We start from the raw sequence: 55,474 nt of genomic DNA on the forward strand, positions 1-55,474 counted from the left end.
CTGCGGATCCACGATAACGCGCTGTTCGTTGACGACCGCATAGGCGTAACGCTGATCTTCCGGTACCGGCGTCAGGACGACATCAGTCGGGATGGGCTTGCCGACGGCGACCGGCTGTTCGACAACGACCGACTGAGGGGCTGGCTGCTGCTGCACGTAGGTTACAACGCGCTGCGGCGGCGGGTCGATTGCCGTACCAACGATCGCACCGGCAACGCCACCAACGGCCGCACCAACCGGGCCGCCGACGATCGCGCCGGTGATAGCGCCGCCGGCTGCACCGTTCACGGTACCTTCCTGGGCATAAGCGGTGGCCGAAGCAAGGCCAAGAGTTGCTGCGGCGAGAATGATAATTTTGGTTTTCATGGTTAGCTCCTTTCGATTTTCCATCTAGCCATGGCCCTTTAAATGCCTCTGGCTCATGTTCGTTCCGAAAAAATGTCAGGCCATGCCAGCGGGGTCGCCGATCGGCAGAAGAGCGGGATCGAGCGTCGGGTCATTCGGATTTTTCGAATCGCCCTCGTCGATGATGGGCGGTGTCGCCGGTTTTTCCTGACTGCGATCGGGCACGCCGGGTGTGGTTTGCGGGCCGCGCGGCGTCTCGGCGGAAGGCGTCTGCAGGGGATCACGATTGGGCATGATTGTCTCCTTTCGATTGTCCTCGCGCAGTGATCGCAAGGTCTTGGAAAGGGAACGGCAAGGAGAAGAGATGGTTCCGTCTAGCCGCGATCGGCGACGGCGTTTAATCGTCCGCGCGAGCGTGAGGATGTGCGGGCGGCAAGAAGCGTCGAGGCCAGCTTGCGCTCTTGCGCCGTGAACAGGGATTGGAATTCCGGCCTGAGGATCAAAGCCTCCATGGAAGCGTCCGCCATGCCGTGTTTCTGCAGTCGCTCCAACCCGGTGGTGCCCGGTTGTTCGAGAAGCTTCCGCGCCGCGGCAACGCCGCCTTGCAAAAGCACCAAACGGCGCAGGAGCACGGGTCGGAAGCCGACCGTGGCGCAAAGATCATAGATTGCCAGCATGTGCTGATGAAATTCGGCCTCCAGCGAGCCGGCTATTCGCTTCATTCAACCCTCTTGAAAAAGACAGCCGGCGCGAGGTCACGCCGGCTGGTCTAAACGTTCATTGTATTTGCTGATGTTGCAAGCCCGGCTGATCAGCTCGGTGTCAGGGTGATCGAGGTGCCGGTGGCAGCGACGTTCAGACCCAGCTGACCGGTGACGCTCACTGTCTGCAATTGAATGGACCCGGACGTACCGCCGACCAGGATATTGGTGCCGACGCCCGCGAAAACCGTCGCTTCAGCCGTTGCACCCTGGTAAAGGCCGCTCAAGGAACCACGATGATAGCCGGCTGTCGGAGCAAAGACCGCCCAGGCCAGACGCCCCTGTGTGGTAAAGCCGAGATCGACGCCCATTTTGCGGATCACCCCGGTGTAATGGTCCTGCCTGCCCCTTGTTGAGCTAAAAGTGCAGTCGAGATTTTTAGCCGATCCAAGCACATAACCGACGCCACCGCCGACGTCGCAGGTCAGCATGCCGATTTTCACACCATCGGAATCGTCAGATTCCTGATAGGTCGCAACGGGGTCCGCAGCGTTGGTCGCCGTCACGAATGCCTGCGCGAGAGAGGCGGCGGCAACGATCGTTGCAAGTGTCTTCTTCATTGGGTTCTCCTTAACGGTTAAGCCCTGCCCAGTTGGAATATAGAGCGCGTGCCGTGTTCTACAAAGGGCTGCATAAAGGCAAAATTGCGATGGTTAACGCCCAGACCAGACGCTTGTTTCTCCGGATTAAAGTCTCTTTGTGAATCAAGCTTGGAAACGAACGTCACCGCCTCATCTCGGCGTCAAAGGTTCTGCGAATTGGAAGTGCTTGAGAATCGTACGCTTTTGGGTTGCAAGTTCTTAACCACACCTTAAATCGCCGCAATTAGAGTCCATCCGGTCGATCATCGTGCGGGCCAGAGATGAGGTGCCGCCATCCTGACTTGGAGCAACTCCCCCCGGCATGGCATCAAACGGCAGATCAAGACAGAGAATGGAACCGTCCTTCGGGGAGGAGCGGAACGACGACGTGTTTGATTTCAGCGCCGGCGAACGTGTGTCCGATGGCCGGCAAAAAAAGTCGCCGTCCGTAAAGCCTGCCGGCAAATCATATTCTCCCTCGGAAAGACGTGTCTCCAAGTCAAAAAAGAGCCGCCGCAGCCGTCGCGAACCCGGCTTGGGCATCTTCGGTGCGATCCGGCGCATGATCTACTGGTGCGTCGTTCTCGGCATATGGGGCGCGATCGGCGTTGGTGGTCTCGTTCTGTATTACGGCTCCCGCATGCCCAGTGCCACGAGCTGGTCCGTTCCGGTGCGCCCGCCAAACGTCAAGATCATCGCGAATGACGGCACGGTGCTCGCCAATCGCGGCATGACCGGCGGCGAGGCGCTCTCGCTTGAAGAGATGTCGCCCTATATCCCGCAGGCGGTGGTTGCGATCGAGGACAGGCGATTCTACTCGCATTTCGGCGTCGATCCGCTCGGCCTTGCCCGTGCCATGGTGACCAATCTGACGACGGGCCGCATGGTTCAGGGCGGTTCGACGCTCACCCAGCAGCTTGCAAAAAATATGTTCCTCTCGCCGGAGCGCACGCTGGAGCGCAAGGTGCAGGAAGTGCTGCTCGCCTTCTGGCTGGAGCAGAACTATACCAAGGACCAGATCCTGACGATGTACCTGAACCGGGTGTTCTTCGGTTCGAACGCCTATGGCGTCGAGGCGGCATCGCGCCGCTACTTCAACAAATCCGCCCGTGACGTGAACCTCGGCGAAGCCGCCATGCTGGCCGGCCTTTTGAAGGCGCCATCACGCCTGTCGCCGGCCCGCGATCCGAAGGCTGCGGAAGAGCGCGCCCAGCTTGTACTCGGCGCCATGCGCGAAGAGGGCTATATTTCCGACAGCGAAATCAAGACGGCGATGTCGCAGCCGCCGACCAAGGCCAAAAGCTTCTGGTCCGGCGCGCAGTATTACGCCGCCGACATGGTCATGGACCAACTGCCGGGCATGATCGGCAAGATCGATCAGGACCTGATCGTTGATACGACACTCGATCTCACGCTTGAGAAAAAGGCCGAGGAAACGCTCGCCGCAAGCCTCGATGCCGATGGCGAAAAGCTCAACGTCTCGCAGGCGGCGCTTGTGTCCATCGATGGCACCGGCGCGATCCGCGCGATTGTCGGTGGCCGCGACTATGCGACGAGCCAGTTCGACCGCGCGGTGAAAGCCAAGCGCCAGCCGGGCTCGGCCTTCAAGCCGTTCGTTTATGCCGCCGCCCTGGAAATCGGCCGCACGCCGATGTCGATCCGCAATGACGCGCCGGTGCGCATCGGCAACTGGACGCCCGAAAACTACGATCAGAAATATCGCGGCGAGGTTTCCCTAGCCGAAGCGCTCGCCAACTCGCTGAACACGATCGCCGCCCAGCTGGTGATGGAAGTCGGCCCGCAGAATGTCATCAAGCTGGCTCACCGGCTGGGTATCGAATCGGAGCTGCAGTCCAACGCCTCGATCGCGCTCGGCACCTCGGAAGTCAGCCTGCTTGAGCTGACCTCGGCTTACGCCCCCTTTATGAATGGCGGCTTCAAGGCGACGCCGCACATTATCCGCCGTATCTCGAAGGCGGATGGCACGGTGCTTTATGAAAACACCTATGACAGCCCGCCGCGCGTGCTCGATCCGGAAATCGTTAGCGAAATGAACCAGATGATGCTCGGCGTTATCGATCACGGCACCGGCAAGAACGCCCGGCTGAAAGGCTGGGAAGCGGCCGGCAAGTCCGGCACCACGCAATCGTTCCGCGATGCGCTTTTCGTCGGCTTTACCAATAATCTCACGACCGGCATCTGGTTCGGCAATGACGACGGCAAGTCGATGAAGAAGGTGACGGGCGGCGGCCTGCCGGCCAAGGCCTGGCACGATTTCATGACGGCTGCCCACGAAGGCCTGTCGCCGTCGCCGATCTTCGGCACGACCGGTATCCAGCCGACGTTTGATAGCGATCCGGTATCTCCCGAGAGCATCGAAAACGTCATTTCAGGCGGATCGATCGACGAGTTTCCGCAGGCGCCGGTTTCCGATGGCCAGATGGCCAACGGTCAGGGGCTGCAGCCGCCGGCCGATACCGCCGATTCCGGACTCGTGCCGCCGGCCGATGTCGGCGAAACCACCGGCGCCACCCGACGGACGACCCTGTTCGATATCTTGACCGGCGGCTGAACTTTGTCGCGAAAGGGCTTGGCTATCCCCAGGCGATAACGACATTTTCCGGCTCTGTCGGATGATCGATCCAGACACGAATACGGGTTTTGTCGGATGGTACATGCACAATGGCGAATTGTGGATCGATCGCGTCAAACAAGATGAACTCCAGGTCCGGCGTATTCAAAACGCTGTCGGAGTCCGGCTCCCTCGCCTCCTTGATTTCAGAGTACGGTCCAATCGCCACATGCGTATCCCCATCATTCCAATAGAGTGCTGGGATATTGATGCAGTTGTTCGACGTAAGAACGCCTTTTCGATCCATATGCATCGGAATATCAACATCCCGACGGCCTGCGGCGTAAAAACTTACATATTCCGGAGCTATAGACATCCGCTGTACGGTCATGGCGCTAAAATCTCTTCTTAGATAAAAGTCCGCCGCCTTGCGACTGACCGCATGACCCGCGCTCCTCCGAGTAGGTTTGCTCGAAGAATTGTATCTGTTGGCCTCCGGATTATCCCCAAGCCACAACGACATTTTCGGGCTGTGTCGGGTGATCAATCCAGACTCGAATCCGCGTTTTGATCGTCGGTACTGGAAGGCTGGCAAACCTCGGCTCGTTGGCGTCGAAGAAAACAAGCATCTTGTCCGGCGTGTTCAGAATACCGTCAAAGGTTGGTGGTGTAGGCATGGTTATTTCCGAGGCTTCCCCAACCGTAAAATGGGTATCGCCGTCATTCCAGTAGATGCATGGAATACTAATACAATCCGGCGTGAAAGGAATGATCTTCTCCCGGAAATTGTAAGGAACATCCCGAATATCGCGACTTGCTAGATAAACGCTGTTGTATTCAGGTGCGATACTGAAATGAAGAATTGCCATTCAAAGCTTCCCGCCTCTTACAACGCTGGCTTGCGAATAACACTCATCCCTCAGCACACTGCCTTTACTTACCCCCAGGCGATAATGACGTTTGAGGGTTCGATCGGATGGTCCATCCAGACCCGTATTCGCGTTTTCTTGGATGCCACTTGTGAAACAGCGAATTGAGGGTTGTTCGCGTCAAACAGAATAATCTCATTGTTAGGAGTGTTCAAAATGCTGTCAGAATTCGGTTCCCTTGCCTCTGCAACCTCCGAATATGGTCCGAGTGTCACATGGGTATCCCCGTCACTCCAATAATAGGCTGGAATGTTAACGCAATCGTCAGACACAAAGACTCCCTGCCTGTCCATGTGTACAGGAACAACAACATTCCGGCGACCCGCAACATAAAAGCTGACATATTCTGGGGCTATCGATAAGCGTTGGACGGTCATAGCGTTAAAATCTCCCCTTCGATAAACGTCCGCCCTGCGAATTACTGCACTACCAGCAATGTGGGTAAATTCTTGTTGGTTTGCCAACTGATTTTGGCACCTGATGGTCGCCGATAAAATGGCCGCGAGGTGTCCCCGACGTCTTTGTACCACACCTATGGCATCCGTAGGTACGGCCGATGCGATCGATTTCTGCCTGTTCGGTCCGGGTCAAACGCCTGTTGGTCGGCGGCGCGGCAATCCATTCTTTGGCATATGGTCCGATCCCGGTGCGCGGTAACCTCAACTGGAGTGCGCGAAGCATCGCTTCCTGTGCTATCGACTCATTCGCCCGGATCAGACCCTCTACCGTCTCGTAGGCTTGCGGCGTCGGCCGCCAGTTCGGCTCACGCCTGTGGACGGCCCGCAACGCCTCCTGCATGCGGCCCACGCTCACCGCCAGCCGTGCCTCTTGCGCGGGCGTGACGCTCTGCCATCGTCCAAGGATATGAACCTGCCCTCCGCCGCGCGGTCCGCGGCGGCTGACGAGGATCGGGCGGGTTTCGGAACCGTCTCCGACCCATTGTCCGCCGTCGGGATTGCCGGCCGGCACGCGCGGTTGTTCGGGGCGAAAGCCGGCTTCAAATGAAAGCGTAGCGTCAGGGCGCGTAGCTCAACGGCGAATGCTGCAAACCTGTAGTCCGATTGCAGGACGCCTCCTTCAGTTCGGTCTGTCGAAATCATTGCCGCCGCTACCCGTTTCCGTTTCAGCGGAGCAATCATGCGTGGGCTGCCAGTGGCGGGGATAAACGGGGACGTTCGGAGGTATTCGATTGAAACCGATAAGATGCTGGTTGCGGTATGCGAATTTCCTTCAGCGGCACGCTGATTTCGCACGTTTTGCCGTTTCGAGGTGCCTTGCAGTCCCGAAAACCCCTCCTTATATACGCCCCATCACCGTGGTCATCGATCGCGGCCCACCACAGACCATCCCGTTAGGGGCTGTCCTATGAATGCCTGACCGGGTTCCGACAGTCCGCTGCAAGGAGAGAACGACATGGCTAAAGTAATCGGTATCGACTTGGGAACGACCAACTCCTGCGTCGCCGTCATGGACGGCAAGGACGCGAAGGTCATTGAAAATGCGGAAGGTGCGCGCACGACCCCTTCGATCGTCGCCTTCAACGACGACGGCGAGCGCCTGATCGGCCAGCCGGCCAAGCGCCAGGCTGTTACCAACCCTGAAAACACGCTGTTTGCCGTAAAGCGCCTCATCGGCCGCCGTTACGACGACAAGCTCGTGGAAAAGGACAAGGCCCTCGTTCCCTACAAGATCGTCAGGGGCGACAATGGCGACGCTTGGGTTGAAGCGCATGGCGACAAGTACTCGCCGTCGCAGGTCTCCGCCATGATCCTTCAGAAGATGAAGGAAACCGCCGAATCCTACCTTGGTGAAAAGGTTACCCAGGCCGTCATCACCGTTCCGGCCTACTTCAACGACGCCCAGCGTCAGGCAACCAAGGATGCCGGCCGCATCGCTGGTCTCGAAGTTCTCCGCATCATCAACGAGCCGACGGCTGCAGCCCTTGCCTATGGCCTCGATAAGAAAGACGGCCGCACCATCGCGGTTTACGACTTGGGCGGCGGTACCTTCGATATCTCGGTTCTGGAAATCGGCGACGGCGTCTTCGAAGTGAAGTCGACCAACGGCGACACCTTCCTCGGCGGTGAAGACTTCGACATGCGTCTGGTCGAATACCTCGCAGCCGAATTCAAGAAGGATCAGGGCATCGACCTGAAGAACGACAAGCTTGCCCTGCAGCGCCTCAAGGAAGCTGCTGAAAAGGCCAAGATCGAGCTGTCGTCCTCGCAGCAGACCGAAATCAACCTGCCGTTCATCACGGCTGATGCGTCGGGTCCGAAGCACCTGACCATGAAGCTGTCGCGCGCCAAGTTCGAAAGCCTGGTCGACGACCTGATCCAGCGCACCGTCGCGCCGTGCAAGGCAGCCCTCAAGGATGCCGGTGTCACCGCAGCCGAGATCGACGAAGTCGTTCTGGTCGGCGGCATGAGCCGCATGCCGAAGGTGCAGGAAATCGTCAAGCAGCTGTTCGGCAAAGAGCCGCACAAGGGCGTGAACCCGGATGAAGTCGTCGCTCTCGGCGCCGCCATCCAGGCCGGCGTTCTTCAGGGCGACGTCAAGGACGTCCTGCTCCTCGACGTGACCCCGCTGTCGCTCGGCATCGAAACCCTCGGCGGCGTCTTCACCCGTCTGATCGAGCGTAACACCACGATCCCGACGAAGAAGAGCCAGACCTTCTCGACGGCCGAAGACAACCAGAATGCCGTGACCATCCGCGTTTCGCAGGGCGAGCGCGAAATGGCTGCGGACAACAAGCTGCTCGGCCAGTTCGACCTCGTCGGTATCCCGCCGGCGCCGCGTGGCGTTCCGCAGATCGAAGTTACTTTCGATATCGATGCCAACGGCATCGTGCAGGTTTCTGCCAAGGACAAGGGGACCGGCAAGGAACACCAGATCCGTATCCAGGCTTCTGGTGGTCTCTCCGATGCCGACATCGAAAAGATGGTCAAGGACGCTGAAGCCAATGCCGAAGCCGACAAGGCCCGTCGTGAAGCCGTCGAAGCCAAGAATCAGGCCGAAAGCCTGATCCACTCCTCGGAAAAGTCGCTGAAGGAGTATGGTGACAAGGTTACGGAAGCGGACCGCAATGCGATTTCGGACGCTATAGCCAGCCTGAAGACGGCTGTCGAAGCCTCTGAGCCGGATGCGGAAGACATCAAGGCGAAGACGCAAGTTCTCATGGAAGCTTCCATGAAGCTCGGTCAGGCCATGTATGAAGCACAGCAGACCGAAAGCGCCCACGCGGATGCCGCAGCAGATGCTGCTCGCGACGGCGACAACGTCGTTGATGCCGATTACGAAGAGATCAACGACGACGACAACAAGAAGTCGGCCTGATCTTTCTGAGACACACCAGAAACCTCGGAGCAGCAATTGCTCCGAGGTTTTTTGTTGTCTTCCGTTTAACGCTTACTTGATGGAGCGCTGATAGAGTTCACCGGCCGCGTGGCTGCTGGATGTCGCAAGGCGGAGACTTGTATTTCTTCGTCATGGAGACGTTCCCATGCACTTCCGCATTTTCGAAACCTGGAGACTGATGGCGGCCCTGCTGGTCATGGCCTATCACTTCCTTCGCTTCGGGCCGGGCACGTTGCAGCAATATCAGGCGGGAGAGGTGCTTCATCGGCTGCTGCCGCTGATGGATATGTTCTTCATGATTTCCGGGTTCCTGATCCTTCTGCGCTACGGCGACCTGATCAGCGATTGGAGCAGCTACCGGCAGTTCATCGTCCGGCGGCTGGCGCGGTTTTATCCACTCTATCTCGTGACCTTCCTGTTCTTCGTCGCAGTCGGCGTGTGCCTTCATTTCGGCCTTGTCCAGTCGACCCAGCCGGAGCGTTACGATTATTCGCTGCTCTGGGAAAATCTGTTTCTGGTGCAGGCATGGGGAACAACGGCCAATCTCAGCTTCAACTATGTCGCATGGTCGCTGTCGGCGGAATGGTTCTGCTACCTGCTGCTGCCGGTTTATGTGCTGATCATCCGGCGAGGCGGAGTTGTCGGACTGACCACGCTTGCCGTTCTCAGCATCGCCGCTCTCGAAATTGCCACCACAACCGGGATCATCCCCTTCGAAAGCTGGCTTCAGGCAGATACGTGGGGCGCCTATCGCGCCTTTGCCGACTTTGCTGTTGGGGGTGTGGTGATGATGCTGGCACGCGATAGCCGGTGGAAATTGCGCTCTCATTTTCCGGCCTGGCTCGTCTTCGCGATTTCCATAGTCGGCATGCTGCTTTTCTGGCCGTCCTATGTAACCGTCCTGCTCCTTGGCCTGTCGATGTTCCTGGCGGCTGTCGCGGAACGGAACAATCCGGCCGGCGCACGATGGCTTTCCGTGCTTTCGCCGATTGGCCGCGTCTCCTTCGGAATCTACCTGATCCATCCGGTGATGGAGGCGATCCTGCTTGCCGTGATCTGGCGCCGCTTCATCGAGCCGCTCGATATCGTGAGCTTCTACGTGTTTTGGATCGTGCCGATGGCGGCAACCATTCTGGTCGCGATCGCCTCTGACCGGTACTTCGAAAAGCCCTTCAGCGACTGGTTCAACGGTCTTTTCGGCACGCCGAAGAAGGCCGGCACCGTGCAAGCCCGCAACGCACCCGCCTGAAGCGTCGATTTTGCGGCAAAAAATGAGGTGTCCGCAGGTTTGGCTATGGTATCGCGCGTGAAGGTTTACTAAATCCTGTTCCAAGGAAATCAGGCGATTGCCGGACGGCCGGACTCGCTGCGACTATACAACAGGACAAGCCGCACGAATGAAACGTGATCTCTACGAAACGCTCGGCGTTGCAAAAACGGCGGATGAGAAGGAGCTGAAGAGCGCCTTCCGAAAACTGGCGATGAAATATCATCCGGACAAGAACCCGGGCGATTCAGAAGCCGAAAAGACGTTCAAGGAAATCAATCAGGCCTACGAGACCCTGAAGGATCCTCAAAAACGTGCGGCTTACGATCGCTATGGCCATGCGGCGTTCGAACATGGCGGCATGGGTGGCGGCGGCGCCGGCATGGGGGCTGGCGGCTTCTCCGATATCTTCGAAGACATTTTCGGCGAGATGATGGGTGGGCGCCAGCGCCGCTCCTCCGGTGGTCGCGAGCGAGGAGCCGATCTTCGCTACAACATGGAAATCAGCCTCGAAGAAGCGTTCGCCGGCAAGACTGCACAGATCCGGGTTCCAACCTCCATTACCTGTGACGTTTGCACCGGCACCGGCGCAAAGCCCGGGACCAGTCCCAAGACTTGCGCCACCTGTCAGGGCGCTGGCCGTGTTCGCGCCGCTCAGGGCTTCTTCTCGGTCGAGCGCACCTGCCCGACCTGCCATGGTCGCGGCCAGACGATTACCGATCCCTGCACCAAGTGCCATGGTCAGGGCCGCACGACCGAAGAGCGCTCGCTTTCAGTCAACATTCCCGCCGGGATCGAAGATGGTACCCGTATCCGCCTGTCGGGCGAGGGTGAAGCAGGCTTGCGCGGTGGCCCTGCGGGCGATCTCTACATCTTCCTGTCGGTAAAGCCGCATGACTTCTATCAACGCGACGGGGCAGACCTCTACTGTGCCGTGCCGATTTCCATGACGACGGCCGCCCTTGGCGGAAAGTTCGATGTCGCTACTCTGGATGGCACGAAGTCGCGTGTTTCCGTGCCCGAGGGCACGCAGGCCGGTAAGCAGTTCCGCCTCAAGGGCAAGGGCATGCCGGTGCTGCGATCGACCCAGATCGGCGACCTCTATATTCAGATCCAGATCGAGACGCCGCAGAAGCTCACCAAGCGCCAGCGCGAACTGCTGAAGGAGTTTGAGGAGATTTCTTCGAAGGAAAACAATCCGGAGTCCTCGGGTTTCTTCTCGCGTATGAAGGATTTTTTCGACACGCTCAGTGATTGAGCGAACGTCGTTCTTTATTGATGTGCGTCAAAGGCCGGATCGTTCCCGGCCTTTGTTTTTATTTGCCCTTTACGCAGAGGTATATTGGCCTAGTTCCTTTCTCATCGCATACTGCAACGCAGGGAGGATAAATGGCATACATGCTCTACTACTGGGATGGCATTCCCGGCCGCGGGGAGTTCGTTCGCCTGGCACTCGAATATGCCGAGGCTGAGTATGTCGACGTTGCGCGCGAAAGTGGTGGAACGGAACGCCTGATGGCCATGCTGAAGGGGGAGCACGCCGTCATGGTTCCCTTTGCTCCGCCATTTCTCAAGGATGGAGACGTTCTCGTCTCCCATGTCGCCAATATCCTGTTGTATCTGGGTGACCGTCTGGAACTTGCGCCGGCTGACGATGCCGGCAGGTTTCATGCCAACGGACTGCAACTGACGATCACCGATATCGTGGCCGAAGTTCACGATTGCCATCATCCCATCGGCACGTCGCTGTATTACGAAGAGCAGAAGGATGAAGCGAAACGTCGTTCGGAAAACTTCCTGATTGACCGGCTTCCCAAGTTTCTCGGCTATTTCGAAAAGGTCCTGGCCCATAATGCACAGTCCGGAACCTTCGCCGTCGGTTCTCGCCTGACCTATGTGGACCTCTCCCTTTTCCATCTGGTCGATGGACTTCGATATGCGTTCCCGCAGGCGATGGAAGGTGACCATGCGCGCTATCAGCGCCTCTTGGCCCTGCATGATCACATACGCGAACTGCCAGCGATTGCGTCCTATCTCGCTTCCGAAAGGCGGCTAGACTTCAACCAGTCCGGCATCTTCCGCCACTATCCCGAGCTTGACGCCCTGAACGGTCCGTAGTGGCGGCTTCCCTATTCGAATTCCACGGCCTTGTGCCTTGCCAAGACCCTCAAGGCGGCATAGCTCTGCGGCAGAAGTGCAACCGGACAGAACATGCCGCACAAGGTTTTTCTCACACGCCTGAAGCTCGTCGATTTCCGCAACTATGCGGGTCTTTCGCTCGATCTTGATGAGCGGCATGTGGTGCTGACCGGCGAAAACGGTGCCGGCAAGACCAATCTCATGGAAGCCGTCTCGTTTCTGACCCCCGGTCGGGGTTTGCGTAGGTCTGCTTACGGTGACGTTGCCCGCGTTGGCTCGGACGGCGGATTTTCCGTATTTGCCGCGCTGGAGGGCATGGAAGGCGGCGTCGAACTGGGCACCGGCACGGTGGGCGGCGAGGAGGGCCAGTCGCGCAGGCTCCGGCTCAATGGCACGACGGCAAAAAGCGTTGATGAACTGCTCGATCATCTGCGTGTTCTCTGGTTGACGCCGGCGATGGACGGGCTGTTTAGCGGCGGCTCCGGCGATCGGCGCCGGTTTCTCGATCGCCTCGTTCTGTCGCTTGATCCCGAACATGGCCGCCGCGCCACGGATTTCGAGCGCGCAATGCGCAGCCGCAACAAGCTGCTCTCCGAAACCCGGCCCGATCCCGTCTGGCTGACGGGTCTTGAACGGCAGATGGCCGAGCTCGGTATCTCCATGGCTCATGCCCGCCATGAAATGTTGAGCCTGTTGGCGACATTGGTCGAGAAAAATTGGGAGGGTGGCGTCTTCCCGGCGGCCGATCTGGCGCTTTCCGGTTTCCTCGACGGGGAGTGGCAACGTCCGGCCGTTGATCTCGAGGAAGAGTATCTTGATATGCTGCAAGCTGGCCGCTACCGCGACGCCGCCGTCGGTCGCACGCTGGATGGCCCCCATCGCGTCGATCTTATCATCCGCCACCGGGCCAAGGACATGGAGGCGGCGCGGTGCTCGACAGGCGAGCAGAAGGCGCTTCTCGTCGGTTTGGTGCTCGCCCACGCGCGGCTTGTCTCAAACCTGACCGGACATGCACCGGTGCTGTTGCTGGATGAAATTGCTGCCCATCTCGACGAAGGGCGTCGTGCGGCGCTTTTCGATCTGGTTGATGGTCTCGGCGGGCAGGCCTTTATGACCGGGACGGATCGCTCGATGTTTTCCGCCCTGGGCGATCGCGCCCGCCATCTGACGGTTGCCAATGGCAACGTTTCCGGGTGAAGTCGAATCATGTCATCCGCTTCGCTCACGTCTGAAGAAATTGAACGCTACGCGCGCCATATCGTTTTGCCGGAAATAGGCGGAGCAGGGCAGCAGAAGCTGAAGGCTGCGCGCGTCCTCGTCATCGGCGCAGGCGGGTTGGGCGCCCCGGTGCTGCTTTATCTTGCAGCGGCCGGTGTGGGTACGCTCGGCGTCGTCGACGATGACCATGTGTCACTGTCCAACCTGCAGCGCCAGATCATTCATGGCACGAACGATATCGGGCACCCCAAGGTCGAGAGTGCGCAGGCAGCCATCGCTGAGATCAACCCTCATGTGAGATTTCTCCCCCATGCCGTGCGCCTCGATGCCGGCAACGTGGAGAGCCTTCTTTCGGGCTACGATATCGCGGTCGATGGCTCTGACAGTTTTGAAACCCGCTACCTGGTCGCCGATATGGCCGAGCAGCTGCACGTGACGCTGGTTACCGGTGCAGTTGGACGTTTCGATGGTTCGCTGACCGTCCTTCAGCCTTGGATGACGGGCCAAGATGGCCGCCTCAATCCCCGTTACCGCGATCTTTTTCCTGAGCCGCCGGCAGCTGGCGTTGTTCCATCCTGCGCGGAAGCCGGAATTATTGGCGCTTTGACCGGCGTCGTAGGAACATTGCAGGCTATGGAAGCCATCAAGCTGATCACCGGCGCTGGACAACCGCTCGTTGGCAGATTGCTGCTCTACGACGCCCTTGCCGCTCGATTTGAAACGATCCGCTATCGGCGGAAGGGATAAGCGGCGTGAAAGTTCAGCGTATCGACAGTCGCTTTTCCGATTACGATCAGCTTCTTGCGCTAATTCTTCGCGCCTTTGCCTTCATGGATGGACGCATCGATCCGCCGTCTTCGGCGCATCTTCTGACACCGGCATCCCTGCGTGAAAAAGCAAAGATTGAAATTGCCTATGTCGCCAGCGAGGACGCGATCCTTGTCGGGTGTGTCTTTCTGAACCCGGAACCAGATTGCCTCTATATCGGCAAGCTTGCGGTCGCGCCTGAGGCGCAGGGCCAAGGGATAGGCCGTTGCCTGCTCGACGCGGCCATCCAGACCGCAAAAGAGTTGGGTTTGTCGCAACTGCGGCTTCAGACACGCATCGAACTCTTGGAAAATCATGCTGTCTTTGGTCGCTGGGGGTTTCGCAAGACGGCCGAAATGGCGCATTCAGGCTTTATGCGCAGCACATTCATCGAGATGCGGATGACGCTCTGAAGGCGTGGGTCAAACCCTGTTGGGAAGCACGCGATCCGGCGGCCGATGGCCGTCGAAGAAGGTGCGGATATTGATCACCACCTTCTCGCCCATGTCGATACGGCCTTCCAGCGTTGCCGAACTCATGTGGGGCAGCAGCACGACCCTGCCTTCCGCCGCCAGCTTGAGCAGCTTTGGATTGACGGCCGGCTCGTTTTCGAAGACATCGAGCCCCGCGCCGGCGATCTTGCCCTCCCGCAGTGATTTGATGAGCGCCGTTTCATCGACAATGCTGCCACGGGCGGTGTTGACGAGGTAGCTTGTCGGCTGCATCAGCGCGATCCGTCGCGCGGACAGTAGATGGTACGTGGCCGGCGTAGAGGGGCAGTTGACGGAGACGATATCGACGCGGGCCAGCATCTGGTCGAGACTGTCCCAGTAGGTCGCTTCCAGCCTTTCCTCGGTTTCCTGGCTCACGCGCTTGCGGTTATGATAGTGGATCGAAACCCCGAAAGCTTTGGCGCGGCGGGCAACGGCGGTGCCGATGCGGCCCATGCCGACGATGCCGATGCGCTTTCCCGCAAGCCGGCGGCCCAGCATCCAGGTCGGCGACCAACCGGCCCATTCGCCCTTTTTGTCGGTCAGGACATTGGCACCTTCGATCAGGCGTCGTGGCACGGCGAGGATGAGCGCCATGGTCATGTCGGCCGTGTCTTCCGTCAGGACATTCGGAGTGTTGGTAACCGTAATGCCGCGGCGAGCGGCAGCATCGACATCGATGTTGTCCACCCCGTTGGAGAAGCTTGCGATCAGTTTCAGCTGCGACCCGGCCTGCTCGATCAGTGCCGCGTCGATCCGGTCCGTCACGGTCGGCACCAGCACGTCGGCGCGCTTGACCGCAGCCACCAGCTCCGGCTGGCTGCGCGGCGTGTCGTCGATGTTCAGCTCCGCATCGAACAGCTCGCGCATGCGCGTTTCCACGACATCCGGCAATTTTCGGGTGATGTAGACCCTGGGTTTTTTCTTAGCGGTCATCTGCGCCTGTCTTGAGCTTGTTGACGGGTTCTTAACCAAGATGAGTGATCGTTCTCCCTGCAGTGCATTTTCTACCAGACCCGGTGTGGAAGACAAACGAAACTCTGAATCTTCTCCGGCGAATTGTTTGTGGAAACCCGCCTCGATCTGGTGTCTGCCTGCAAGCCACTGATTTCTTTGTAAAAGCGGATTTCGTCATGCGTAGGGTTCTGTCCAGCTTCGTCGTTGCTGCGGTTGTTGCCGCAGGTGTCGCAGGTGCTGCCATGCCGGCCTTTGCCCAAGCTGCAAAGGGGCCGAGCGGCTTGCCCTTGCCGCGCTTCGTCAGCCTGAAATCCAAGAGCGTCAACCTGCGGGTCGGTCCGAGCACGGATTATGCGATCGCGTGGCGTTATATGCGCTCTGGCGTTCCGGTCGAGATCATCCAGGAATATGACAACTGGCGTCGCGTTCGCGATGCGGACGGCTCGGAAGGCTGGGTTAACCAGGCGCTTCTGTCCGGCGACCGAACGGCCGTGACTGCGCCGTGGATGCGGGGTAAGGGCGAAGACGTTTTCGTCAACATGCGCCGCGAGCCGATGTCCAGCGCAGGGATCGTCGCCCGCCTCCAGCCAGGAGTGGTCGTCCACGTCGGCGAATGCAATGGTGACTGGTGCCATGCGGATGCACAGGGCACGGAAGGCTGGATCGCCCAGAGCGAGATCTGGGGCGCCTATCCTGGCGAGGCGTTCAAGTAAGTTTCAGAGGGCCTACAGCAAGCCGGCGTTCTTCGCGGCAGCTGAAAGCGAAACCATCGGACGGGGCCCGACCTGCTCGATGACGATGCCGGCCGCAAGGCTGCCGAGCCTGCCGCAATCGGCAAGCGATCGGCCAGTGGTATAGCCGAAGAGGAAACCGGCGGCATAAAGATCGCCGGCTCCGGTCGTATCGACGACGCTGTGGATGTGGGTGGCCTCCACCCGAACACGCTCGTCGCCGCGAACGATGATCGAGCCTTCCTCGCTCATCGTCACCGCCGCCAGCTTGCAATCTCGGGCGATGTTGGCAAGAGCGAGCTCGAAATCTTCCGTTTCATAGAGCGCCAGCGCTTCGGCGCGATTGGCAAAGACGATATCGACGGTACCGGAACGCATCAGGTCCAGGAACTCCGCCCGGTAGCGATGAACGCAAAAACTGTCCGAAAGCGTCATCGACACCTCGCGACCGTTTTCGTGGGCAATGCGGGCGCACTCGCGGATCGCATCCTTGGCGCGCGGCGGATCCCAGAGATAGCCTTCGAAATAGGTGACCTTGGCTTCTGCCACGACGTCCGCTTCCACATCTTCAGGGCCAAGCTCGACGCAGGCACCGAGATAGGTGTTCATCGAGCGCTCGCCATCGGGCGTCACGAAGATCATTGAGCGGGCCGTCGGAGGGGTTGATGGCAGCGGTTTGGTCTCGAAATGCACGCCCTGCGCACGGATGTCATGGGTGAAGATTTCGCCCAGCTGGTCGTTGGAAATCTTGCCGAAATAGGCTGCCTTCCCTCCGAGGCTGGCGACGCCCGCTGCCGTATTGCCGGCGCTGCCGCCCGATGCCTCCAAGGCCGGCCCCATCCGCGAATACAGCAGTTCTGCCCGCTCCGCGTCGATCAGGTTCATCGCGCTCTTGATGATGCCGTTGTCTACAAGAAACTCATCCTCGCAACGGGCAATGATATCGACAATGGCATTGCCGACCGTGAGCACGTCGAATTTTGTCATGGGGAACCGCCTGGAAAATATGCTTCAGCCGGTATCCGGTAATAGCGGTTTTCCGGGCTGAGGGAAGCGGAAATGGCAAAATCATGTCAGAGGCAAAGATTTTTCTTGATTTAGGAAATGATCGTTCCCTATATAGGCGCCATGAACACGATCGAGCTAGCTTCAAATCCTCCCAAACGCGGACGTCCGCGCACCTTCGATATGGATGCGGCGCTGGACCGTGCGATCGTTGCGTTCAGCGAGCGCGGCTATCACGGAACCTCCATTGCGGATCTCTCGGATGCGATGGAGTTGACGACCGGCAGTATCTACAAGGCGTTTGGCGACAAGCGCGGCGTCTTGCTGGAGGCGTTTGCCCGCTACAGAAAAGTGCGCCGCGGCCTGCTGGTAACGGCAATCGAGCATATGCAGACAGGGCGGGAAAAAATCCGTGGCGTGCTGGCTTTCTATGCTGAAGCTGCATGCGGTGGTTCCGGTCAGCGTGGCTGCCTTGTGGTCGCGATGGCGACGGAGCTTGCTGCGACTGATGCGCTTGCTGCCCGCGATGTCGATGAGGCGCACGCTTCGAACGAAGGATTTTTGCGCGAGTTGATCCTTCTCGGGCAGCGGGATGGCTCGATCGGTCCGGGCATCGACGCCGCCTCAACAGCCCGCGCCATGCTGTGCCTTCAGCAAGGCATGCGCGTCGTGGGCAAAACCTCCTCCCGCAGCCGGGAAGACATGGGCCGCATCGTCGATGTGGCGATGGGCATGCTCGGCTGATCATCCATACATTTCAAAATGCCAGACTGGAGATTTTCCGTGGCCACCGTTTCTGCCGTCCATTCGCCGACTTCCCCGTCGACATCGCTATCCCCGGCCATGACCTTTCTGCTGGCAGCAGCCTGTGGTCTCATCGCGGCCAATCTCTATTACGCCCAGCCTCTGATCGGCCTCATCAGCGCCTCACTCGGGCTGACACCGTCAGCGGCCGGCCTTATCGTGACGCTCACGCAGGTCGGTTACGGTCTCGGCCTTCTGTTGATCGTGCCGCTCGGCGATCTCTTCGAAAACCGGCGTCTCATTCTGGTTATCACCGGGCTTGGGACGCTTGCCGTGATCGCTGCCGGATTCGCTGAAACACCTCTGCAGTTCCTTGTCGCCGCTCTTTTCATCGGCATCGGCTCGGTCGCGGTGCAGATCATCGTGCCCTTTGCCGCCCATATGGTGGCGGAGGAGCATCGGGGTGCGACAGTCGGCAATGTGATGAGCGGCCTGATGGTCGGCATCATGCTCGCCCGCCCGGCGTCGAGCTTCATTGCCGAGTTCCTGCCATGGCACATGGTGTTCTTCATTTCGGCGGGCGTTCTCGTCATTCTGATGCTGGTTCTGGCCCGCACCTTGCCGGACCAAGTGCCGAAGAGCGGCCTCGGATACGGCGCCTTGCTCGCTTCCATGGGTCGTCTCGTCGTGACAACGCCGATCCTGCGCCGCAGGGCACTCTATCAGGCCTGTCTCTTCGGTGCCTTCAGCCTGTTCTGGACAACCACGCCGTTGCTTCTGTCCGGGCCTGAGTTCGGGCTTTCGCAAGGACAGATCGCGCTCTTTGCGCTCGCCGGTGCGGCTGGCGCGGTCGCGGCTCCGATCGCTGGTCGTCTGGCCGATCGCGGCTGGAGCTATTGGGCGAGCCGGGCGGCCATGTCGTCGGTTGCCGTGGCGTTTCTGATCACGCACATCGCCCCAACGGGATCGGTCCTTGCCCTGGCACTCCTGACCTTCGCCGCCATCCTGCTCGATTTTGGCGTGACCACCAATCTGGTGCTCGGCCAGCGCGCCATCTTCGTGCTGGGGCCGGAATATCGCAGCCGGCTGAATGGCCTCTATATGGCGACATTCTTCGCCGGTGGCGCGTTCGGCTCGGCGATTGGCGGCTACCTCTATGCTGCTGGCGGATGGTGGGCAGCCTCCACTTTCGGCATTGCCCTTCCGTTGGCTGCACTCGCTTATTCGCTGACGGAAGGCCGGACAAAAGACTGATCAGGGCAGCGGCGGATCCATGAACTGCTGCGGCAGTTCCACGAGAGGGGCGGGGATGGCATTGGTCTTCTCCGCCGCCTTGCAGATATCGGCGATCACGCAGCGCAGACATTCCGGCTTGCGGGCCTTGCAGCAGTAGCGCCCGTGCAGGATCAGCCAATGATGGGCGTGGTAGAGGTAGTGATCCGGAATGATCCGCATCAGATTGTCCTCCACCTCATCCGGGGTTTTCCCCGGTGCAAGACAGAGCCGATTGGCGATGCGGAACACATGGGTATCCACCGCCATGGTCGCTTCTCCGAAGGCCATGGACATCACCACATTGGCCGTCTTGCGGCCAACACCGGGTAGCGTCACCAGCTCCTCGCGGGTGCGCGGCACCTCGCCACCGAAATCGGCGATCAGCTTTTCGCTAAGCGCGATGACGTTCTTTGCCTTGTTGCGATAAAGCCCGATGGTCTTGATGTAATCGCGAACCGTTTCCTCACCCAGCGCGACCATCTTTTCCGGTGTATCGGCGGCGGCAAACAGCGCCCGTGTCGCCTTGTTGACGCCGGCATCGGTCGCCTGCGCCGAGAGTGCAACGGCGACGACCAGCGTGAAGGGGTTGACGTGTTCGAGTTCGCCCTTCGGTTCCGGCCGCTGGATCGAAAAACGGCGGAAGATTTCCTCGATCTCGTCACGGCTATAGGCGGTCTTTACCGGCTTTTTGCCGCGACCCGACGTCGCGGTGCGGGATTTTGCGGGCGCAGATGCTGTTTTCGACTTCACGTTTTTCATGCGCCATCTATAGTTGGCAGCCATGAACGATGGCAATGGCGAGATGACGAACCAGGACAAGCCGGTTTTCGAAGCCGAGCTGACACCCTATCGCTCGCTTGGAATGAAGGGTTTCAAGGTCCTCTTCCTGATCGCCGGCCTTATGAGCCTCGTCCATGTTTTCGTGTTCATGCTCATGGGCGCTTGGCCGGTCGTGTTCTTCTTCGGGCTGGACTATGCGCTGCTGCTTGGCGCCTTCTGGTTGAACTATCGTGCTGCACGCGCCCGTGAGGAAGTCTTGGTCTCCCGAACGGATGTCCGCGTGCGCAAATTCACGCCTGCCGGCCAGATGACCGAGCACAATTTCAATCCCTTTTGGGCGCGCTTCAACATTGCGCGCCATTCGGAAATCGGCATCGTCTCGATGAACATCAGCGATCGCCGCCGCGCCACCGATATCGGCATGTTTCTCAATCGCGATGACCGCGAAAGCTTCGCCAAGGCATTTTCCGGCGCTCTCGCTACGGTGAAACGCCGATAGGGCAAGAAACGGGTGGCGACTGGCCGCTCACAGTGATTATCTCCCACACAAGGAGATACGATCATGAACGTCACGACCCAAATCCCGTCGGATATCACCCGCAAGGGCAGCGATTATGAAGTCGTAAGCCGTGTTGTCGAACTGCTGACCGAGAATTATCGCGACCAGCCGTCTCTGGATGTGATCGCCGGGGAATTGGGCGAATCGCCGACACAGTTGCAAAAGACGTTTACCCGTTGGGCTGGCCTGTCGCCCAAGGCTTTCCTGCAGGCCGTTACGCTGGACCATGCCAAGCGCCTGCTCAGGCAAGAAGAGCTGCCGCTGTTGGAAACGAGTTACGAGCTCGGCCTCTCCGGCCCCGGCCGCCTGCACGATCTTTTCGTCACCCATGAAGCCATGTCACCCGGCGAATGGAAGCTGCGTGGCGCGGGTCTGACGATCCGTTATGGTTTCCATCCGTCACCCTTCGGCGTCGCTCTGGTCATGGTCACGGATCGCGGCCTTGCCGGCCTTGCCTTCAACGACCCCGGCCAGGAACGCGAGAGTTTTGAGGATATGGCCGGCCGCTGGCCGAATGCCAATTACGTCGAGGATAGCGCGGCCACGGCCGGCTATGCCGCCCGCATTTTCGAGGCGGATCGCTGGCAGGCTGAAGAGCCGCTGCGCATCGTGCTGATCGGTTCGGATTTCCAGGTCCGCGTCTGGCAGACGCTGTTGAAAATCCCGATGGGTAAGGCCGTCACCTATTCGGACATCGCCTGCGATATCGGCCAGCCGACCGCATCAAGGGCCGTGGGCGCGGCCGTTGGCCGCAACCCGATTTCCTTCGTTGTACCGTGCCATCGGGCGCTCGGAAAAAGCGGTGCGCTGACCGGCTATCATTGGGGCCTGACCCGCAAGCGCGCTATGCTCGGCTGGGAGGCTGGCAAGGTCTGAAAACAAGAAAGGCCGGGGTGCCCCGGCCTTCTCGTAATAAGTCTCAAGTCAGGCTCAATGCGCGCCGGACATATCGCCGAGCACTTCCTTGGAAGCGACGGTCGAGTCCGCATTCAGTTTGTAGACCATGGGAACGCCGGTCGCGAGGTTCAGCGCCAGGATCTGTTCCTTGGTCAGGCGGTCGAGCACCATCACCAGCGAGCGCAGCGAGTTGCCATGAGCGGCGACAAGCACATTCTGGCCGGCGAGAACGCGCGGCAGGATATCGGTGAGGTAATAGGGCCAGACGCGGGCGCCGGTGTCGCGCAGGCTCTCGCCGCCCGGCGGCGGGACGTCGTAGGAGCGACGCCAGATATGCACCTGCTCTTCGCCCCACTTTGCGCGGGCATCGTCCTTGTTGAGGCCGGAGAGATCGCCGTAGTCGCGCTCGTTGAGGGCCTGGTCCTTGATGGTCTCAAGCTCGGTCTGGCCGACGTTTTCAAGAATGAGCTTCAGCGTGTGCTGCGCGCGGGTCAGGACCGAGGTGAAGGCGACGTCGAACTTGATGCCGTACTCGGCAAGCGCCTTGCCGCCGGCATTGGCTTCCTGAACGCCAAGCTCGGTCAGGTCGGGGTCCTTCCAGCCGGTGAACAGGTTTTTCAGGTTCCAGTCGCTCTGGCCGTGACGAACAAGGACAAGGGTTCCGCTCATATGGTGTTTGCTCCTCGAAGAAAGATCAGTTGAGCCCGAGCACGTCGAGCATGGTGTAGAAACCGGGTTTCCTGTCGCGCGCCCAAAGGGCGGCGGTGACGGCGCCACGGGCAAAAATGCCGCGATCGGTCGCACTGTGGGAAAGCGTCACTTGCTCGCCTTCGCCCGCGAGAATGACGGAATGTTCACCAATGACGGAGCCGCCCCGTAGGGTGGCAAAACCGATCGTGCCGGCAACACGCGCGCCGGTATGCCCTTCGCGGACGCGAACCGACTGTTCGGCAAGATCGATGCCGCGGCCGCGGGCCGCCGCTTCGCCGAGCAGAAGTGCGGTACCCGACGGCGCATCGACCTTGTGCTTGTGGTGCATCTCCAAAACTTCGATATCCCAATCGTCAGGACCGAGAGCCTTCGCGGCCTGCTCCGTCAAAACGCCGAGTAGGTTGACGCCGAGGCTCATATTGCCGGATTTGACGATGCGGGCATGGCGGGCGGCGGCGGCAATCTTGGTGTCGTCATCAACCGAGCAGCCGGTGGTGCCGATGACGTGGACAATGCGTGCCTGAGCGGCGAGGCCGGCAAATTCGACTGTCGCCGCGGGCGACGTAAAATCGAGCACGCCTTCCGCCTCGACAAAGGCTTCAAGCGGCTTGTCGGTGATGGTGACGCCGGTGGTGCCAAGGCCTGCAAGCTCTCCGGCGTCGCGGCCGACGAAAGCGGAACCCGAGCGCTCGACGGCGGCAAAGACGGTGACGCCCTTCATCGAATGGATGGTGCGGATCAGCGTCTGTCCCATACGGCCGGCAGCGCCGACCACAACGAGTTTCATATCCGTACCGCTCATGCCTGCGCTCACTTCTGAAGTTCCTGATCTTCCATTGAATCGGCGTCTTCGGACCCGCCCTGCAGATTGTGAAGGCGAGCGTAAAGCCCGTCGCTACGCTGCGCAAGCGCCTCATGGGTGCCCTCTTCCACGACAAGGCCTTCCCGCATCACGATGATCTTGTCGGCATTGACGATGGTCGACAGGCGGTGGGCAATGACGACCACGGTGCGGCCTGCCATGGCATGATCCAGCGCCTTCTGAACGGCGGATTCCGATTCGGTGTCGAGCGCCGATGTCGCTTCGTCAAGCAGCAGGATGGGTGCCTTGCGCACCAGGGCGCGGGCAATCGACAGCCGCTGGCGCTGGCCGCCGGAAAGCGTCACGCCATTTTCACCCACGGGCGTATCGTAGCCCTGCGGTTGAGTGATGATGAAGTCGTGGGCGTAGGCAAGCTTTGCTGCCTCTTCGATTTCCCCATCAGTCGCCTCCGGCCGACCGTAGCGGATGTTGTCGCGGATCGAGCCTTCGAACAGGTAAGGCTGTTGCGAGACATAGGCGAGACCGTTTCGCAGGGATTGTTTGGTCACATGGGCGATATCCTGCCCGTCGATCAGGATTTCACCCGCGCCCGGATCGTAGAACCGGGGGATAAGGCTGATGACCGTGGATTTTCCGGCGCCCGACGGACCGACAAGGGCAGTGGTCTTCCCGCCCTCCGCTATAAAACTCACGCCCTTCAGAATGTCACCGCCGGTGGCGTAGCCGAAATGCACGTTTCGAAATTCAATCTGGGCCTGATCCAGTTTCAGTTCCGTTGCGTCCGGATGATCCCGCTGATGCGGAACTGTGTCGAGAACTTCATAGATCATCCGGGCATTGACGACGGCGCGCTCAAGGTTCACCTGCAAACGGGCGAGGCGCCGCGCCGGATCATAGGCCATGAGCAAGGCGGTGACGAAAGCGAAGAAGGCACCCGGCTGGACGTCGCCGTAAATCGAGCGGAAGGCGGCATAGGCGAGTACGCTCGAGATGGCAAAGCCGGCGAAGCTTTCCGTCATGGGCGCTGTGCGCTCGCTCAGCCGTGCGATCCGGTTGGCGCGGTTTTCCGCGCGATCGATAATCGACTCGACCTTGTCTTTCAGCTGGTCTTCCATCGTGAAAGCCTTGACGATGGTGATGCCTTGGATCGTCTCCTGCATCGCGCCCAGAACGTGGCTGTTTATCTCGATGGATTCCCGCGTCGCCTGACGCAGGCGCTTGGAGACGTAGCGCAGGCCGAGCAGCAGCGGCGGTGCGATGACGAAGACGATCAGCGTCAGCAGCCAGTCCTTGCTGATCATCACACCGATCAGCGCAATGAGGGTCAGAAAGTCTCGCGCTATCGAGGTCACCGTCATGTTCAAAACATCACGGATGCCGGAAACGTTCTGGCTGATCTGTGCGGAGATGCGTGCCGAGCGGGTGTCGCTGAAAAAGCCGACGCTGAGCGCCATCAGGTGGCTGTAGAGCCGGCGCTGGTAGCTGGCGACAATGTTGTTGCCGATCTTCGATAGCGCAACCGCCTGACCGTAGGTGGCAAAACCTCGCAGCACAAAGGCCGCGAAGATGGAGCCGCAGATGACAAGAACGATATCGGCCCGCTTGTTCGCAAAGGCCTCGTTGACGACGGACTCCATGATCCAGGCGGAAAAGGCGGTGGTCGCCGCGACGACTGCCAGGCAAAAAATCGCGAAAACATAGCCTTTGACATGCGCGCGGCCATTCTCGCGGATGACACGCTTGAGAACACTGGTGATGGTTTCCGCATCGACGTGCTGATGCGCGGTCTTGGCGACTTTCAAAGGCTGTTTTCCCTCGCCTGAAGCAGGGCGCAACCGCAGGGCGGCGCGCGTTTCAAGGGCTCTATAGTCCCTGTGTCACGGTTTGGCGAGTCTTGCGAAGGGCACAGCAGCTCAACTTCTCCAGCGGCGTCCCTCTGTCGCAACACCAAAGCGAGAGGGGGTGCGTGCATAGGCTGCGAGGCCGGACAAAGCTGCCGTCGGATGTGTGACGACGAAGGTTGGGATGGTGCGCAGCAGGGCGGAATGTGGCGCCTTGTCCTCGAAGGCGGCGCGGAACTCAGGCTTCTTCAGCGCGGGCAGGATTTTTTGCGAAATACCGCCGGCCAGGAACACGCCGCCACGCGCCATGAAGATCATCGCCATGTCGCCGGCGACGCGGCCCAGATATGTGGAGAAGAGTGAGACGGTCTCGACAGCAGCGACATCGCCGCCGGAAAGCGCATGGCTGGTGATGCCGGCCGGATCGGTAATATGCGGATCCTTGCCATCGGCCTCGCAGACGGCGCGGTAGATGTTCATGAGACCGCGGCCGCAGAGCAGTTGCTCCCCGGAGACGCGACCTTCGATCGGCTCGAGGAAGGGCCAGATGTGGAAATCGCGTTCGCTGCGCGGGCCGACATCGACATGGCCGCCTTCGCCGGGCACCGGAAACCAGGTGTGGCGGGCATGCAGGAGGCCGGCAACACCAAGCCCGGTGCCGGGGCCGAGTACAGCGCAGGATGCCGACGGCAGGATTTTGCCGGAGCCGACCTTTTCGCGCCCGTCATCGCCGATCGAGGCGACGGCCAGTGCCTGCGCTTCGAAATCGTTGATGATGATCACGTCCTGGAGGTTGAGCGCCGAGATCATGTCCTTCGGCTTGATCACCCAGCCGGCGTTGGTCAGCGGGATTTCGTCTCCGTTGATCGGGCCGGCAATGGCGATGATCGCCGAGCGCGGCTGTACCGATGTCTTGTCGAGAATGCTGGTCTGCAGCGCTTCCTCGATGCTGGCATAATCCCCGGTCGGGATGATCGGAAAGATCTTCGGCTCGGCATAGGCATCCAGCAGCAGTGCGAAGCGCGCATTGGTGCCGCCGATATCGCCGACGAGAATGGGGAAGACGAAGCTCGCGTCGCTATCGTCGAGGTGTGGCAGGTGCGAAGACATGGGTGATCCGTTCCGATGCTGCGATGATGTGCCGGGAAGCATTCTGTATCAGGGTTGGTTGAAGGCGATCAACTGTTCCGCGGTGGCGCGGTTGAGCGCCATGGGAATGTCGTAGACGGTCGCAAGCCGCATCAGCGCCTTGACATCGACATCGTGCGGCATGGCCGTCAGCGGATCGGTAAAGAAAATCAGCATCTCGACCTCGCCGGTGGCGATCATCGCGCCAATCTGCTGGTCGCCGCCAAGCGGGCCGCTCTTTAGACGGGTGATATCGAGGCTGGGACAGGCCTCCTGCACGCGACCACCCGTGGTTCCTGTCGCCACGATCTTCCACTTGGCGAGGATATGTTCGTGAGCCTTGGCGAAGGCGGCGAGATCGGCTTTCTTCTCGTCATGGGCGATCAAGGCCACACATTTTTGCGACGACATGAACGTACTCCTTGTCTCCACATGGGCGGCGCCGTTTTAAATCGATTTGATTTTCCTCTACATGAGGCACGCGCCGTTGGGAAGACGGGCACAGCGAATGGCGAATTAGTTGAGGCGAATAGCGAATAGGGATTGGCGAATGGAATAGGTCCAATCAAACTATTCGCTATTCGCTATTCGCTATTCGCTATTCGCTATTCGCTATTCGCTCAATTCAACGGCCGCGGCGTGGGAATCGGAACCGCCATTTCATTCGCGGCCTGTTCGGCGCTGGCATTGATCACCGCTTCGACGGACGTACTGGCCGGGGCCGCTGCATAGGCGGTGCCGTAGGTTGCAGCCGATTCCGAATTGGCCGGCGCCGCGAGAACGGCTGAACAAGCCTTTGGCAGATCGGACAGCATCGTGAACTTCGGTTTTACCGGCTTGGCGTTCGGATCTTTCTTCGGTGCGGCCCACGGCTCCTTGGTAAACCACCAGGCCAGGGACTTGTCGCAGCCGTCGCCAGCCGTCACCGGCGCCTGCGCCTTGCAGCCCTTTGCTGCCGGTGGGCAGTGCATGCGGATATGGAAATGTTCGTCGTGACCATAGACCGGACGCACCTTGCCGAGCAGCGAGCGGTCGCCGGTCCAGGTGTCGCAAAGCTTCTTCTTGATCGCCGGATTGACGAAGACGCGCTCCACCTGCGGATAACTTGCGGCCTTCATCACGATATTGGCATGGGTCGCCGTCCAGCGCTGGTTGCTGACCGTCAGGAACTTGCTCTTGTCGAGCATGGAGGTAAATGGCATGTCCTCGCGCTGCTGGGCAGTGAGCGGCTGCGCCGGCTTCGGCGTGAACCAGATGTCTGCATCCAGCCCGATCTGGTGGGAGGCGTGGCCGGTCAGCATCGGCCCGCCGCGCGGTTGTGAGATATCGCCGATGAGGATACCCGACCCCCAGCCGAGACCCGCCGCATCTTTCGAAAATTTTTCGAGCAGCTGGATCATCGCCGGGTTACCCCAGCGGCGATTGCGCGACAGCCGCATCGCCTGCCAGGTCGGACCATCCGTGGGGATGGCGACGGCGCCGGCCATGCAGCCCTTGGCGTAGAATCCGATCGGACTCGCCGGCCCCTCGCTTGGCAGCTTCACCTTCCCGAAAATCTGCTTGGCAGGCTCCGCAGCTGTCGCTTCCGTTGCGACCACCCCGATGCCGATCGTCGCGGCGATCAAGGCGTTAAACGTGCGGTGCAACAGGGTGGCGATCTTGGTCATCGGTCGTCCAATATGGATTAGGCAAAAGGGCAGGTCCGGAGGCTGCCAGAGCGCCTTTGTCCGAGCCTTGCGATACACGCGGACGTGAACCAAAAAAAATGCCTGATTTGAGGCAGCGCCTGTCTTTTGTCCTGATTTTGCCTATTCTGTTCACCAAACAGAGAAAAAAAGGGGAAGGCCTATATGCGCCGAATTGGCTCGATCATCGAAAATGCGTTCCGAACCGTGATCAAAGCTGTTGCCGTTGCAGCCTTGGCGGGGCTTGTCGCAAGTCCGGTTCTGGCGCAGGAGCCGGTCTGGCGCGGGGGAACGGCAACGGTTGGCGAGCTGAAGTATCAGGATGGTTTCAAGCGCTTCGACTATGTGAACCCGGATGCCCCGAAAGGCGGCGATCTGAGGCTCACGGCCATGGGCACGTTTGATTCGCTCAACCCGATCCTTGCCAAGGGCGAAGTGGCCGCGGGCGTCGCCGGTCTTGTTTACGAAACGCTGATGAAGCCGTCGCTGGATGAGATCGCCTCGGATTACGGGCTGCTGGCGGAGGCCATCGCCTACCCCGATGATTTTGGCTGGGTGAAATTTCGCCTGCGGCCGGAAGCCAAGTGGGAAGACGGTCAGCCGGTGACTCCGGAAGATGTGGTGTTCTCCTTCGAAAAGGCCAAGGCGCTCGATCCGCAGCGGGAATTTTACTACGCCCACGTCATCAAGGCGGAAAAGACCGGTGATCGTGAGGTCACCTTCAGCTTTGACGAGAAGAACAATCGCGAGCTTCCCAAGATCGTCGGCGAACTGGTGATCGTGCCCAAGCATTGGTGGGAGGGCAAGGACGCCAATGGCAACCAGCGCGACATCTCCAAGACCTCTCTGGAAATCCCGATGGGTTCGGGCGCCTACAAGGTCGCTTCGATGCAGGCGGGATCGACCATTCGTTTCGAGCGCCGCGAGGACTATTGGGGCAAGGATATAAACGTCAATATCGGCGAAGATAACTTCGGCGCCATGATCTACACCTATTACGCCGATCTCGACGTTGCCTTCGAAGCCTTTCGCTCGGGCAATGCGGACTATTGGTGGGAAAATTCGGCCAAGCGTTGGGCGACCTCATACGACTTTCCGGCCGTCAAGGATGGGCGCATCAAGCTGGAAAAGCTTGAGAATGATTATCGCAACCGCGGTGTTCTCGTCGGATTCATCTTCAATATGAAGCGAGAGAAATTTGGGGATGTGCGGGTGCGCAAAGCGCTCAACTATGCCTTCGATTTCGAGGAGCTGAACCGCACGATCTTCTACAACCAGTATTCGCGGATCGACAGTTTCTTTTACGGAACTGAGCTTGCCTCCAAGGGCGTGCCGGAAGGCCGCGAGCTGGAAATCATCAATGAAATGAAAGACCAGCTCCCGCCGGAAGTGATGGAGCCCTATGTCAGCCCGGTCGGGGGCGATCCGAAAAAGGTGCGTGACAATCTCCGCCAGGCCATCGGCCTCTTCAAGGAAGCCGGGTACGAGCTGAAGGGCAACCGTATGGTCAATGCCAAGACCGGCGAGCCCTTTACCTTCGAAATCCTGCTCGATGGCCCGACGATCGAGCGCGTGGCGCTGCCCTTTGCCCAGAGTTTGAAGAAGATCGGTGTCGAGGTCAGCGTGCGCACGGTCGATTCCTCTCAGTTCACCAATCGCTGGCGTTCGCGCGATTTCGATGTCGTCTATCAAGGCTGGGGGCAGTCCCTGAACCCCGGCAACGAACAGGCGGAATACTGGGGCTCAGCGGCTGCCAATCGCGACGGATCGCAGAACTATTCCGGTGTCAGCGATCCCGTTCTCGATACTCTCATCAAGCGTGTTATCTTCGCCAAGGATCGCGATGAACTGATCGCGACGACGAAGGTCCTCGACCGGGTTCTTCTCGCCAAGCATATCGTCGTGCCGAGCTATACGGCTCGCAATTCCCGCATCGCCTACTCTTCCGATCTCGAACATCCGGCCGTTCTCCCGGAATATTCGACCGGTTTCCCGTCTATCTGGTGGCGCAAGAGTGCCGGTTCTCAATGAGGCCTTGCGCTTGCAAGCGCTGTGCACTCCAAATGCGGAAAAGCGAATCACTCGACATCCGGCTTATCTGCCGGCTGTCGGCAAGGAGACGACCGGATTGACCACCACAGGGCGCGCTGCCGCTGACTTCAGATACATCGCTCATCAGGCAACGGGAGCGCTCTGATGGGAGCTTACATCCTGCGCCGCCTGTTGCTGATGATCCCGACGATCGTCGGCATCATGGCCATCTCCTTCGCCGTCGTGCAGTTCGCGCCCGGCGGTCCCGTTGAGCAGGTCATTTCCGATCTCACCGGCCAGAACCAGGGTGGCGACCGGCTTTCCGGCGGTGGCGGTGATCTGGGTGGGCAGTCCTTCAACGACGAATCCGCTGGTAAGTATCGCGGTGCGCAGGGGCTCGATCCCGAGTTCATTGCCAAGCTCGAAAAGCAGTTCGGCTTCGACAAGCCGCCGCTCGAGCGCTTCGGCAAGATGATGTGGGACTACATCCGCTTCGATTTCGGCGAGAGCTTTTTCCGCAATACCTCGGTCATCGACCTCATTCTGGAAAAGATGCCGGTCTCGATTTCGCTCGGGCTCTGGATATTGATCCTGTCCTACGCGATCTCCATCCCGCTCGGCATCAGGAAGGCCATATCCGATGGCTCGCGTTTCGACGTCTGGACCTCCGGCATCATCGTCGTCGGCTATGCGGTGCCAAGCTTCCTGTTCGGTATCCTGCTGATCGTCCTGTTCGCCGGTGGCTCCTTCCTCGACTGGTTTCCGCTGCGCGGCATCGTCTCGGACAATTTCCATCAGCTGCCCTGGTACGAAAAGATTATTGACTATGTCTGGCACATGACGCTGCCCCTGATCACGCTGCTGATCTCCGCCTTTGCGACGACGACGTTGCTCACCAAGAACTCGTTCATCGATGAAATCCGCAAGCAATATGTCACCACCGCCCGCGCCAAGGGGCTGACCGACAGCCAGGTGCTCTATCGCCATGTCTTCCGAAATGCGATGCTGATCATCATCGCCGGCTTTCCCGGCGCCTTCATCTCGGCCTTCTTCACGGGTTCGCTGCTGATCGAATACATCTTCTCGCTCGATGGCCTCGGCCGTCTCGGCTACGACGCCGTGGTCAAGCGCGATTATCCGATCGTTTTCGCGACGCTCTACATCTTCTCGTTGATGGGCCTTATCGTCAGCCTGCTGTCGGACCTGATCTACACCTGGGTCGACCCGCGCATCGATTTCGAGCGGAGGGATGTCTGATGAGCGACGTCGTCTCCCGCGCCACTGTTGCAGAGCCCCGCGCCGGCTGGCTGACGCCGGTCAATCAGCGACGGCTGCAGAATTTCAAGGCCAACAAACGTGGCTACTGGTCGTTCTGGATCTTCATGGTCCTGTTCGTGCTCAGCCTGTTTGCCGAGTTCATCGCCAACGACAAGCCGCTGATCGCATCCTACAAGGGTGAGATCCTGTTCCCGGTGGTCGTCAACTATCCGGAAGAGAAGTTCGGCGGCTTCCTTGCCGAGACGGACTACCGCTCGGATTTTATCCGCGACGAAATCCAGGCCAATGGCTGGATGATCTGGCCGCCGATCCGTTATTCCTACAACACCGCCAACTCCAACATCCCCCATTCGGCCCCGACGGCACCGTTCTGGCTGATGGATGCTGGGGAACGCTGCTCCGGCTATCCGCTGGGCAGTGAGGACCCGGGCTGTACGCTCGGCAATCTCAACTGGCTCGGAACCGACGATCAGGCCCGCGATGTCACAGCCCGCATGATCTATGGCTTCCGTATCTCGGTTCTCTTCGGTTTGGCGCTGACCATCGCTTCCGCCGTCGTCGGCGTCTCCGCGGGTGCGGTCCAAGGCTATTTCGGCGGCTGGACTGACCTGCTGATGCAGCGCTTTATCGAGATCTGGTCGTCGATGCCGGTGCTTTACATCCTGCTGATCATCGCGGCGATCATGCCGCCGGGTTTCTTCGTCCTGCTCGGCATCATGCTGCTCTTCTCCTGGGTCGGCTTCGTCGGCGTGGTGCGTGCCGAGTTCTTGCGCGCACGCAATTTCGAATATGTGCGCGCCGCCCGCGCGCTCGGAGTCGGAAATCTCACGATCATGTGGCGGCACCTCTTGCCGAACGCGATGGTGGCGACGCTCACCTTCCTGCCCTTCATCTTGTCCGGCTCGATCACGACGCTGACCTCGCTCGACTTCCTCGGCTTCGGTATGCCGCCGGGTTCGGCCTCGCTTGGTGAGCTGATCGCACAGGGCAAATCGAATCTGCAGGCGCCATGGCTGGGCCTGACGGCCTTCATCGTCATGTCGGTGATGCTGTCACTGCTGATCTTTGTCGGAGAAGCCGTGCGCGATGCCTTCGATCCAAGGAAAACATTCCAGTGAGCGAACAAGTGACAGAACCCCTGCTTTCCGTTCGCGATCTCTCGGTGGCCTTCCATCAGGGCGGCAACACGTCGCTTGCCGTCGATCGCGTGTCCTTCGACATTCGCCGTGGTGAAGTGGTGGCTCTGGTGGGCGAATCCGGCTCGGGAAAATCGGTCTCGGCCAATTCGATCCTGAAGCTTCTGCCCTATCCGTCCGCCAGCCACCCGAGCGGCGAAATCCTGTTCAACGGCAAGGACCTCCTGAAAGCATCGGATGCGGAACTGCGCCATGTGCGCGGCAACGACATCACCATGATATTCCAGGAGCCGATGACCTCGCTCAATCCGCTGCATTCGATCGAGCGGCAGATCGCCGAAATCCTCGATCTGCATCAGGGTATCACCGGTCCCGCCGCGCGAACCCGCGTGCTGGAGCTTCTGAACCAGGTCGGTATCCGCGAGCCGGAAAAGCGCCTGTCCGCCTATCCGCACGAGCTTTCCGGCGGTCAGCGCCAGCGCGTGATGATCGCCATGGCGCTTGCCAACCGGCCGGAACTGCTGATCGCCGACGAGCCGACCACGGCGCTCGACGTGACTGTGCAGGCGCAGATATTGGCGCTGTTGAAGACGCTCAAGGACGAGCATGGCATGTCCATGCTGTTTATCACCCATGACCTCGGCATCGTCCGCAAGATCGCCGATCGCGTCTGCGTGATGACAAAGGGCAAGATCGTCGAGACCGGTCCGACCGCAGAAATCTTCTCCAATCCGCAGCATGCCTATACCAAGCATCTGCTCGCCGCCGAGCCGAAGGGCAAGCCGCCGACCTCCGATCTGTCGAAACCGGTCGTGATGGAGGCGCAGGACGTCAAAGTCTGGTTCCCGATCAAGGCAGGGTTTCTCCGCCGGGTCGTGGATCATGTGAAGGCTGTGGACGGCATCGATCTTTCGCTGCGCGCCGGCCAGACGCTCGGCGTCGTCGGTGAATCCGGCTCCGGCAAGACGACGCTCGGACTGGCATTGACGCGGATGATCTCATCCAAGGGCCGCATCGCCTTCGTCGGGCAGGATATTGCCGACTACACCTTCAAGGACATGCGGCCACTGCGCAATCGCATGCAGATCGTGTTTCAGGACCCCTTCGGCTCGCTGTCACCGCGCATGGCCGTCTCCGATATCATCGGCGAAGGTCTCAAGGTTCACGAGAGCGCGCTGTCCGACAAGGAACGCGACGCCCGCGTCGCTGCGGCGCTGGAAGAGGTCGGGCTCGATGCCGCAACCCGCTGGCGTTATCCGCATGAGTTCTCCGGCGGCCAGCGGCAGCGCATCGCCATCGCCCGCGCCATGGTGCTCAAGCCCCAGTTCGTCATGCTCGACGAGCCGACGTCCGCGCTCGATATGAGCGTGCAGGCGCAGGTGGTCGATCTGTTGCGCGACCTGCAGACGAAACATGCGCTCGCCTATCTCTTCATCAGCCACGACCTGAAGGTGGTGCGCGCCCTTGCCAATGACATGATCGTCATGCGGCTCGGCAAAGTCGTGGAGCAGGGCCCATCCGAGCAAATCTTCACAGCGCCCAGGGACGACTACACCAAGGCCCTGATGGCTGCCGCCTTCGACATGGAAGCGGTCGCCGTTCCAGCCGTGCGCCAGTAGTTCTTTCACCAGTCATTTTGAGTGCATCATGTCCGACAAAAGCCCCGTCATCGTCGATTTGAAGTTCATTCCGGACGAGGTGGACGCCGCCCTTATCGGCGCCTTTCCCGGTCGTGACATCATCAATCTCGCCAACCCGGCCCATGCCGACCGCGACTTGAGCGGTATCGACTATGCGGTTGTCTGGAACCCAAGTCTCGATCTTTTTTCGCGAGCACCGGATTTAAAGGTTCTGTTTTCCGGTGGTGCAGGCGTGGACCATATTCTCAAACTTCCCGGCCTGCCGGATGTGCCGCTCGTGCGTTTCGTCGATCGCAGCCTGACGACGCGCATGAGTGAGTGGGTGGTGATGCAGTGCCTCCTGCACCTGCGCCAGCACCGCGCCTATGAGGCTCGTGCGAAAAAGCATGTCTGGGAAGACCTGATCCAGCCGGAAGCCGCCGACATCACTGTCGGCGTCATGGGCCTCGGCGTGCTTGGGCAGGATGCGATCCGGAAACTTTCGACGATGGGTTTCAAGACCGTAGGCTGGTCGCGCTCGAAGAAGCACATCGAAGGCACCGAGACCTTCGACGGCGATCAGCTTGATGCCTTCCTTGCCAAAACGGATTTCCTCGTCGGCCTGCTGCCGCTGACGGATGATACACGCGGCATCTTCAACGCCGAACTCTTCTCCAGGCTCAGCCGCAAAGGAGCATTCGGCGCACCCGTTTTCATCAATGGCGGCCGTGGCGGCAGTCAGGTCGAGAGTGATATTGTGGCGGCGCTGGAGAAGGGTGTCCTCCATGCCGCCTCCCTGGATGTGTTCGAAAAGGAACCACTGTCGAAAGACAGCCCGTTCTGGGAGATGGACAATGTTTATGTGACGCCACATGTTGCGGCATCGTCGGACGTCAAGGCGCTGTTTGCCCATGTCCAGCAGCAGATCGATCGCCTTGAGAGCGGTCAGCCCTTGCAGCATCTGGTGGATCGCGAAGCTGGCTACTGATCAGGGTCGGCGATAACCCGTCGGTTGGTCATAAAGCCAGCCGATCCGGTCGATCGCCTCCTCCAGCCCCTCGTGGGAAACATTCATCGTATGACCGTTGGCATGCAGCAGCGTCCTGTCGTCTTCCATGATGGCGACATGGCCCTTCCAGAAGACGAGATCGCCGCGCCGCAGTTCGTCGCGGGCGATTGGAGTACCCAAGCCGCTGGCCTGCATATCCGTATCGCGCGGCGCCTGTCGACCCGTCATGAGCATGGCAAGCTGCACAAGGCCGGAACAATCGATGCCGAAGCCTGAGCGCCCGCCCCACAGATACGGCGTTTCGATAAATCGACCGGCAACGGCCACGTAATCGTCGGCCATAGGTGCATTGACCGAGGCGCAATGGTTGGCGATGACCGCATGACCATCGTCGAGAAGGAAATATCGCGTCCCCCGTGTCTCGCGCTCGTCGACGACGGTGATCCGGCTTCCCATCGAGATCGCCCGCACGGTCGGGAAACGCAGGTCCGGGCCGACATAGATGAAGGTGCGCGGCGCGGTTACGATATGCGTCGGGCTCCTGCGGACGGGTCCGACCGTGTAGTCCGGCACATAACCGACATAGCCGTCGCTGTCGGCCTTCACCCAGGCCCAGCCGGCTGAGGTGTCCAGAACATGGACGATTTCACCGAGCAGCAGTTCCGTGTCCGTGCCGCATTCCAGCTCCGGGCGAGCGCGCAGTTGCACGACCGGCACGCTGACCTCGCAAAGCGTGCCAACCACGTAGTTGTCAGCAGCGACGAGGCCGCGCAGCCGCTCTTCGGCAAGATCGGGGCGATAGGCGTTGAGCCGGCGGTCGGGGAGATCGGACATGGTTTCTCAGATAGACAGTTTGCGGCCCTGATCAATGATGAGGTCGCCGAGTTTTTCAAGATAAAGCGCGCCTTCGAGCGTGCGTTTGATGATGACGTTGCGCCGGTCCTTGTCGTCGCGGCTGCGGGAGACGAGCTGTAGTTCGCCCATCGTATCCAGCGCGCGGGTGATGACCGGTTTGGTAACGCCAAGGGTTTCGGCAAGTCCGCGTACGGTATGGGGCGGGGGCATCAGGTAGATATGCAAAAGAATCGAGATCTGGCGCAGCGTCAGGTCATGCTGGCCCACACGAACCTGTTGAAGGGAAACGTCATGCCAGAGGGTCAGCGCTTGCGAGGCAGAAAGTTCGATCGGCAAGGCGGAATGCTCGCGTGAATTTTCGCCACGATAATCAAGGATCGTTACGGAAGCGTTTCTTTTTGTCAGCGGATTTGTGTAACCGCGCGGGCAATGCGGGCAAGATGCGCCCTGCGCTGTTCATCAGACACGCGGTCCATGTCGTGCAGGGCCAACATGCGGAAATCCAGTTTCTTCGCACAGAAGCTGGCGATGCCTCGTTTGAGCAGCCGGCGAACGGGATCGCCCATGTAAAGCCTGACGACCCACCAGGGAGAGCCCGTTGTGGTGAACGCCCAGAAGAGCCGGATATTCGTGAGCTTCGGAATGATCCGCCCGCCCGCCTTGTCATGATCGAAAGCAATGCCGGGCGCAAAAATACGGTCGAAGAAACCCTTGAGCACCGCAGGAAAATTGAACCACCATTGCTGAAAGACAAGGATCAGGCCTTCCGCCGCCTGCAGACGTGCGACGATGCCGTCAACCGCTGTTGTATCGTAGGGCGTATCGAAATAGCCGCGACGTTCGGTTTCGCTCAGGCGCGGGTCGAAATTTTCGGCATAAAGATCGAACAGATCGACCGTATGGCCGTTGGCTTCGAGCGTTTGCCGCGCCGTGCGCGCCACGCTGGCGGCGAAGCTGTCTTCAAGCGGATGGGCCAGAACCATGAGCAGGTGCATGTGAACTCCGTGATCGGCGCTGCCAAACGTTCAGAACAGGCTGCCCTGCTTCGGCGCGTCGGCCTGCTTTTCGGTGCGCTTCTTTACCGGCTTGGCCGGTGCCGCAGAACCGCTCGTCGTCACCGCAGCGATCCGGTCGTCGCTAAACTCGATCGAGATCGCCTGGCCGGGGCCAAGGGCGCCGGCGGCATGCACCGGCGCGCCCTTGTCGTCGTAGACAATCGCATAACCGCGCTTCAGTACATTTCGATAGGAAAGCGATTGCAGCACACGGTCTTGCGCGACAACCAACCCCTTGAGCCGTCTGACATCGGCGATCACGGCCGTATCAGCGCGCGCGGACAGTCCGTTGATCCGATCCCGAGAGCGGTGCACCTGTCCCAGAATGCGGGCGGGCAGGGCACGTAATGACGCATCGGCGGAAGCGGTTCGGCCCCGCGCACGGTCCATCATGCGCTCCACGATGCGCTCGGCCCGAACCATGCGCTCCGAAAGCCGCTGGCGGCGCTCGGCAAGCCGGCTGGACAGCATATCGGGGCGCAGATGGGCGGAGATGCGCTCGAAGCTGCGGCGCTTGTCGGCGGTGTTCATCTGCAGGCCGCGGCCGAGCCCGGCGGCCGCCTCGTCAAAACGGCGGCGCGGCAGGGCAAGAAGCTGGTCGAGCGACGGCATGGCCCGGCCAAGCGCGCGAAGGGACTGGCGACGATTGTCCATCTGCCGGCTGGCGGCACCCTTCAGGCGGGCACCGAGGCCGGATATCATCGCCTCCAGCTCTGCCTTGACCGGTACGGCCATTTCCGCGGCTCCGGTCGGTGTCGGCGCGCGCTGGTCGGCGGCGTAGTCTATCAGCGTCCAGTCGGTTTCATGGCCGACGGCGGAGATCAGCGGGATCCGCGACGCCGCTGTGGCACGCACCACCGCCTCATCGTTGAAACTCCAGAGGTCTTCGAGACTGCCGCCGCCACGCGCTACGATGATCACGTCAGGAACCGCGATCGGTCCATCCGGCGCAAAAGCATTGAAGCCCTCGATCGCAGCCGCCACCTCATTGCCCGAACCTTCGCCTTGAACCCGAACGGGCCAGACGACCACATGAACGGGAAAACGATCGGAGATACGATGCAGAATATCGCGGATAACGGCGCCGGTCGGCGATGTCACCACGCCGATAACGCGCGGCATGAAAGGCAGAGGGTGTTTTCGCGCAGTCTCGAAAAGGCCTTCTGCCGCCAGCTTGCGCTTGCGCTCTTCCAGCAACGCCATCAGCGCGCCGGCGCCAGCTGGTTCGAGCGTTTCGATGACGATCTGGTATTTTGACGATCCCGGGAAGGTGGTGACCTTGCCGGTCGCGATCACTTCCATTCCCTCTTCCGGCCGGAACTTGAGCCGGCTCATCGTGCCCTTCCAGATCACGGCATCTATGCGCGCCTTGTCGTCCTTCAGCGCGAAATAGGCATGGCCGGAGGAATGAGGCCCGCGATAACCGGAAATCTCGCCGCGCACGCGCACCTGATCGAACGCCTGCTCGACCGTCCGCTTGATCGAGCCGGACAGTTCGGAGACCGAATACTCGGCAAGATTGGAGGGGCTTTGCGATTCGAAGAAGGAGCTCATGGCGTCATTTTGCAGCGTCTGGACGCTTTTTGCCAGCATCCCTGTGTCGCCCTCAACAGGCGTTTCAACATCCCCGTTTTATCCCGCAAGGTTGCGATCGGCGATGATGAGGACAGTTGCACTTGCAGATAAAGGAGCTGCCATGCCTGATCGTTTTTCCGCCAATGCCGCCTCGCTGACTGGCCCGGCGTCCCATGCCTTTCCGATCATCCCGTCCGACACAACGGACCTCCCTGAAGCCGTGCGCGCGCTGTATGTCGGCACAGGCGGTGCCGTCAGCCTGAGAACGGTTTCGGGTTCGGCGGCAACCTTTCTGACAGTCTCCGCAGGCAGCATCCTGCCGGTGCGGGCCGATCGTGTTTTACAGACCGGTACAACGGCAGGGGATATTGTCGGTTTGATATGACTTGGAAAAACAGAGCCGTCGCCGGCGTTGCGCGGCGGCTCTTCACGTTTTGTAATAATTTGAAACAACGATCCCGTTCCCTTCGTTACTGCATATGCAAACGGATTAAGCGAAATTTAGCGAGCCTCATGCAAGGATGAGGATGCAAAGTCGCAAACGGGAGGGTCGGATGATTATCTTGACCGCATTCGCAATCGGACTGCTGGCAACGAGTATGCGCTCGGTCGTCTGCTACATGACTGCCGGCTGCCTGATCCTTGTCGCCTTTACCGCCGCTGCGCTGTTGTCCGCGGGGCCGGTTTCCCTGATCTCTCTGGGACTTGCCATTCTCGGCTATAATGCCGGCATCGCAACTGCTGTTGGCGGCTATCTGGCAGCAGACCGTCTGCGCACTGCCTGAACGGAAAACGCAGCGACCGAGGCCGCTGCGTCCGTGTCTTCAGGCTTCGGCTTTTCTGAACCTCAGATCGCTTCCCAGCCATCCTTGTCGCTTGCGCGATAGATCGCGTCGATGAGCTTCTGGTTCTTGACCGAGCTTTCCAGCGACACGATCTCCTCGTTTTCACCAGCGGCTGCGCGGGCGAAAGCTTCTGCCTGCAGCTTGTACTGGCGGGCATCCTGGAAGCGGAAGTGTTGCGACTGGGAATGGTTCTGGTTCGTCAGCTCGATTTCCTCGGCGCCGTAGCGATCAGCGTTGAAGGGCGACTTCACCTCGATGAAACCCTTGTCGCCATGGAAGACCATGATCTGGCGTGCTGCGAGCTGGGTCGAGATGTAGAAAGCCAGCTCAAAATCACCGAAATCGGCGCGAACGCTTGAGAAGATGTCCGTGCCGAAATCCGGGTCGCGATCGGTGTTCGCCTGCACGCGAACCGGCTCCTTGCCGGTAACAAAGCGGGTGGAGATGGTCGGGTAGACGCCGATATCCGGCAGGCCGCCACCGCCAAGCTCGGGGATGTTGCGCATGTTGGCGGTATCGCGGTTGAAGTAGGTGAAGGCACCCTGCACATAGCGCAGCTTGCCGATTGCCCCTTCATTTAGCAGCGAGCGAACCTTCCGCCACACAGGGCTGTAGGTCACCATGAAGGCTTCCGAGACGATCACCTTGTTGCGGTCGCGGGCTTCGATCAGGGCATCGATCTGCGAGGCATGCAACGAGATCGGCTTTTCGCAGAGCACATGCTTGCCGGCATTGGCTGCCTTGATCGACCACTCAACGTGCTGCGAGGTCGGCAGAGGAATGTAGACGGCATCGATCTTGTCCGAAGCCAGCATGTCCTCATAGCTGCCGAAGGCATGCGGCACGGAAAAGCGGTCGGCCATGGCGCGGGCCTTGGCAAGATCGCGGCTGGCGATCGCCGTCACGACGCAGTTTTCCGCGTCCTGAATAGCGGGCACGACGAGTTCGCGGCCGATCTTGGCGGTGGATAGAATGCCGAAACGCAGCATATGAGGTCCTCCCTGATTGTTGGCGGCACACTATCGATGAGGTACGTGCCTATCAAGCGGTATCGCATTCGAATAATTCGCATCTTCCGGCAAAAAACGGCCTGTACGAACCGGCCCATGCTGTTGCAGTGTTGAGCCTCCGGTCTGACACCTTCCCCTCACATAGGAGCTTATCCCATGGAAAAGCGCAGCCTTGGCCGCACTGGCCTGTCCATCGCCCCGCTGGTTTTCGGCGGCAATGTCTTTGGCTGGACGGCCGATGAAAAGACTTCCTTCGCCCTGCTCGACCGTTTCTTCGATGCCGGCTTCAATGCCATCGACACGGCCGATGTCTATTCCTCCTGGGTGCCGGGCAATCAGGGCGGGGAATCCGAGACGATCATCGGCAAATGGCTGAAGCAATCGGGGCGTTCGCGGGATGCAGCCATCATCATCACCAAGGTCGGGTCCGAGATGGGGCCGGGCAAGAAAGGCCTCAAGGCAGGCTGGATCAAACAGGCGGTGGAAGACAGTTTGATGCGGCTGCAGACCGACTACATCGATCTCTATCTGTCCCACTGGCCGGACCCGGAAACGCCCTACGAGGAAACGCTGGCAGCCTATGATAAGCTTTTGAAGGAGGGCAAGGTTCGCCATATCGGCGCCTCCAATCTCGATGCTGCGCAACTGCGCGAGGCGCTTGATGTCTCGGCGGCCAAGAGCCTGCCGCGCTACGACGTGCTCCAGCCGGAATATAATCTTTACGACCGTTCTTCCTTCGATGGCGCGCTGCGCAATCTCTGCATCGCCGATGAGATCGGCGTCATCACCTATTTCAGCCTCGCCAAAGGGTTTCTCTCGGGCAAATACCGCTCGCACAAGGACCTCGAAGGCTCCGCCCGTGGCGGCGGCATCGGCAAATATCTCGATGGCCGCGGCATGCGTATTCTGGGAGCCTTGGACGAAGTTGCCGGTGAACTTGGCGCAACTCAGGCAGAGGTTGCTCTGGCTTGGGTCATGGCTCGGCGGGGCGTGACGGCACCGATCGCCAGCGCCACCAGCCTGCCGCAAGTGGAAAGCCTGATCAAATCGGCGACAATCACGCTGAGCGACGAGGCCTGCCGCCTGCTCAATGAGGCGAGCGAATGACGCTGGAAATCCGCGATGCCAAGCCGGAGGACGAAGCCGACTGGCGTCGCCTCTGGACCGGCTACAATATCTTCTACAAAGTCATGGTGCCAGATGAGGTGACGGATACCACATGGCGGCGGGTTCTCGACCCGGCATCCGCGTTGTTCATGCGCGCTGCCGTTCTTGACGGGCGCTTGGTCGGTTTCGCAATCTCGGTTCTGCACGAAGCGACCTGGACTATAGGGCCGGCCTGTTATCTGGAAGATCTGTTCGTCGATGATAGCGTGCGCGGCAAGGGTGTCGGTCGGGCCCTGATCGATGATCTCGTCGAGCAGGCAAAGACCAAGGGCTGGTCGAAGCTCTACTGGCACACGGATGAAAACAACATCACCGCGCGCCGTCTCTATGATCAATACGCCAAGGCCGATGGCCATGTCCGCTATCGCATAAGCTTTCCGTGAAAGCCGCGATCTGCACCGCTAGCCGCTTCTGAGGGTCGGAAATCCCTCATAGAACTCCGCGTGGCTGCCCTCGTGGCTGGCCATGCCGCGTTTGGTCAGAACGCCGGCAGGGGCGGCATAACTGCGGATGCGGCGCGCCGGCCGCTCATGCCACTGGATGTTCATCGCCCAGAGTTTTGGGAACACGCAGAGGGAGGCATAGGGCAACTGGTCGTGTATCCACCAGGCCAGCGATTGCCAGCCCTGCAGCCTGTCCCTGTTGTCCCATACCCACGGCACGACGATGCAGGCCGTCGCACCGATGCAACCATCCGCATCGCGCATGTCCCAGATGTGATCGGCAGCGCTTGCCGCATTGGTAGAGCAGTTCAGCTTGTTGCGGTTGCCGAATGCGTTGACGCTGCGCGAGCGATACCCGGAGCGGATATGAAGCCGGCCAAAGGTTCGCTGCAGCGGCTCCAGCAACTCTTCGCAGAGCCGGCTTCCGGCTTCGATGGCAAGCTCCGGGTCATCAGGAATATTGGGTATGCCGTAGAAATCGGCGATCTCGGAATGCAGGAAATCCCGCAGGAAGAAATTTTCCGACAGCCGTGCCCGGCCCATATCCTCCAGCGCCCGCATCGATCCCGGTTTCTTCATCCGCCCCTCCCGTTTCAAGGAAAGGATAGCAGCAGGCAGGTCTGGCGCCACCCGAAACCAGAGGCACGATTTCTCGGGGGAGGAAGCCTGTGATAGAATGCTCACGCAATCCGGTAGCTTTGGCGGAGGACGCAGATGTCGGAAGAGCAGGCCATCAGGACGATCTTGCATCTCTATGTCGACGGCATGGCCTTCGGCAACGAGGCGGCCTTGCGCAAGGCCTTCCATGTCAATGCCCGCATCATCGGCAATTATGAGGGCGCGGTCGAATGGCTGACGCGGGATGAGTTCATCGCCGCCGTGCTCGCCGAACCGCCATCGCCTCCGGGCACGCAGCCGGTCATGGATGTGGAGACGATCGACATTTCCGGCGATGCGGCAAGCGTCAAGGTGACCGACGAATTCGCCGGGATGCGCTTTACCGATTATCTGTCACTTTTGAAGATCGAAAGCCGCTGGATCATCGTCAACAAGCTCTATCACCTGCACGCAGCATAGATAAACGCCGCTGCGCGGTGATTGCCAGCGGCGTTCGTTTTGTCGTTCGGAATTATTCGCCGATCAGAAAGGCAGCTTCATACCGGGCGGGATAGGCAGACCGGCGGTCAGCGCGCGGGTCTTTTCTGCGGCAATGGCTTCCGCCTTGTCCTTGCCATCCTTGTGGGCAGCAACGATCAGGTCTTCGAGAATTTCGACATCGTCTTCCTTGAACAGCGAAGGATCGATCTTGAGACCCTTGAGGTTGCCCTTGCCGTCCATGCGAACGGTGACAAGGCCGCCGCCGGAGGTGCCATCGACTTCGAGAGCGGAGATTTCCTCCTGCATCTTCTCCATCTTGGCCTGCATTTCCTTGACCTTGCCCATCATGCCCATGAGGTCGCGCATCGGTTTTCCTCTTCAAACTGCGGTACTTGTATTTAGTGCTCGATATCGTCGCCGGGAAGGATGTCGCCTTCCTCGGATTCTGCCACGGCCACGACCTGCGGCTCTTCCACTTCAGGGTCCGGCCCCTTGATGCGCACGTCGGCGATCTTGGCGCCCGGGAAACGGGAGAGGATGGCGGCAACGTCAGGGTCCTGGCGCGCGTCGCTCAGGCGCTTTTCCTGCGCCTGCTGCTCGGCTTCCAGAAGCGTCTGCTGCCCGGGCTCGCGGCTGAGGATCACCATCCATCGAATGTCGGTCCATTCCTCCAGCCGCTTTTGCAAATCGGCAACCAGTGTCTTTGGCGCATCGTCGGGAAGGTTGATCTCCAGCCGGCCCGGCTCGAGATTGACGAGGCGCACGAAGCCGCGCACCAGCGTCTTCAGGCGGATGTCTCGGTTCTTGGCGCAGAGCTCGGCGATATCGGCAACGGAATTGACCGGCACTTTCAGCTGAGCTCTGGCGACAGGTGCCTCGGCAGGCTTTTCCTCAATGCGACCGACCGGCTGCGCAGCAGGCGCCTGTGTCGCCGGCACGGCGCGCAGCATTGTTGCGCCATTGCCGGTGGCGCGCTGGGTGGGCGGCGCATCAAAACCACGGGCCTGCGTTGCCGGAGCGGAGCCCTGAGCCGAGGTCGCGCCATTACCGCTGCCATTGACGGACGCCGCGCGCCCTGCATCGCTGCCGGAAAGCTCAAGCAGGCGACGCGCCGCATCTTCCGGGGCCGGCAGATGGGCGGCGTGGGCCAGACGGATCAGCACCATCTCGGCGGCCCCGGCGGGGCGCGATGAGCTTTCCGTCTCCGGAATGCCCTTCAGCAGCATCTGCCAGATGCGCGACAGCGTGGTGACGGCGACGCCGGAGGCGAACTCGGCGCCACGGGTGCGCTCGATCTCGCTCAGCGACTGGTCGTTTGCTGCATCCGGCACATATTTGAGCTTGGTAACGAGGTGGGTGAAATCGGCAAGATCGGTCAGCACGACGGACGGGCTGGCGCCCGCCTCATATTGCCGGCCGAACTCGTCGAGCACCGCCGCGACATCGCCCTTCACGATATGATGGAAAAGATCGACGATGCAGGCGCGATCGGCGAGGCCGAGCATGGATCGCACCGCCTCGACCTCAACACGACCGGCACCATGGGCAATTGCCTGATCGAGCAGTGACAGGCCATCGCGGGCGGAACCTTCGGCGGCGCGGGCAATCATCGCCAGCGCATCCGGCTCGGCATCCACGCCTTCCTTGCCGAGAATGGTGGTGAACAGGCCGACGAGATCCGTGGCGGCGATACGGCGCAGGTCAAAGCGCTGGCAGCGCGACAGCACCGTGATCGGAACCTTGCGGATTTCCGTGGTGGCGAAGATGAACTTCACATGCTCCGGCGGCTCTTCGAGCGTCTTCAACAAGCCGTTGAAGGCCTGCGTCGAAAGCATGTGCACTTCGTCGATGATATAGACCTTGTAGCGCGCCGAAACCGGGCGGTAGCGCACCTGCTCGATGATCTCGCGGATATCGTCGATACCGGTATGGGAGGCGGCGTCCATCTCGATCACGTCGACATGGCGGCCTTCCATGATCGCCTGACAATGTTCGCCGGGAACGCGCAGGTCGATGGTCGGCTTGTCGATCTCGGGCGTCTTGTAGTTCAGGGCGCGTGCAAGGATGCGGGCAGTCGTGGTCTTGCCGACCCCGCGCACGCCTGTCAGCATATAGGCCTGGGCGATGCGGCCGGTCTCGAAGGCGTTGGTGAGCGTCCTCACCATCGGCTCCTGGCCAACCATCAGGTCGGAAAAATCTTTTGGGCGATACTTGCGCGCCAGCACGCGGTAGGCCGCGGGTTTTTCCGGTTGGGAGAGGGAAATGTCTTCGCTCATCGACCTTTATATTTCTCCAATATAGGGCCGCATGGCTCGAGGCCTCTTGGGCCTTTCTTTCGACAGCGCGCCTTCAGGCCCAAAGGGCAAAGGCGGCTGAGAAAAGGGTGGGAGGCTGGCACGATGACCCGTGCCGTGGCTCGTTGGGGCTGCTTCCTTCCGGACCTGACCCGGTTGGCGAGTGGCTCGTCCACCACCAACCTCCCGGCTTTCATATCGGCAATATCATCACCAAAAGCAAGCCAAGCCTTCAAAAAACTGCTATTGATTTGCAAAACAACGATAATTCGCGAATGCCCGGAGACACCCTTGCCCGATTTTCCTCTCGATCCACGCCTAGAGCGCGATGGTCTGCTCGTTTCCAACCTCGGGCTTTGCCAGCTCCGCGTCATGAACGACAAGCGCTGGCCTTGGCTGGTGCTCGTTCCGCAGCGCGAGGGTATTTCCGAAGTCTTCGACCTGACGCCGCTCGATCAGACCATGCTGACATTCGAGACCAACATGGTGGCTACGGCATTGAAAAAGGTGACGGGGGCAACCAAGATCAATATCGGCGCGCTTGGCAATATCGTGCGCCAGCTTCATGTTCATGTCATCGCCCGCAGCGAAGGTGACGCCAACTGGCCAGGCCCCGTCTGGGGTTTCGGCACGGCCGAACCCTGGAGCGATGAAGAACGCAAGGCATTTGCGGCCCGCATTCTGGAAAACCTCTGACCATGACGAAATCGATCTTCGACCTGCACAGTCCGCATCCCGAACCCAGCACCCTCGTCGCCTTTGCCGAAAACCATCTCGACCGCCGGTCCGAGCATCGCGCCGAGGATTGCGTTGAAAAAGCCTTCAAGGCGGAGGGTGCCCATGTCTTCGCTTTTTCCGGCAACCGGCTCGTGGTCAAGCATGACGAGAAAATCGTCGATCCGCTGTTTGCGCCCTATGAGCTTTCCGATCTCAAGCCGGAACTCGACGATGCCATACTGCTCGGTTTTCTGCCGAACGGCGAGCCGCGCCTTGCCGTGCCGATCGGGTTGACCGAGGAAACGCTGCCGGAACCGTTCAAGCTTGCGGACGGACGCACGCTCTATCGCCAGCAGATGCTGACCGATGAACTTTTAGGCCAGTTCGCACAGGCATCGAGCCTGATCACCTGGAATGCCAACAACCGTTTCTGCGGCAAATGCGGCAATGCGACGGAAAGTCAGGCGGGTGGCTACAAGCGCCAGTGTACGGCTTGCGGTCATCTGAGTTTTCCTCGGACGGACCCCGTCGTGATCATGCTGACGATCGATCTGGAGCGGGATCTCTGCCTTCTCGGCCGCAGTCCGCATTTCCCCGAAGGTATGTATTCGTGTCTGGCCGGCTTCGTCGAGCCGGGCGAAACGATCGAAAATGCCGTGCGGCGCGAAACCCACGAAGAATCCGGCATTCGCGTCGGTCGTGTGCGCTACCACGCCTCCCAGCCCTGGCCGATGCCGCATACATTGATGGTCGGCTGCTACGCCGAAGCCAAGAACCGGGACATCCGCCGCGATGAGCAGGAACTGGAAGATTGCCGCTGGTTTACGCGCGAAGAGACGGTTGAAATGCTGGCGCGCAACACGGGCGTCGCTCTGGCCAATGGCGAAATCGGATCGCCGCCCAAGGGCGCGATCGCGCATCGCCTGATGCGGGATTGGCTGGACTGGCCGAAGTAGGCGGCCAAAAGAAAACCGGCGCCTTTGGACGCCGGCTTCATAGTTGAGATGTCGCTGTAACTTAGAAATCGCGCTGGAAGCGGATGGTGCCGCCAAAGGCCTCGCCATCGCCGCGGTCGCCATCGAAATCCGTGTAGTTGATTTCAGGCATGATCTTGAAGCCTGAAACCATCTTGTATTCGACGTTGAGCGCGGTCGCCATCGTGCCGTCTTCTTCATAGGCAATCTGCCCGTTGAGAGTGGTCTTATCGGCAACCTTGGCGGAAAACCCGCCCCAGGCCGCCCAATCGCCGCGCCACGAGCCGAAATAGTTGCGCTCACGCGAACCGGCCGGCCCGTTTGTATTGTCCCAGTCCGACTGATAACCGCCCATGACGAAGATCGAGAAAGCATCGGTGAGGGCCAGGTCAAGACGAGCTTTCGCTGCGACCGATTCAGCATTGGTGTCGTAACCGACGATGGCGGATATCCCGCCCCAATCCTGCTCGTACTTCATACCGGCCACGGGGAATGGCCAGTCCTCCGCCCTGTAGGCCACAGTCGTGCCCCCGGCGCTATAGGTCCCATTTCCCTCTTCCAGGCCGAAAAGAAGCTCAAAACCGTTATCGGCCTTGTAGACGTAGCTGATCTGGTTGGTCCGGCTCGGCGAAAAGTCGATGACGTCGTCGTTGACGATGTTGCCAGCTGAATCGAGCCATTTGTCGAAGCGTGAATCCGAATAGCCGGCGCGGAAACCGCCGAGTTCGATAAAGGCGCTCACCAATGTGAATCGTTCCTCGCCATCCTGAACATCCCAGCGATGTTCAATAAAGGAGCGCAGGGTTCCGTATTCGGTGTCGGAAACAGCATCGTAACGGAGAGTGGCGCGCGTGTGCCCGACCCAGCCATCGTCCTCGCCGTCGAACGGGTTTTCACCCAGGATGTTGTCGAAACGGACGTAACCGCCGACCTTGAGACAGGTTTCGGTCCCCGGAAGATAAAAATAGCCCTTTCCGAACGCATCACAGATGCGGACGTACTCCATCGGCTCCGGTTCGACCGCAACGATGGCGTCTGCCGCTTGGGCGCCTTGGGAGGCCGCAAGCGCGGCTGCCGAAGTCAGCAGGAAGGTTTTGATAGTCATGGAATCCCCAATCGTGTCGGATGACAACAATAATTTGCCGGCTAACCACATTGTGTGGCACGCGATCACATCGCCAGCAGGCAGGGAAAAAACCACGCTCCCATGTCACATTCTACGGGGTAAACTGTCATAATTATTGCGCTGCAGCGACGGAGCGCTCGTGTTGCAAAACTACCGCATCGGTTCTCTGGCGTCAGCGTCCGCGAGAGCTGTAGTCGGTCGTGGAACAGACATCAAAGAGAGCCTGTTCCACGGTTTTAAGCATAGATCAGAAGTCCCGTTGCAAGCGAATGGTGGCGCCGAATGCGTCGTCGTCGCCTCGTTCGCCATCGAAGCTGGTGTAGTTCAGTTCGGGCATGAACTTCAGGCCGTCGGCAACGGCATATTCCATGTTGAGTGCGCCGGCGAAGGTGCCGTCTTCCTCGTAAGCTGCCTGGGCATTGAACGAAGCTTTTTCCGTCGCCTGCATCGCAAACCCGCCCCACGCGGCCCAGTCGCCGTTCCAGGCGCCGAAGTAGTTCAGGCGACGCGTGCCGCCGGGACCGTTGTCGTTGTCCCAGTCTGACTGGTAGCCGCCCATGACCCAGGCGGAGAAAACGTCGTTGAAGGTGATATCGACGCGTACCTTGCCGGCAAAGCTTTCCGCAAAAGTGTCATAACCGCCGACGGCCGAAATTCCACCCCAGTCCTGCTCGTACTTGACGCCGCCGATGATGCCGAGGTTATTGTCCTGGGTGTAGGAAACCTCCGGAACCGGTGCGAAGCCGGTTTCGTAGGTGCCGGCGCCTTCCTCAAGGCCGATCAATGCGCTGAAGCCGTTGCTGCCTTCGTAAACGTAACTCACCTGGTTTGTGCGATCGCCGGTATAGTCGATCACGTCGTCATTGATGATGTTACCGGCCGAATCGAGCCAGGTGTCGAAGCGGGAATCGGCGTAACCGGCGCGAAAGCCGCCAGCTTCGATGAAAGCGGCGTTGATGTAGGTGTCGTTGCTCGATTCCGAACGGAGTTCGATGAAGGATCGCACCGTGCCGATTTCCGTCTCGTTGCGCGCATCGAACTCGAGGCTGCCGCGCGTGAACGTCGACCACCCGATATCCTCACCGTCATAGGGGTCATCGCCAAGCCCCAGTTCGAAGCGGACATAGCCGCCGATCTTCAGGCAAGTCTCGCTGCCAGGAATATAAAAGTAGCCTTCACCATAGGCATCGCAGACGCGCACATACTCCATCGGTTCCGGCTCCGCCGCAACGATCGCGTCGGCGGCATGAGAGGCGGAAACAAACGAGAAGGCGGCTGCGGAGCCCGCAAGAAGAGCTTTGATGTTCATGGAAATCTCCGTGTCTATGCCGGGATGAGCGTCGGCATGCAAAACGCGGCGGCGTGTCGGTTTTCCGGGCATGTCGCCACGGGTGGCCGAGTCGCGTCGTCAGGGCGGAGGAAATCACGCAGAATCGCGAAACTCCACCCCGGAAATCTTGCCGTTGGTTTCCTGCAGTGCGATCGCCAGTCGGTCGTGGCAAGATCGCCACGGTCGCGCGCGTTCGAAATCAGAGGGTCAGTCGCATCGGATGGGCACGGTATGTACCGAGAATTCTGACCTTCTCGGAGAAGAACCTGAGCTCCTCCAACGCCTGTCGGACATGGAGGTCTTCCGGGTGGCCTTCGATATCGGCGTAGAACTGGGTGGCGATGAACTTGCCGCCGAGTTGATAGCTTTCCAGCTTCGTCATGTTGATGCCGTTGGTCGCAAAGCCGCCAAGCGCCTTGTAGAGCGCGGCCGGGATGTTGCGGACATTGAAGACGAAGGTCGTAACGATCACATCCTTTTCAGTGCCGCGGCGGATATCCTGCGCATCGCGCGAAAGAACGACGAAGCGGGTGACGTTGTTTTCCGTGTCTTCGACGTTTTCCGCGATGATTTCGAGGCCGTACAAATCGGCTGCGAGGCGGGGGGCGAGCGCTGCCATGGAACGGTCGCCGGTCTCTGCGACCAGCTTCGCCGCACCCGCAGTGTCGCCGGCGACGATGGGCTTCCAGCCATTGGCGCGCACGATCTTGCGGCACTGGCCGAGGGCATGAATGTGGCTGTGGACGGTGCGGATCTCGTCGCGCTTCACACCCGGCAGAACCATAAGCTGGAAGCGGATCGGCATGAAATATTCGCCGACGATATGCAGGCGCGATTCGGGCAACAGATGATGGATATCGGCGACACGCCCGGCGATCGTGTTCTCGATCGGGATCATCGCCAGATCGGCTTCGCCGTTTTCAACGGCGAGGAAGGCGTCCTCGAAGGTCTGGCAGGGCAGGGGCTCCATGTCCGGGAACATGTCGCGGCAAGCCATGTCGGAATTGGCGCCGAAATCCCCCTGGAAGGAAATCCTGTTGGTTTTCGCGATCATGATCTCAGCCTTTCGCGGTCAGGAGGCGCCGGGCCTTTTCAAGGTCGGCGGGCGTATCGACGCCAAGGGGGATGGAGCGCACGATCTGCACGTCGATGCGCATCCCGGCTTCGAGCGCACGCAACTGTTCCAGCGATTCCCGCTTTTCAAGCGTCGAGGGCGGAAGGCTTACGAATGTCTCGAGCGCTGCGCGGCGATAGGCATACAGTCCGATATGGTGGTAAAGAGGCCCGGCTCCGTGCGGCGCGGTGGTGCGCGTAAAGTACAGAGCCCGCAAACGATCCTCGGAGATCGGCGAGCCGACGACCTTCACCACGTTGGGGTTCGTCTTTTCGTCTTCGTCCTCGATCTCGACGGTCAGCGTGGCGATATCAACCGCCGGGTTTTCGAGCGGTTTCAGGGCTGCGCGAATGGTCTCCGGTTCAATGGTCGGCAGGTCGCCTTGCACATTGATCACGACTTTCGCCTGGCCTTCGGGATCGCACTTCAGAAGCGCCTCGTGGATGCGGTCGGAGCCGGACTGGTGATCGACACGGGTCATAACTGCCTCGAAGCCCGCCGCCGTCACCGCATCGAACGTATCCTGATGATCGACGGCGACAACGATTCGCCCGACACCCGCATCCCGTGCCCGCAAAGCCACCTGGACGATCATGGGAAGGCCGCAGATATCGGCCAGCGGCTTGCCCGGAAGGCGCGTCGAGGCCATTCGCGCCGGAATAAGGACGAGAGTTTCATGCAAATTGTCGCTGGTCATGCTTTGGCCTTCAAAGTACACAGGAAAAGTGTCAAAACGTCACGGTTCGGCGCGGAGAATGTCTGTTGCAACGGAAAGCCAAAAGACATAGGTTCCGCCCGATTTCAAGATGGGCCGGTTTTTTGTTTTTCCGGCGGTAAGGGGAGCGTTTACAGATGAACTCATATGTGAACATGGGCGTAGGTGCCTTGCTGGGCACCGTCTTTGTTCTGATGTCCGTCTCGATCGCGTCGGAGGGCATTTTCCACTCGGAGAACCCCGAGAAGGAAGGTTTCGCGATCGTCGCTGAAGAGGGAACGTCGGAAGCCGGCGGCGGTGCCGAGGCTGAAGTCGAGGTCGATATCAAGCCGTTGCTTGCCGGCGCGGACGCGACTGCCGGTGCAACCGTCTTCAAAAAATGCGCGAGCTGTCACACCGCCGACAAGGGCGGGGCCAACAAAGTCGGTCCCAACCTTTTCGGCATCGTCGATCGCCCGATCGCATCGCATGAAGGCTTCAGCTACTCGGCCGGCATGAAGACCTTCGCAGAAGCCAACAAGACCTGGACCTATGATCATCTGAGCTTCTTCATCGAGGCGCCGAAGAAGCATGTTCCGGGTACCGCAATGGGTTTTGCGGGGATCAAAAAGCCTGACGAACGTGCAAACCTGATCGCCTGGATGCGCGAACAGGCGGATAGCCCGGCACCCCTTCCGGAAGCGTCCGCTGCGGCTCCGGCTGCCGGCGAGGCTCAGCCGGCCGCAACTGAAGGCGAAGCCAAGCCGGTCGAACCTGCGCCTGCGAATTAAGGTGCTGACGCAATTCTGCAAGATCGAGCCCGGCCGTCGCGCCGGGCTTTTTCGTGTCCTACAGCAGAAGAAGCGCCCAGGCCGAAACTGAGACGACACCGAGCGCCGTCGTCAATGTGATGGTCGATGACGCAAGGCCATGCCCGACATTGAAGTGGTTGGCGATTAGCCAGGCGTTGACGCCTGTCGGAACCGATGCGGTCAGAACGAGTGCAGCGGTCCAATCACGGTTGAGGCCCAGCAAATGGCAGGCGGCGAAAACGGTTGCCGGAAGCACGATAAGCTTCAGGGTCGAGGTAACGGCCGCAAGGCCGAGATTACCGGACAAGCCATATTTATCGAGCGCCATGCCGATCGAAACCAGAGCCGCCGGGGCGGCGACAGCCGCGATCTGATCGATGACGATCTTGACAGGGCCGCCGAGTGGCGTGTCGAAAACGTGATAGAGCGCACCCAGCGCCAGGCCGATCACCAGCGGATTGCGAACGAGATTGCGGACGATGCCCTTCAACAGCCGCAGGGGACTTTGGGCAGCCTTGCCGCTTGTTTTTCGTTCAGCCTGTTCCATCAACACCGTGCCTGCGATCATCATGACGGGAAGATGGACGGACAGCAGGATGGAAAGGGCGACAAGTCCGCTTTCTCCGACGTTTCGGGAGACCAGCGGCAGGCCGATGAAAACATTGTTGGCGAAGGCTGACGAGACACCGGAGAGGACGCCGATGCGGGCATCGCGGCCGAACAGTAAAGTCGCGGCCAGATGACCGAGACCCCAGGTGATGGCGACGCCGGAGAAATAGGCGACCCAGAGCAGCCATGGAGAACTGCCGCTGAAATCGGCTTCGGCGATCGTGCGAAAAAGAAGAACGGGAACGGCGACCCGGAAGACGAATTCGCTCAAACCGTCGCCGACGGTGGCCTTGAGATAGCCGAGCCGTACGATCAGCCAGCCGATGAGGATCAGCAGGAAGACCGGAACGACATTCAGGAAGATATCGGACATAAGGGAAGGGTCTCTGGGAGAAAAGACGACCTTTGACCTTTACGACCCTGAAAGCGCCGCAGGCAACGTAAAATCGCCTAACCGCCTTTCTGCGCCTCACATTAGGAAACGCTTGAAAAAGTTATGTTCACGCAAGCCTCGCATGCGAGATTTAATGTGCGAAATTTAGCCTAGTTGAAAGGCGTCCCTAATGAACGAAAAATGGTGGCAGGAACCTGTCGTCCTTGAACTTGGCGGGATTGGAAAATATCAGGTGGTTCGCAATACACGTGAAGCGGCCGAATGCCTGCTCGATCGATGGCCCGTTCACGAGGGCAGGGCCTATAAAGCGGCGATTACCATGTGCCGTTATGTCCTGAATGGCGAACAGCCGGTCGATTATGCGCGCCAGGATTTCATCGCCGCTGCGGTGGAAGCGTTCATCCATGTTGATCAGCCACGGTTTTAAAGATCGGATCGCCGCAAGGGCCTGGAACCTTAGCGTAGGCCTGACGTTCCCTGTGTCGAAAGGAAACGTCGATGGCTATGGAACGCCCCCCCTTTTATGCTCATCGCGATGACAGGCCGGATCTTCAGGACGAGGATCTGGCGGGCAAGGTATTGCGTTACCTTCGTTACGTTACCCTTATCGACACGTCGGATATTTCCGTGATGGCCATCGGGCGCACGATTGTCCTGAGCGGCACCGTCTCCTCCGAAGCGGAGAGAGGCTGTGTGGAAGAGGCCGCCGCAGCCGTGATCGGCGTTCACTTGATTGAAAACGAGCTCGAAATCCGCAAACATTGACCCCGGCAAAGGCCCGATATGGGTGTTTTTGTCGCAACCGGTGGTGTTCCGTGCCCTGACGGAAAGGTCTATTGATGAGGAGGGCGATGCGGGCCTTCCGTGCAACGCGGAATGCCGGTGCAGCAATGAGACCGAACGGGGCGGGCTGGCGATGACACGCTTGGATATTCACAATTCGCAAACGCCGGCGCTGTGCCAGAGCTGCGAAATTCGCCACAAGGGTATGTGCGGCGCTCTCAGTTCCGATGAACTGATGACACTCTCGCGCCATACGCGGCAGGTGCGTCATGAAGCCGGTGCCCAGCTTTCCAGCGAAGATGCGCCGATCACGTCCTATGCCAATGTCATGCGCGGCGTGGTGAAGCTCACGAAGGTTCTCGAGGACGGGCGTCAACAGGTCGTGGGCCTGCAATTTGCGCCGGATTTTGTTGGCCGTATCTACGGACAGACGAGCGATGTATCCGTCGAGGCTGCGTCCAATGTCGAACTCTGTCGGGTTCCGCGCATGGCCCTTGAACAACTGGTCGCTGAGAACCCGAAGCTTGAACGGCGTTTGATGGAACAGACCCTGCGCGAACTGGATGAGGCGCGCGGGTGGATGGTGACGCTCGGCCGCAAGACCGCAGCGGAGAAAGTGGCGAGCCTGCTCTATCTCATCGCCACCCATATCGATCCGTTAGGTGATAAGGAAGGCGTCGCGGTCACGGAATTCGACCTGCCTCTCTCCCGCGCAGATATCGCCGATTTCCTCGGTCTCACCATCGAAACGGTATCGCGGCAGATGACGAAACTCCGAACGGCCGGTGTGATCAGCATTATCGCCAACCGGCACATCGTGGTGCCGGATATTCTACGTCTCAAGGCGCGTTGCGGCTGAGACCGGCAAGCATCTCGTCTTCACCTCCGGCGAGCAGCAATGGCATCAGGACATCCCTGTCGAACCATATGTGGCGACGCATGGCGGCAAAGAACGTGCGAAGCATGTAGCCCAACGTTTCCGCTGACGGCGTCGCCCGTCCCCAGCCGCGTGCATTCAAGGCGTCGTACAGTTCCTCCGCATAGGCATCGTCTTCCAGATGCTCGTAGCGCAGCCTTTCGATCACGGCGTTCAAAGCTGGTGATGAAGCCGCGCGGCGTTGCAGCAAGGGAAAAAGCAGCAATTCCTCAAGCTTGTGTGCACGGTCCACAACGGCCGGAATGGTGCGGGCAAGGCGCAGGCAGTTCATTTTGCTGAGGCCAATTGGGAGTGCGTCCGCCATCTGTTCCAGTGCGTCGCAAAGGGCAAGTTGCTCACCCCAGATTTCGAGGAGGCTTTCGAAGGCTGAGTGATCGGGTGCCTGCGCGCGCATTCGGCTCTTCCTTGCTCATCGGCCGTAAGGTCTGCGTCTTGGCCTTTCAGCCTCGAAAACGAACGGTGGAACCTTCGTGAGCAGGGCCGTGCCGGCTTCGGTGTCTCCCCTTCTGCGTTGTATTGTTGGTTGTCGCTGCATGCCTTGATCCAGATCAAGCATGGGAACAAGCGATTTGACGAAGATCAAGGCGCTTGCGCCTGTCATCGATAGGCTCTCTATCGACAAAGGAGTTTGCCCCGATGACGACCAAGACGCTTCTGCAATCAGTTCCCCGATACACGAGTTATCCGACCGCGCCGCATTTCCACGGGGGCATCGGGGCGGATGTCGCGCGCGCGTGGCTTGAGACGCTTCCGCCGGATGAGCCGGTTTCGCTCTATGTGCATATCCCGTTCTGTGACCGTCTTTGCTGGTTTTGCGCCTGCCATACCAAGCAGACGCGGCATTACCAACCGGTGGCGGCTTACCTTGATGCCTTGCTTTGCGAGGTCGCGACGATCGGGCGGATTATACGGTCCCCCGTCAAGGCACTCCATTTCGGCGGCGGTTCGCCGACCATGCTGACGCCT

General features: G+C 59.9%; 60 protein-coding genes and 1 other RNA gene (2 of these 61 cut by a window edge). 30 read left to right on the forward strand and 31 right to left on the reverse strand.

All coding sequences use genetic code 11. The features are described 5' to 3' along the window. The 5 genes from BLX89_RS09845 to BLX89_RS25000 all read right to left on the reverse strand — a co-directional run. Positions 1-366, reverse strand: the 5' portion of a protein-coding gene (locus tag BLX89_RS09845; RefSeq protein ID WP_075290603.1) for a DUF1236 domain-containing protein. The gene continues 30 nt to the left of window position 1, outside the view; the window shows 366 of its 396 coding nt (coding positions 1-366); the start codon lies at positions 364-366; the stop codon falls past the left edge of the window. Between the two features lie 75 nt (positions 367-441). Continuing rightward, positions 442-639, reverse strand: coding sequence for a hypothetical protein (locus tag BLX89_RS09850; RefSeq protein ID WP_075290605.1), 198 nt, complete (start codon positions 637-639; stop codon positions 442-444). An 80-nt stretch (positions 640-719) separates the two neighbouring features. Next, positions 720-1,067, reverse strand: coding sequence for a hypothetical protein (locus BLX89_RS09855; RefSeq protein WP_075290607.1), 348 nt, complete (start codon positions 1,065-1,067; stop codon positions 720-722). 89 nt (positions 1,068-1,156) lie between these two features. Beyond that, complete coding sequence (locus BLX89_RS09860; RefSeq protein ID WP_075290609.1) at positions 1,157-1,666, reverse strand: DUF992 domain-containing protein; 510 nt, start codon at positions 1,664-1,666, stop codon at positions 1,157-1,159. A gap of 240 nt (positions 1,667-1,906) precedes the next feature. Beyond that, entirely contained in the window at positions 1,907-2,230 is a 324-nt protein-coding gene (locus BLX89_RS25000) for a hypothetical protein (protein WP_245292801.1), read from the reverse strand. A 19-nt stretch (positions 2,231-2,249) separates the two neighbouring features. Between BLX89_RS25000 and BLX89_RS09865 the strand changes: the two genes are divergently transcribed. Continuing rightward, on the forward strand, positions 2,250-4,259 hold the full coding sequence (locus BLX89_RS09865) for a transglycosylase domain-containing protein (protein WP_425348607.1): 2,010 nt from the start codon (positions 2,250-2,252) through the stop codon (positions 4,257-4,259). Positions 4,260-4,281: 22 nt separating this feature from the next. Here the strand turns inward: BLX89_RS09865 and BLX89_RS09870 are convergent, their stop codons facing one another. Both BLX89_RS09870 and BLX89_RS09875 read right to left on the reverse strand, forming a co-directional pair. Continuing rightward, the gene (locus BLX89_RS09870; protein WP_143523576.1) at positions 4,282-4,650 is read right to left on the reverse strand and encodes a hypothetical protein; all 369 of its coding nucleotides are present in this window, start codon (positions 4,648-4,650) and stop codon (positions 4,282-4,284) included. Positions 4,651-4,759: 109 nt separating this feature from the next. Beyond that, positions 4,760-5,128, reverse strand: coding sequence for a hypothetical protein (locus tag BLX89_RS09875; RefSeq protein ID WP_075290615.1), 369 nt, complete (start codon positions 5,126-5,128; stop codon positions 4,760-4,762). Positions 5,129-6,601: 1,473 nt separating this feature from the next. Between BLX89_RS09875 and dnaK the strand changes: the two genes are divergently transcribed. From dnaK to BLX89_RS09920, 7 genes are all read left to right on the forward strand, one after another. Then, positions 6,602-8,524: a molecular chaperone DnaK gene (gene dnaK / locus BLX89_RS09890; protein ID WP_075290621.1), complete on the forward strand. Its 1,923-nt coding sequence runs from the start codon at positions 6,602-6,604 to the stop codon at positions 8,522-8,524. Positions 8,525-8,690: 166 nt separating this feature from the next. Beyond that, positions 8,691-9,794 carry an acyltransferase family protein gene (locus BLX89_RS09895; RefSeq protein ID WP_075290623.1) on the forward strand — a complete coding sequence of 368 codons (1,104 nt, stop codon included), beginning with the start codon at positions 8,691-8,693 and terminating at the stop codon, positions 9,792-9,794. Between the two features lie 148 nt (positions 9,795-9,942). Next, complete coding sequence (dnaJ, locus tag BLX89_RS09900) at positions 9,943-11,070, forward strand: molecular chaperone DnaJ (protein ID WP_075290625.1); 1,128 nt, start codon at positions 9,943-9,945, stop codon at positions 11,068-11,070. A 131-nt stretch (positions 11,071-11,201) separates the two neighbouring features. After that, positions 11,202-11,930 (forward strand): glutathione S-transferase, encoded by a 729-nt coding sequence (locus BLX89_RS09905; protein WP_075290627.1) that lies wholly within the window; start codon positions 11,202-11,204, stop codon positions 11,928-11,930. A gap of 93 nt (positions 11,931-12,023) precedes the next feature. Beyond that, the gene (gene recF / locus BLX89_RS09910) at positions 12,024-13,148 is read left to right on the forward strand and encodes a DNA replication/repair protein RecF (protein ID WP_075290629.1); all 1,125 of its coding nucleotides are present in this window, start codon (positions 12,024-12,026) and stop codon (positions 13,146-13,148) included. A 9-nt stretch (positions 13,149-13,157) separates the two neighbouring features. Beyond that, positions 13,158-13,916 (forward strand): molybdopterin-synthase adenylyltransferase MoeB, encoded by a 759-nt coding sequence (locus tag BLX89_RS09915; RefSeq protein ID WP_075290631.1) that lies wholly within the window; start codon positions 13,158-13,160, stop codon positions 13,914-13,916. 5 nt (positions 13,917-13,921) lie between these two features. Beyond that, positions 13,922-14,389: a GNAT family N-acetyltransferase gene (locus BLX89_RS09920; RefSeq protein ID WP_083637413.1), complete on the forward strand. Its 468-nt coding sequence runs from the start codon at positions 13,922-13,924 to the stop codon at positions 14,387-14,389. Between the two features lie 9 nt (positions 14,390-14,398). Here BLX89_RS09920 and BLX89_RS09925 read toward each other — a convergent pair whose 3' ends face one another. Further along, positions 14,399-15,403, reverse strand: a complete 1,005-nt coding sequence (locus BLX89_RS09925; protein WP_075290634.1) for a 2-hydroxyacid dehydrogenase — start codon at positions 15,401-15,403, stop codon at positions 14,399-14,401. Between the two features lie 197 nt (positions 15,404-15,600). On the opposite strand from BLX89_RS09925, the gene BLX89_RS09930 reads away from it, so the two are divergent. Further along, positions 15,601-16,137: an SH3 domain-containing protein gene (locus tag BLX89_RS09930; protein WP_075290635.1), complete on the forward strand. Its 537-nt coding sequence runs from the start codon at positions 15,601-15,603 to the stop codon at positions 16,135-16,137. 12 nt (positions 16,138-16,149) lie between these two features. Here the strand turns inward: BLX89_RS09930 and BLX89_RS09935 are convergent, their stop codons facing one another. Beyond that, complete coding sequence (locus BLX89_RS09935) at positions 16,150-17,142, reverse strand: adenosine kinase (protein ID WP_075290636.1); 993 nt, start codon at positions 17,140-17,142, stop codon at positions 16,150-16,152. A 117-nt stretch (positions 17,143-17,259) separates the two neighbouring features. Between BLX89_RS09935 and BLX89_RS09940 the strand changes: the two genes are divergently transcribed. Together BLX89_RS09940 and BLX89_RS09945 are read left to right on the forward strand one after the other, a co-directional pair. Next, positions 17,260-17,904: a TetR/AcrR family transcriptional regulator gene (locus tag BLX89_RS09940; protein ID WP_143523577.1), complete on the forward strand. Its 645-nt coding sequence runs from the start codon at positions 17,260-17,262 to the stop codon at positions 17,902-17,904. Positions 17,905-17,943: 39 nt separating this feature from the next. After that, positions 17,944-19,158: an MFS transporter gene (locus BLX89_RS09945; protein WP_425348605.1), complete on the forward strand. Its 1,215-nt coding sequence runs from the start codon at positions 17,944-17,946 to the stop codon at positions 19,156-19,158. Here the strand turns inward: BLX89_RS09945 and nth are convergent, their stop codons facing one another. After that, a complete protein-coding gene (nth, locus tag BLX89_RS09950; RefSeq protein WP_075291085.1) occupies positions 19,159-19,938 on the reverse strand; it encodes an endonuclease III in 780 nt (259 codons plus the stop codon). 22 nt (positions 19,939-19,960) lie between these two features. Here nth and BLX89_RS09955 point away from each other — a divergent pair, with 22 nt between their 5' ends. Then, a complete protein-coding gene (locus BLX89_RS09955; protein WP_075290640.1) occupies positions 19,961-20,458 on the forward strand; it encodes a DUF2244 domain-containing protein in 498 nt (165 codons plus the stop codon). A gap of 63 nt (positions 20,459-20,521) precedes the next feature. Further along, on the forward strand, positions 20,522-21,394 hold the full coding sequence (locus BLX89_RS09960) for a methylated-DNA--[protein]-cysteine S-methyltransferase (RefSeq protein ID WP_075290642.1): 873 nt from the start codon (positions 20,522-20,524) through the stop codon (positions 21,392-21,394). 54 nt (positions 21,395-21,448) lie between these two features. On the opposite strand, the gene BLX89_RS09965 is transcribed toward BLX89_RS09960, so the two are convergent. The 6 genes from BLX89_RS09965 to mepA all read right to left on the reverse strand — a co-directional run bounded on the left by BLX89_RS09965 (position 21,449) and on the right by mepA (position 27,585). Further along, positions 21,449-22,084 (reverse strand): 2,3-bisphosphoglycerate-dependent phosphoglycerate mutase, encoded by a 636-nt coding sequence (locus BLX89_RS09965; RefSeq protein ID WP_075290643.1) that lies wholly within the window; start codon positions 22,082-22,084, stop codon positions 21,449-21,451. A gap of 25 nt (positions 22,085-22,109) precedes the next feature. After that, the gene (gene dapB, locus BLX89_RS09970; protein ID WP_075290645.1) at positions 22,110-22,928 is read right to left on the reverse strand and encodes a 4-hydroxy-tetrahydrodipicolinate reductase; all 819 of its coding nucleotides are present in this window, start codon (positions 22,926-22,928) and stop codon (positions 22,110-22,112) included. Between the two features lie 8 nt (positions 22,929-22,936). Then, on the reverse strand, positions 22,937-24,751 hold the full coding sequence (locus BLX89_RS09975; RefSeq protein WP_075290647.1) for an ABC transporter ATP-binding protein: 1,815 nt from the start codon (positions 24,749-24,751) through the stop codon (positions 22,937-22,939). A gap of 111 nt (positions 24,752-24,862) precedes the next feature. After that, positions 24,863-25,888: a glucokinase gene (locus tag BLX89_RS09980; protein ID WP_075291086.1), complete on the reverse strand. Its 1,026-nt coding sequence runs from the start codon at positions 25,886-25,888 to the stop codon at positions 24,863-24,865. 60 nt (positions 25,889-25,948) lie between these two features. Beyond that, a complete protein-coding gene (locus tag BLX89_RS09985) occupies positions 25,949-26,329 on the reverse strand; it encodes a methylglyoxal synthase (RefSeq protein WP_075290649.1) in 381 nt (126 codons plus the stop codon). Between the two features lie 209 nt (positions 26,330-26,538). Then, a complete protein-coding gene (gene mepA, locus BLX89_RS09990) occupies positions 26,539-27,585 on the reverse strand; it encodes a penicillin-insensitive murein endopeptidase (RefSeq protein ID WP_075290651.1) in 1,047 nt (348 codons plus the stop codon). Between the two features lie 183 nt (positions 27,586-27,768). Between mepA and BLX89_RS09995 the strand changes: the two genes are divergently transcribed. The 5 genes from BLX89_RS09995 to BLX89_RS10015 all read left to right on the forward strand — a co-directional run bounded on the left by BLX89_RS09995 (position 27,769) and on the right by BLX89_RS10015 (position 34,655). Then, on the forward strand, positions 27,769-29,634 hold the full coding sequence (locus BLX89_RS09995; protein WP_075290653.1) for an extracellular solute-binding protein: 1,866 nt from the start codon (positions 27,769-27,771) through the stop codon (positions 29,632-29,634). 165 nt (positions 29,635-29,799) lie between these two features. Next, positions 29,800-30,891, forward strand: coding sequence for a microcin C ABC transporter permease YejB (locus tag BLX89_RS10000; protein ID WP_075290655.1), 1,092 nt, complete (start codon positions 29,800-29,802; stop codon positions 30,889-30,891). Then, entirely contained in the window at positions 30,891-32,030 is a 1,140-nt protein-coding gene (locus tag BLX89_RS10005) for an ABC transporter permease (protein WP_075290657.1), read from the forward strand. Before BLX89_RS10000 ends, BLX89_RS10005 begins: the two co-directional genes overlap by 1 nt. An 8-nt stretch (positions 32,031-32,038) precedes the next feature. Next, entirely contained in the window at positions 32,039-33,667 is a 1,629-nt protein-coding gene (locus BLX89_RS10010) for an ABC transporter ATP-binding protein (RefSeq protein WP_075291087.1), read from the forward strand. A 28-nt stretch (positions 33,668-33,695) separates the two neighbouring features. Continuing rightward, positions 33,696-34,655, forward strand: a complete 960-nt coding sequence (locus BLX89_RS10015; RefSeq protein WP_075290659.1) for a 2-hydroxyacid dehydrogenase — start codon at positions 33,696-33,698, stop codon at positions 34,653-34,655. Here the strand turns inward: BLX89_RS10015 and BLX89_RS10020 are convergent, their stop codons facing one another. The 4 genes from BLX89_RS10020 to xseA all read right to left on the reverse strand — a co-directional run bounded on the left by BLX89_RS10020 (position 34,656) and on the right by xseA (position 38,140). Beyond that, complete coding sequence (locus BLX89_RS10020; protein ID WP_075290661.1) at positions 34,656-35,510, reverse strand: C40 family peptidase; 855 nt, start codon at positions 35,508-35,510, stop codon at positions 34,656-34,658. Between the two features lie 6 nt (positions 35,511-35,516). Further along, complete coding sequence (locus tag BLX89_RS10025) at positions 35,517-35,867, reverse strand: MarR family winged helix-turn-helix transcriptional regulator (RefSeq protein WP_075290662.1); 351 nt, start codon at positions 35,865-35,867, stop codon at positions 35,517-35,519. Positions 35,868-35,932: 65 nt separating this feature from the next. Next, a complete protein-coding gene (locus tag BLX89_RS10030) occupies positions 35,933-36,526 on the reverse strand; it encodes an NAD(P)H-dependent oxidoreductase (protein ID WP_075290663.1) in 594 nt (197 codons plus the stop codon). A gap of 30 nt (positions 36,527-36,556) precedes the next feature. After that, positions 36,557-38,140, reverse strand: a complete 1,584-nt coding sequence (gene xseA, locus BLX89_RS10035) for an exodeoxyribonuclease VII large subunit (RefSeq protein WP_075291088.1) — start codon at positions 38,138-38,140, stop codon at positions 36,557-36,559. Between the two features lie 142 nt (positions 38,141-38,282). Here xseA and BLX89_RS10040 point away from each other — a divergent pair, with 142 nt between their 5' ends. Both BLX89_RS10040 and BLX89_RS10045 read left to right on the forward strand, forming a co-directional pair. After that, on the forward strand, positions 38,283-38,546 hold the full coding sequence (locus tag BLX89_RS10040; RefSeq protein ID WP_075290664.1) for a spike base protein, RCAP_Rcc01079 family: 264 nt from the start codon (positions 38,283-38,285) through the stop codon (positions 38,544-38,546). Positions 38,547-38,715: 169 nt separating this feature from the next. Then, on the forward strand, positions 38,716-38,946 hold the full coding sequence (locus BLX89_RS10045) for a hypothetical protein (protein WP_075290665.1): 231 nt from the start codon (positions 38,716-38,718) through the stop codon (positions 38,944-38,946). A gap of 62 nt (positions 38,947-39,008) precedes the next feature. Here BLX89_RS10045 and BLX89_RS10050 read toward each other — a convergent pair whose 3' ends face one another. Next, the gene (locus BLX89_RS10050) at positions 39,009-39,995 is read right to left on the reverse strand and encodes a Gfo/Idh/MocA family protein (RefSeq protein WP_075290667.1); all 987 of its coding nucleotides are present in this window, start codon (positions 39,993-39,995) and stop codon (positions 39,009-39,011) included. A gap of 177 nt (positions 39,996-40,172) precedes the next feature. Here BLX89_RS10050 and BLX89_RS10055 point away from each other — a divergent pair, with 177 nt between their 5' ends. Continuing rightward, positions 40,173-41,123: an aldo/keto reductase gene (locus tag BLX89_RS10055; RefSeq protein ID WP_075290669.1), complete on the forward strand. Its 951-nt coding sequence runs from the start codon at positions 40,173-40,175 to the stop codon at positions 41,121-41,123. Further along, entirely contained in the window at positions 41,120-41,566 is a 447-nt protein-coding gene (locus BLX89_RS10060; protein WP_075290671.1) for a GNAT family N-acetyltransferase, read from the forward strand. Before BLX89_RS10055 ends, BLX89_RS10060 begins: the two co-directional genes overlap by 4 nt. Before the next feature lie 18 nt (positions 41,567-41,584). Here the strand turns inward: BLX89_RS10060 and BLX89_RS10065 are convergent, their stop codons facing one another. Further along, the gene (locus BLX89_RS10065; RefSeq protein ID WP_075290673.1) at positions 41,585-42,205 is read right to left on the reverse strand and encodes a hypothetical protein; all 621 of its coding nucleotides are present in this window, start codon (positions 42,203-42,205) and stop codon (positions 41,585-41,587) included. 135 nt (positions 42,206-42,340) lie between these two features. On the opposite strand from BLX89_RS10065, the gene BLX89_RS10070 reads away from it, so the two are divergent. Next, positions 42,341-42,703 carry a nuclear transport factor 2 family protein gene (locus BLX89_RS10070; protein WP_075290675.1) on the forward strand — a complete coding sequence of 121 codons (363 nt, stop codon included), beginning with the start codon at positions 42,341-42,343 and terminating at the stop codon, positions 42,701-42,703. Between the two features lie 63 nt (positions 42,704-42,766). Here the strand turns inward: BLX89_RS10070 and BLX89_RS10075 are convergent, their stop codons facing one another. The 3 genes from BLX89_RS10075 to ffs form a co-directional block, all read right to left on the reverse strand. Further along, positions 42,767-43,090 carry a YbaB/EbfC family nucleoid-associated protein gene (locus tag BLX89_RS10075; RefSeq protein WP_075290677.1) on the reverse strand — a complete coding sequence of 108 codons (324 nt, stop codon included), beginning with the start codon at positions 43,088-43,090 and terminating at the stop codon, positions 42,767-42,769. Positions 43,091-43,122: 32 nt separating this feature from the next. Then, on the reverse strand, positions 43,123-45,000 hold the full coding sequence (locus BLX89_RS10080; protein ID WP_075290679.1) for a DNA polymerase III subunit gamma/tau: 1,878 nt from the start codon (positions 44,998-45,000) through the stop codon (positions 43,123-43,125). A 107-nt stretch (positions 45,001-45,107) separates the two neighbouring features. After that, positions 45,108-45,205, reverse strand: an RNA gene (gene ffs, locus BLX89_RS10085) — signal recognition particle sRNA small type. 104 nt (positions 45,206-45,309) lie between these two features. Between ffs and BLX89_RS10090 the strand changes: the two genes are divergently transcribed. Then, the gene (locus tag BLX89_RS10090) at positions 45,310-45,714 is read left to right on the forward strand and encodes an HIT domain-containing protein (protein WP_143523578.1); all 405 of its coding nucleotides are present in this window, start codon (positions 45,310-45,312) and stop codon (positions 45,712-45,714) included. Positions 45,715-45,716: 2 nt separating this feature from the next. Further along, positions 45,717-46,691, forward strand: a complete 975-nt coding sequence (gene nudC, locus BLX89_RS10095; protein WP_075290681.1) for an NAD(+) diphosphatase — start codon at positions 45,717-45,719, stop codon at positions 46,689-46,691. Between the two features lie 61 nt (positions 46,692-46,752). On the opposite strand, the gene BLX89_RS10100 is transcribed toward nudC, so the two are convergent. The 4 genes from BLX89_RS10100 to BLX89_RS10115 form a co-directional block, all read right to left on the reverse strand. Continuing rightward, positions 46,753-47,814: a porin gene (locus tag BLX89_RS10100; RefSeq protein WP_075290683.1), complete on the reverse strand. Its 1,062-nt coding sequence runs from the start codon at positions 47,812-47,814 to the stop codon at positions 46,753-46,755. Positions 47,815-48,082: 268 nt separating this feature from the next. Next, positions 48,083-49,144, reverse strand: coding sequence for a porin (locus BLX89_RS10105; RefSeq protein WP_075290685.1), 1,062 nt, complete (start codon positions 49,142-49,144; stop codon positions 48,083-48,085). Between the two features lie 220 nt (positions 49,145-49,364). Then, the gene (locus tag BLX89_RS10110) at positions 49,365-50,219 is read right to left on the reverse strand and encodes a prephenate dehydratase (RefSeq protein WP_075290687.1); all 855 of its coding nucleotides are present in this window, start codon (positions 50,217-50,219) and stop codon (positions 49,365-49,367) included. Positions 50,220-50,223: 4 nt separating this feature from the next. Beyond that, positions 50,224-50,976 carry a 3-deoxy-manno-octulosonate cytidylyltransferase gene (locus tag BLX89_RS10115; protein ID WP_075290689.1) on the reverse strand — a complete coding sequence of 251 codons (753 nt, stop codon included), beginning with the start codon at positions 50,974-50,976 and terminating at the stop codon, positions 50,224-50,226. A gap of 155 nt (positions 50,977-51,131) precedes the next feature. On the opposite strand from BLX89_RS10115, the gene BLX89_RS10120 reads away from it, so the two are divergent. Then, positions 51,132-51,764 (forward strand): c-type cytochrome, encoded by a 633-nt coding sequence (locus tag BLX89_RS10120; protein WP_075290691.1) that lies wholly within the window; start codon positions 51,132-51,134, stop codon positions 51,762-51,764. A 58-nt stretch (positions 51,765-51,822) separates the two neighbouring features. Here BLX89_RS10120 and BLX89_RS10125 read toward each other — a convergent pair whose 3' ends face one another. Next, positions 51,823-52,767: an AEC family transporter gene (locus tag BLX89_RS10125; RefSeq protein WP_075290693.1), complete on the reverse strand. Its 945-nt coding sequence runs from the start codon at positions 52,765-52,767 to the stop codon at positions 51,823-51,825. Positions 52,768-52,957: 190 nt separating this feature from the next. Here BLX89_RS10125 and BLX89_RS10130 point away from each other — a divergent pair, with 190 nt between their 5' ends. The 3 genes from BLX89_RS10130 (at position 52,958) to BLX89_RS10140 (ending at position 54,430) form a co-directional block, all read left to right on the forward strand. After that, complete coding sequence (locus tag BLX89_RS10130; RefSeq protein WP_075290696.1) at positions 52,958-53,215, forward strand: DUF982 domain-containing protein; 258 nt, start codon at positions 52,958-52,960, stop codon at positions 53,213-53,215. A gap of 71 nt (positions 53,216-53,286) precedes the next feature. After that, positions 53,287-53,553, forward strand: coding sequence for a BON domain-containing protein (locus BLX89_RS10135; protein ID WP_075290698.1), 267 nt, complete (start codon positions 53,287-53,289; stop codon positions 53,551-53,553). Positions 53,554-53,704: 151 nt separating this feature from the next. Then, the gene (locus tag BLX89_RS10140) at positions 53,705-54,430 is read left to right on the forward strand and encodes a Crp/Fnr family transcriptional regulator (RefSeq protein WP_075291090.1); all 726 of its coding nucleotides are present in this window, start codon (positions 53,705-53,707) and stop codon (positions 54,428-54,430) included. On the opposite strand, the gene BLX89_RS10145 is transcribed toward BLX89_RS10140, so the two are convergent. After that, on the reverse strand, positions 54,411-54,902 hold the full coding sequence (locus tag BLX89_RS10145) for a hemerythrin domain-containing protein (protein ID WP_075290700.1): 492 nt from the start codon (positions 54,900-54,902) through the stop codon (positions 54,411-54,413). The genes BLX89_RS10140 and BLX89_RS10145 overlap by 20 nt on opposite strands. Positions 54,903-55,144: 242 nt before the next feature. On the opposite strand from BLX89_RS10145, the gene hemN reads away from it, so the two are divergent. Continuing rightward, positions 55,145-55,474, forward strand: the beginning of a protein-coding gene (gene hemN, locus BLX89_RS10150; RefSeq protein ID WP_075290702.1) for an oxygen-independent coproporphyrinogen III oxidase. The gene runs 1,005 nt beyond the window's last position; 330 of the gene's 1,335 nt are visible here — the first part of the coding sequence; its start codon is at positions 55,145-55,147; its stop codon lies beyond the right edge, outside the window.

The sequence above is a fragment of the Pararhizobium arenae genome (assembly GCF_001931685.1).
GTDB classification, from domain to species: Bacteria; Pseudomonadota; Alphaproteobacteria; order Rhizobiales; family Rhizobiaceae; genus Pararhizobium; species Pararhizobium arenae.

Coding starts and splice junctions, on each gene's coding strand:
- BLX89_RS09850 (WP_075290605.1), bottom strand. CDS start 639: ATGCCCAATCGTGATCCCCTGCAGACGCCTTCCGCCGAGACGCCGCGC.
- BLX89_RS09855 (WP_075290607.1), bottom strand. CDS start 1,067: ATGAAGCGAATAGCCGGCTCGCTGGAGGCCGAATTTCATCAGCACATG.
- BLX89_RS09860 (WP_075290609.1), bottom strand. CDS start 1,666: ATGAAGAAGACACTTGCAACGATCGTTGCCGCCGCCTCTCTCGCGCAG.
- BLX89_RS25000 (WP_245292801.1), bottom strand. CDS start 2,230: ATGCCCAAGCCGGGTTCGCGACGGCTGCGGCGGCTCTTTTTTGACTTG.
- BLX89_RS09865 (WP_425348607.1), top strand. CDS start 2,250: ATGATCTACTGGTGCGTCGTTCTCGGCATATGGGGCGCGATCGGCGTT.
- BLX89_RS09870 (WP_143523576.1), bottom strand. CDS start 4,650: ATGACCGTACAGCGGATGTCTATAGCTCCGGAATATGTAAGTTTTTAC.
- BLX89_RS09875 (WP_075290615.1), bottom strand. CDS start 5,128: ATGGCAATTCTTCATTTCAGTATCGCACCTGAATACAACAGCGTTTAT.
- dnaK (WP_075290621.1), top strand. CDS start 6,602: ATGGCTAAAGTAATCGGTATCGACTTGGGAACGACCAACTCCTGCGTC.
- BLX89_RS09895 (WP_075290623.1), top strand. CDS start 8,691: ATGCACTTCCGCATTTTCGAAACCTGGAGACTGATGGCGGCCCTGCTG.
- dnaJ (WP_075290625.1), top strand. CDS start 9,943: ATGAAACGTGATCTCTACGAAACGCTCGGCGTTGCAAAAACGGCGGAT.
- BLX89_RS09905 (WP_075290627.1), top strand. CDS start 11,202: ATGGCATACATGCTCTACTACTGGGATGGCATTCCCGGCCGCGGGGAG.
- recF (WP_075290629.1), top strand. CDS start 12,024: ATGCCGCACAAGGTTTTTCTCACACGCCTGAAGCTCGTCGATTTCCGC.
- BLX89_RS09915 (WP_075290631.1), top strand. CDS start 13,158: ATGTCATCCGCTTCGCTCACGTCTGAAGAAATTGAACGCTACGCGCGC.
- BLX89_RS09925 (WP_075290634.1), bottom strand. CDS start 15,403: ATGACCGCTAAGAAAAAACCCAGGGTCTACATCACCCGAAAATTGCCG.
- BLX89_RS09930 (WP_075290635.1), top strand. CDS start 15,601: ATGCGTAGGGTTCTGTCCAGCTTCGTCGTTGCTGCGGTTGTTGCCGCA.
- BLX89_RS09935 (WP_075290636.1), bottom strand. CDS start 17,142: ATGACAAAATTCGACGTGCTCACGGTCGGCAATGCCATTGTCGATATC.
- BLX89_RS09940 (WP_143523577.1), top strand. CDS start 17,260: ATGATCGTTCCCTATATAGGCGCCATGAACACGATCGAGCTAGCTTCA.
- nth (WP_075291085.1), bottom strand. CDS start 19,938: ATGAAAAACGTGAAGTCGAAAACAGCATCTGCGCCCGCAAAATCCCGC.
- BLX89_RS09955 (WP_075290640.1), top strand. CDS start 19,961: ATGAACGATGGCAATGGCGAGATGACGAACCAGGACAAGCCGGTTTTC.
- BLX89_RS09960 (WP_075290642.1), top strand. CDS start 20,522: ATGAACGTCACGACCCAAATCCCGTCGGATATCACCCGCAAGGGCAGC.
- BLX89_RS09965 (WP_075290643.1), bottom strand. CDS start 22,084: ATGAGCGGAACCCTTGTCCTTGTTCGTCACGGCCAGAGCGACTGGAAC.
- dapB (WP_075290645.1), bottom strand. CDS start 22,928: ATGAGCGGTACGGATATGAAACTCGTTGTGGTCGGCGCTGCCGGCCGT.
- BLX89_RS09985 (WP_075290649.1), bottom strand. CDS start 26,329: ATGTCGTCGCAAAAATGTGTGGCCTTGATCGCCCATGACGAGAAGAAA.
- mepA (WP_075290651.1), bottom strand. CDS start 27,585: ATGACCAAGATCGCCACCCTGTTGCACCGCACGTTTAACGCCTTGATC.
- BLX89_RS09995 (WP_075290653.1), top strand. CDS start 27,769: ATGCGCCGAATTGGCTCGATCATCGAAAATGCGTTCCGAACCGTGATC.
- BLX89_RS10000 (WP_075290655.1), top strand. CDS start 29,800: ATGGGAGCTTACATCCTGCGCCGCCTGTTGCTGATGATCCCGACGATC.
- BLX89_RS10005 (WP_075290657.1), top strand. CDS start 30,891: ATGAGCGACGTCGTCTCCCGCGCCACTGTTGCAGAGCCCCGCGCCGGC.
- BLX89_RS10015 (WP_075290659.1), top strand. CDS start 33,696: ATGTCCGACAAAAGCCCCGTCATCGTCGATTTGAAGTTCATTCCGGAC.
- BLX89_RS10020 (WP_075290661.1), bottom strand. CDS start 35,510: ATGTCCGATCTCCCCGACCGCCGGCTCAACGCCTATCGCCCCGATCTT.
- BLX89_RS10030 (WP_075290663.1), bottom strand. CDS start 36,526: ATGCACCTGCTCATGGTTCTGGCCCATCCGCTTGAAGACAGCTTCGCC.
- xseA (WP_075291088.1), bottom strand. CDS start 38,140: ATGAGCTCCTTCTTCGAATCGCAAAGCCCCTCCAATCTTGCCGAGTAT.
- BLX89_RS10040 (WP_075290664.1), top strand. CDS start 38,283: ATGCCTGATCGTTTTTCCGCCAATGCCGCCTCGCTGACTGGCCCGGCG.
- BLX89_RS10045 (WP_075290665.1), top strand. CDS start 38,716: ATGATTATCTTGACCGCATTCGCAATCGGACTGCTGGCAACGAGTATG.
- BLX89_RS10050 (WP_075290667.1), bottom strand. CDS start 39,995: ATGCTGCGTTTCGGCATTCTATCCACCGCCAAGATCGGCCGCGAACTC.
- BLX89_RS10055 (WP_075290669.1), top strand. CDS start 40,173: ATGGAAAAGCGCAGCCTTGGCCGCACTGGCCTGTCCATCGCCCCGCTG.
- BLX89_RS10060 (WP_075290671.1), top strand. CDS start 41,120: ATGACGCTGGAAATCCGCGATGCCAAGCCGGAGGACGAAGCCGACTGG.
- BLX89_RS10065 (WP_075290673.1), bottom strand. CDS start 42,205: ATGAAGAAACCGGGATCGATGCGGGCGCTGGAGGATATGGGCCGGGCA.
- BLX89_RS10070 (WP_075290675.1), top strand. CDS start 42,341: ATGTCGGAAGAGCAGGCCATCAGGACGATCTTGCATCTCTATGTCGAC.
- BLX89_RS10075 (WP_075290677.1), bottom strand. CDS start 43,090: ATGCGCGACCTCATGGGCATGATGGGCAAGGTCAAGGAAATGCAGGCC.
- BLX89_RS10080 (WP_075290679.1), bottom strand. CDS start 45,000: ATGAGCGAAGACATTTCCCTCTCCCAACCGGAAAAACCCGCGGCCTAC.
- nudC (WP_075290681.1), top strand. CDS start 45,717: ATGACGAAATCGATCTTCGACCTGCACAGTCCGCATCCCGAACCCAGC.
- BLX89_RS10100 (WP_075290683.1), bottom strand. CDS start 47,814: ATGACTATCAAAACCTTCCTGCTGACTTCGGCAGCCGCGCTTGCGGCC.
- BLX89_RS10105 (WP_075290685.1), bottom strand. CDS start 49,144: ATGAACATCAAAGCTCTTCTTGCGGGCTCCGCAGCCGCCTTCTCGTTT.
- BLX89_RS10110 (WP_075290687.1), bottom strand. CDS start 50,219: ATGATCGCGAAAACCAACAGGATTTCCTTCCAGGGGGATTTCGGCGCC.
- BLX89_RS10115 (WP_075290689.1), bottom strand. CDS start 50,976: ATGACCAGCGACAATTTGCATGAAACTCTCGTCCTTATTCCGGCGCGA.
- BLX89_RS10120 (WP_075290691.1), top strand. CDS start 51,132: ATGAACTCATATGTGAACATGGGCGTAGGTGCCTTGCTGGGCACCGTC.
- BLX89_RS10125 (WP_075290693.1), bottom strand. CDS start 52,767: ATGTCCGATATCTTCCTGAATGTCGTTCCGGTCTTCCTGCTGATCCTC.
- BLX89_RS10130 (WP_075290696.1), top strand. CDS start 52,958: ATGAACGAAAAATGGTGGCAGGAACCTGTCGTCCTTGAACTTGGCGGG.
- BLX89_RS10135 (WP_075290698.1), top strand. CDS start 53,287: ATGGCTATGGAACGCCCCCCCTTTTATGCTCATCGCGATGACAGGCCG.
- BLX89_RS10140 (WP_075291090.1), top strand. CDS start 53,705: ATGACACGCTTGGATATTCACAATTCGCAAACGCCGGCGCTGTGCCAG.
- BLX89_RS10145 (WP_075290700.1), bottom strand. CDS start 54,902: ATGCGCGCGCAGGCACCCGATCACTCAGCCTTCGAAAGCCTCCTCGAA.